The 56418-nt window shown below is 60.9% G+C and carries 57 protein-coding genes, 2 tRNA genes and 1 other RNA gene (1 of these 60 only partly in view); 26 read left to right on the top strand and 34 right to left on the bottom strand.

Annotation, left to right across the window (positions count from 1 at the left end):
* Positions 1–172: the 3' portion of a HEAT repeat domain-containing protein gene (locus AB1555_11060; GenBank protein MEW6247234.1), read on the top strand. Its footprint begins 899 nt before the window's first position; 172 of the gene's 1071 nt are visible here — the last part of the coding sequence; the start codon falls outside the window, past its left edge; the stop codon is at positions 170–172.
* Between the two features lie 127 nt (positions 173–299).
* On the opposite strand, the gene AB1555_11055 is transcribed toward AB1555_11060, so the two are convergent.
* On the bottom strand, positions 300–902 hold the full coding sequence (locus AB1555_11055) for an ABATE domain-containing protein (GenBank protein MEW6247233.1): 603 nt from the start codon (positions 900–902) through the stop codon (positions 300–302).
* Between the two features lie 138 nt (positions 903–1040).
* On the opposite strand from AB1555_11055, the gene AB1555_11050 reads away from it, so the two are divergent.
* Genes AB1555_11050 through AB1555_11040 form a run of 3 tightly spaced genes read left to right on the top strand, consistent with a single transcriptional unit; the run spans position 1041 to position 3770 of the window.
* Positions 1041–1517, top strand: coding sequence for a VOC family protein (locus AB1555_11050; protein ID MEW6247232.1), 477 nt, complete (start codon positions 1041–1043; stop codon positions 1515–1517).
* A 28-nt stretch (positions 1518–1545) separates the two neighbouring features.
* Entirely contained in the window at positions 1546–2529 is a 984-nt protein-coding gene (locus AB1555_11045; GenBank protein MEW6247231.1) for a pyridoxamine 5'-phosphate oxidase family protein, read from the top strand.
* A complete protein-coding gene (locus tag AB1555_11040) occupies positions 2526–3770 on the top strand; it encodes an ABC transporter substrate-binding protein (protein ID MEW6247230.1) in 1245 nt (414 codons plus the stop codon). Before AB1555_11045 ends, AB1555_11040 begins: the two co-directional genes overlap by 4 nt.
* Positions 3771–3832: 62 nt before the next feature.
* On the opposite strand, the gene AB1555_11035 is transcribed toward AB1555_11040, so the two are convergent.
* From AB1555_11035 to AB1555_11025, 3 genes are all read right to left on the bottom strand, one after another.
* Positions 3833–4138, bottom strand: a complete 306-nt coding sequence (locus AB1555_11035) for a hypothetical protein (protein MEW6247229.1) — start codon at positions 4136–4138, stop codon at positions 3833–3835.
* Between the two features lie 350 nt (positions 4139–4488).
* Positions 4489–4929 (bottom strand): large-conductance mechanosensitive channel protein MscL, encoded by a 441-nt coding sequence (mscL, locus tag AB1555_11030; protein ID MEW6247228.1) that lies wholly within the window; start codon positions 4927–4929, stop codon positions 4489–4491.
* 66 nt (positions 4930–4995) lie between these two features.
* A complete protein-coding gene (locus tag AB1555_11025; protein MEW6247227.1) occupies positions 4996–6645 on the bottom strand; it encodes an AsmA family protein in 1650 nt (549 codons plus the stop codon).
* Positions 6646–7087: 442 nt separating this feature from the next.
* Here AB1555_11025 and AB1555_11020 point away from each other — a divergent pair.
* From AB1555_11020 to AB1555_10995, 6 genes are all read left to right on the top strand, one after another.
* Positions 7088–7177, top strand: a tRNA-Ser gene (locus tag AB1555_11020).
* A gap of 305 nt (positions 7178–7482) precedes the next feature.
* Positions 7483–7582: signal recognition particle sRNA small type (gene ffs, locus AB1555_11015), an RNA gene on the top strand.
* 97 nt (positions 7583–7679) lie between these two features.
* Entirely contained in the window at positions 7680–9581 is a 1902-nt protein-coding gene (gene dnaX / locus AB1555_11010; protein MEW6247226.1) for a DNA polymerase III subunit gamma/tau, read from the top strand.
* Positions 9578–9901 carry a YbaB/EbfC family nucleoid-associated protein gene (locus tag AB1555_11005; protein ID MEW6247225.1) on the top strand — a complete coding sequence of 108 codons (324 nt, stop codon included), beginning with the start codon at positions 9578–9580 and terminating at the stop codon, positions 9899–9901. Before dnaX ends, AB1555_11005 begins: the two co-directional genes overlap by 4 nt.
* Before the next feature lie 81 nt (positions 9902–9982).
* Complete coding sequence (gene recR, locus AB1555_11000; protein MEW6247224.1) at positions 9983–10585, top strand: recombination mediator RecR; 603 nt, start codon at positions 9983–9985, stop codon at positions 10583–10585.
* A gap of 91 nt (positions 10586–10676) precedes the next feature.
* Positions 10677–11108 carry a TraR/DksA C4-type zinc finger protein gene (locus tag AB1555_10995; protein ID MEW6247223.1) on the top strand — a complete coding sequence of 144 codons (432 nt, stop codon included), beginning with the start codon at positions 10677–10679 and terminating at the stop codon, positions 11106–11108.
* Between the two features lie 84 nt (positions 11109–11192).
* Here the strand turns inward: AB1555_10995 and AB1555_10990 are convergent, their stop codons facing one another.
* The 3 genes from AB1555_10990 to AB1555_10980 form a co-directional block, all read right to left on the bottom strand.
* Positions 11193–12341 (bottom strand): tetratricopeptide repeat protein, encoded by a 1149-nt coding sequence (locus AB1555_10990; GenBank protein ID MEW6247222.1) that lies wholly within the window; start codon positions 12339–12341, stop codon positions 11193–11195.
* Between the two features lie 117 nt (positions 12342–12458).
* A complete protein-coding gene (locus tag AB1555_10985) occupies positions 12459–12803 on the bottom strand; it encodes a hypothetical protein (protein MEW6247221.1) in 345 nt (114 codons plus the stop codon).
* Between the two features lie 227 nt (positions 12804–13030).
* A tRNA-Val gene (locus tag AB1555_10980) sits at positions 13031–13105 on the bottom strand.
* Positions 13106–13418: 313 nt separating this feature from the next.
* Between AB1555_10980 and AB1555_10975 the strand changes: the two genes are divergently transcribed.
* Both AB1555_10975 and AB1555_10970 read left to right on the top strand, forming a co-directional pair.
* Positions 13419–14510 (top strand): hypothetical protein, encoded by a 1092-nt coding sequence (locus AB1555_10975; GenBank protein MEW6247220.1) that lies wholly within the window; start codon positions 13419–13421, stop codon positions 14508–14510.
* Between the two features lie 19 nt (positions 14511–14529).
* On the top strand, positions 14530–15141 hold the full coding sequence (locus AB1555_10970) for a histidine phosphatase family protein (protein MEW6247219.1): 612 nt from the start codon (positions 14530–14532) through the stop codon (positions 15139–15141).
* A gap of 18 nt (positions 15142–15159) precedes the next feature.
* Here AB1555_10970 and AB1555_10965 read toward each other — a convergent pair whose 3' ends face one another.
* The gene (locus AB1555_10965; GenBank protein ID MEW6247218.1) at positions 15160–15639 is read right to left on the bottom strand and encodes a hypothetical protein; all 480 of its coding nucleotides are present in this window, start codon (positions 15637–15639) and stop codon (positions 15160–15162) included.
* A 99-nt stretch (positions 15640–15738) separates the two neighbouring features.
* Here AB1555_10965 and AB1555_10960 point away from each other — a divergent pair, with 99 nt between their 5' ends.
* Positions 15739–16092 carry a hypothetical protein gene (locus AB1555_10960; protein ID MEW6247217.1) on the top strand — a complete coding sequence of 118 codons (354 nt, stop codon included), beginning with the start codon at positions 15739–15741 and terminating at the stop codon, positions 16090–16092.
* On the opposite strand, the gene AB1555_10955 is transcribed toward AB1555_10960, so the two are convergent.
* Positions 16082–16711 carry a hypothetical protein gene (locus tag AB1555_10955; GenBank protein MEW6247216.1) on the bottom strand — a complete coding sequence of 210 codons (630 nt, stop codon included), beginning with the start codon at positions 16709–16711 and terminating at the stop codon, positions 16082–16084. The two genes, AB1555_10960 and AB1555_10955, sit on opposite strands and share 11 nt — an antisense overlap.
* A gap of 287 nt (positions 16712–16998) precedes the next feature.
* On the opposite strand from AB1555_10955, the gene AB1555_10950 reads away from it, so the two are divergent.
* Entirely contained in the window at positions 16999–17691 is a 693-nt protein-coding gene (locus AB1555_10950) for a methyltransferase domain-containing protein (protein ID MEW6247215.1), read from the top strand.
* A gap of 10 nt (positions 17692–17701) precedes the next feature.
* Here AB1555_10950 and AB1555_10945 read toward each other — a convergent pair whose 3' ends face one another.
* On the bottom strand, positions 17702–18526 hold the full coding sequence (locus AB1555_10945) for a hypothetical protein (GenBank protein ID MEW6247214.1): 825 nt from the start codon (positions 18524–18526) through the stop codon (positions 17702–17704).
* A 310-nt stretch (positions 18527–18836) separates the two neighbouring features.
* Here AB1555_10945 and AB1555_10940 point away from each other — a divergent pair, with 310 nt between their 5' ends.
* The 4 genes from AB1555_10940 (at position 18837) to panC (ending at position 22314) form a co-directional block, all read left to right on the top strand.
* On the top strand, positions 18837–19424 hold the full coding sequence (locus tag AB1555_10940; GenBank protein MEW6247213.1) for a type 1 glutamine amidotransferase: 588 nt from the start codon (positions 18837–18839) through the stop codon (positions 19422–19424).
* 155 nt (positions 19425–19579) lie between these two features.
* Positions 19580–20755 carry an LL-diaminopimelate aminotransferase gene (locus AB1555_10935; GenBank protein MEW6247212.1) on the top strand — a complete coding sequence of 392 codons (1176 nt, stop codon included), beginning with the start codon at positions 19580–19582 and terminating at the stop codon, positions 20753–20755.
* Positions 20756–20851: 96 nt separating this feature from the next.
* Positions 20852–21418, top strand: a complete 567-nt coding sequence (gene folK / locus AB1555_10930) for a 2-amino-4-hydroxy-6-hydroxymethyldihydropteridine diphosphokinase (protein MEW6247211.1) — start codon at positions 20852–20854, stop codon at positions 21416–21418.
* The gene (gene panC, locus AB1555_10925) at positions 21415–22314 is read left to right on the top strand and encodes a pantoate--beta-alanine ligase (protein MEW6247210.1); all 900 of its coding nucleotides are present in this window, start codon (positions 21415–21417) and stop codon (positions 22312–22314) included. The genes folK and panC overlap by 4 nt, the downstream gene beginning before the upstream one ends.
* Here the strand turns inward: panC and AB1555_10920 are convergent.
* From AB1555_10920 to rmuC, 6 genes are all read right to left on the bottom strand, one after another.
* Positions 22292–22696, bottom strand: coding sequence for a PilZ domain-containing protein (locus AB1555_10920; GenBank protein MEW6247209.1), 405 nt, complete (start codon positions 22694–22696; stop codon positions 22292–22294). The two genes, panC and AB1555_10920, sit on opposite strands and share 23 nt — an antisense overlap.
* 107 nt (positions 22697–22803) lie before the next feature.
* Positions 22804–23391, bottom strand: a complete 588-nt coding sequence (locus AB1555_10915; GenBank protein ID MEW6247208.1) for a hypothetical protein — start codon at positions 23389–23391, stop codon at positions 22804–22806.
* A 497-nt stretch (positions 23392–23888) separates the two neighbouring features.
* A complete protein-coding gene (locus AB1555_10910) occupies positions 23889–24908 on the bottom strand; it encodes a hypothetical protein (protein ID MEW6247207.1) in 1020 nt (339 codons plus the stop codon).
* Between the two features lie 34 nt (positions 24909–24942).
* Entirely contained in the window at positions 24943–25989 is a 1047-nt protein-coding gene (locus AB1555_10905) for an adenylosuccinate synthetase (protein MEW6247206.1), read from the bottom strand.
* Between the two features lie 7 nt (positions 25990–25996).
* Complete coding sequence (locus AB1555_10900; protein ID MEW6247205.1) at positions 25997–27295, bottom strand: ribonuclease H-like domain-containing protein; 1299 nt, start codon at positions 27293–27295, stop codon at positions 25997–25999.
* 751 nt (positions 27296–28046) lie between these two features.
* A complete protein-coding gene (gene rmuC, locus AB1555_10895; protein ID MEW6247204.1) occupies positions 28047–29438 on the bottom strand; it encodes a DNA recombination protein RmuC in 1392 nt (463 codons plus the stop codon).
* A 227-nt stretch (positions 29439–29665) separates the two neighbouring features.
* On the opposite strand from rmuC, the gene AB1555_10890 reads away from it, so the two are divergent.
* From AB1555_10890 to AB1555_10880, 3 genes are read left to right on the top strand one after another with little or no spacing between them, the layout of a single operon-like run.
* Positions 29666–30496, top strand: coding sequence for a hypothetical protein (locus AB1555_10890; protein ID MEW6247203.1), 831 nt, complete (start codon positions 29666–29668; stop codon positions 30494–30496).
* Between the two features lie 13 nt (positions 30497–30509).
* The gene (locus AB1555_10885) at positions 30510–30713 is read left to right on the top strand and encodes a hypothetical protein (GenBank protein MEW6247202.1); all 204 of its coding nucleotides are present in this window, start codon (positions 30510–30512) and stop codon (positions 30711–30713) included.
* Positions 30710–31300 (top strand): chlorite dismutase family protein, encoded by a 591-nt coding sequence (locus tag AB1555_10880; GenBank protein MEW6247201.1) that lies wholly within the window; start codon positions 30710–30712, stop codon positions 31298–31300. The genes AB1555_10885 and AB1555_10880 overlap by 4 nt, the downstream gene beginning before the upstream one ends.
* 105 nt (positions 31301–31405) lie before the next feature.
* On the opposite strand, the gene AB1555_10875 is transcribed toward AB1555_10880, so the two are convergent.
* Genes AB1555_10875 through AB1555_10865 form a run of 3 tightly spaced genes read right to left on the bottom strand, consistent with a single transcriptional unit; the run spans position 31406 to position 36514 of the window.
* Positions 31406–34069, bottom strand: coding sequence for a PEP/pyruvate-binding domain-containing protein (locus AB1555_10875; GenBank protein ID MEW6247200.1), 2664 nt, complete (start codon positions 34067–34069; stop codon positions 31406–31408).
* Positions 34050–35387: a glycerate kinase gene (locus AB1555_10870; GenBank protein MEW6247199.1), complete on the bottom strand. Its 1338-nt coding sequence runs from the start codon at positions 35385–35387 to the stop codon at positions 34050–34052. Before AB1555_10870 ends, AB1555_10875 begins: the two co-directional genes overlap by 20 nt.
* 11 nt (positions 35388–35398) lie before the next feature.
* A complete protein-coding gene (locus AB1555_10865) occupies positions 35399–36514 on the bottom strand; it encodes a lytic transglycosylase domain-containing protein (GenBank protein ID MEW6247198.1) in 1116 nt (371 codons plus the stop codon).
* On the opposite strand from AB1555_10865, the gene AB1555_10860 reads away from it, so the two are divergent.
* A complete protein-coding gene (locus tag AB1555_10860) occupies positions 36513–37319 on the top strand; it encodes a uracil-DNA glycosylase (GenBank protein ID MEW6247197.1) in 807 nt (268 codons plus the stop codon). The genes AB1555_10865 and AB1555_10860 overlap by 2 nt on opposite strands.
* Before the next feature lie 21 nt (positions 37320–37340).
* Here the strand turns inward: AB1555_10860 and fsa are convergent, their stop codons facing one another.
* Complete coding sequence (gene fsa, locus AB1555_10855) at positions 37341–37988, bottom strand: fructose-6-phosphate aldolase (protein ID MEW6247196.1); 648 nt, start codon at positions 37986–37988, stop codon at positions 37341–37343.
* A 212-nt stretch (positions 37989–38200) separates the two neighbouring features.
* On the opposite strand from fsa, the gene AB1555_10850 reads away from it, so the two are divergent.
* Positions 38201–38512 carry a hypothetical protein gene (locus AB1555_10850; GenBank protein ID MEW6247195.1) on the top strand — a complete coding sequence of 104 codons (312 nt, stop codon included), beginning with the start codon at positions 38201–38203 and terminating at the stop codon, positions 38510–38512.
* Here AB1555_10850 and AB1555_10845 read toward each other — a convergent pair.
* From AB1555_10845 to AB1555_10800, 10 genes are all read right to left on the bottom strand, one after another.
* Positions 38509–38640: a YHS domain-containing protein gene (locus AB1555_10845; protein ID MEW6247194.1), complete on the bottom strand. Its 132-nt coding sequence runs from the start codon at positions 38638–38640 to the stop codon at positions 38509–38511. The genes AB1555_10850 and AB1555_10845 overlap by 4 nt on opposite strands.
* 866 nt (positions 38641–39506) lie before the next feature.
* Entirely contained in the window at positions 39507–40310 is an 804-nt protein-coding gene (gene dapB, locus AB1555_10840; GenBank protein MEW6247193.1) for a 4-hydroxy-tetrahydrodipicolinate reductase, read from the bottom strand.
* 101 nt (positions 40311–40411) lie between these two features.
* The gene (gene dapA, locus AB1555_10835) at positions 40412–41284 is read right to left on the bottom strand and encodes a 4-hydroxy-tetrahydrodipicolinate synthase (protein ID MEW6247192.1); all 873 of its coding nucleotides are present in this window, start codon (positions 41282–41284) and stop codon (positions 40412–40414) included.
* 33 nt (positions 41285–41317) lie between these two features.
* Positions 41318–42580 carry a diaminopimelate decarboxylase gene (gene lysA, locus AB1555_10830; protein MEW6247191.1) on the bottom strand — a complete coding sequence of 421 codons (1263 nt, stop codon included), beginning with the start codon at positions 42578–42580 and terminating at the stop codon, positions 41318–41320.
* Positions 42573–44468: a cobalamin-dependent protein gene (locus tag AB1555_10825; protein MEW6247190.1), complete on the bottom strand. Its 1896-nt coding sequence runs from the start codon at positions 44466–44468 to the stop codon at positions 42573–42575. Before AB1555_10825 ends, lysA begins: the two co-directional genes overlap by 8 nt.
* 103 nt (positions 44469–44571) lie before the next feature.
* Positions 44572–44940, bottom strand: a complete 369-nt coding sequence (locus tag AB1555_10820) for a hypothetical protein (GenBank protein MEW6247189.1) — start codon at positions 44938–44940, stop codon at positions 44572–44574.
* Positions 44937–46397, bottom strand: a complete 1461-nt coding sequence (argH, locus tag AB1555_10815; protein ID MEW6247188.1) for an argininosuccinate lyase — start codon at positions 46395–46397, stop codon at positions 44937–44939. Before argH ends, AB1555_10820 begins: the two co-directional genes overlap by 4 nt.
* Before the next feature lie 41 nt (positions 46398–46438).
* Positions 46439–47653 carry an argininosuccinate synthase gene (locus AB1555_10810; GenBank protein MEW6247187.1) on the bottom strand — a complete coding sequence of 405 codons (1215 nt, stop codon included), beginning with the start codon at positions 47651–47653 and terminating at the stop codon, positions 46439–46441.
* 11 nt (positions 47654–47664) lie between these two features.
* The gene (gene argF / locus AB1555_10805; protein MEW6247186.1) at positions 47665–48669 is read right to left on the bottom strand and encodes an ornithine carbamoyltransferase; all 1005 of its coding nucleotides are present in this window, start codon (positions 48667–48669) and stop codon (positions 47665–47667) included.
* Positions 48670–48691: 22 nt separating this feature from the next.
* Positions 48692–49885, bottom strand: a complete 1194-nt coding sequence (locus tag AB1555_10800) for an acetylornithine transaminase (protein MEW6247185.1) — start codon at positions 49883–49885, stop codon at positions 48692–48694.
* A gap of 158 nt (positions 49886–50043) precedes the next feature.
* Here AB1555_10800 and AB1555_10795 point away from each other — a divergent pair, with 158 nt between their 5' ends.
* On the top strand, positions 50044–50667 hold the full coding sequence (locus AB1555_10795; protein ID MEW6247184.1) for a DUF2628 domain-containing protein: 624 nt from the start codon (positions 50044–50046) through the stop codon (positions 50665–50667).
* A gap of 25 nt (positions 50668–50692) precedes the next feature.
* Here the strand turns inward: AB1555_10795 and AB1555_10790 are convergent, their stop codons facing one another.
* A complete protein-coding gene (locus AB1555_10790) occupies positions 50693–51484 on the bottom strand; it encodes a hypothetical protein (GenBank protein MEW6247183.1) in 792 nt (263 codons plus the stop codon).
* A gap of 383 nt (positions 51485–51867) precedes the next feature.
* Here AB1555_10790 and AB1555_10785 point away from each other — a divergent pair, with 383 nt between their 5' ends.
* Positions 51868–52473 (top strand): 2,3-bisphosphoglycerate-dependent phosphoglycerate mutase, encoded by a 606-nt coding sequence (locus AB1555_10785; protein ID MEW6247182.1) that lies wholly within the window; start codon positions 51868–51870, stop codon positions 52471–52473.
* A gap of 33 nt (positions 52474–52506) precedes the next feature.
* Here the strand turns inward: AB1555_10785 and AB1555_10780 are convergent, their stop codons facing one another.
* Entirely contained in the window at positions 52507–52731 is a 225-nt protein-coding gene (locus AB1555_10780) for a hypothetical protein (GenBank protein ID MEW6247181.1), read from the bottom strand.
* Positions 52732–52873: 142 nt separating this feature from the next.
* Here AB1555_10780 and AB1555_10775 point away from each other — a divergent pair, with 142 nt between their 5' ends.
* Complete coding sequence (locus tag AB1555_10775; GenBank protein MEW6247180.1) at positions 52874–53428, top strand: hypothetical protein; 555 nt, start codon at positions 52874–52876, stop codon at positions 53426–53428.
* Positions 53429–53665: 237 nt separating this feature from the next.
* On the opposite strand, the gene AB1555_10770 is transcribed toward AB1555_10775, so the two are convergent.
* Positions 53666–54688, bottom strand: coding sequence for an ATP-grasp domain-containing protein (locus AB1555_10770; GenBank protein MEW6247179.1), 1023 nt, complete (start codon positions 54686–54688; stop codon positions 53666–53668).
* Positions 54685–55716 (bottom strand): putative zinc-binding metallopeptidase, encoded by a 1032-nt coding sequence (locus tag AB1555_10765; GenBank protein ID MEW6247178.1) that lies wholly within the window; start codon positions 55714–55716, stop codon positions 54685–54687. Before AB1555_10765 ends, AB1555_10770 begins: the two co-directional genes overlap by 4 nt.
* Between the last annotated feature and the right edge of the window lie 702 nt (positions 55717–56418).

Below are 56418 nucleotides of genomic sequence, written 5' to 3'. Positions count from 1 at the left end.
CGCCTGGGCGCTGGGGCGGGTGCCGGACCGGCGGTCGGTACAGCCGCTGTTCGCGCTCGACCGAAAGCTCCAGAAGATTCGGAATGATCCCCCGGATCCCTTGATCAAGAAGCTCAAGGAAGCGGTATTCTGGGCCATTAAACAGGTCTACACGGAAGATCAGTACAGCTAAGCGCCTGCAGTGCGGAGAAGCCGGAGGGGCAGGCCGCAAGTCCGATCCTCGACTTGCGGCCTGTCGCCGTTTCTAGCGCCTTTCCTCCCCGGTCCCGCTCGCGGATCCTCCCCACCTTCATGATGTGTCACCGAGTGGAATGCATGCGCCTGTAATAGGCGGCCACTTTCATCCGATTGCCGCACAGCCGCATGCTGCACCAGTGGCGGGCGTGATTCTTCGTGGTGTCGTAAAAATAGAGGATGCACGCCGGATTCTGACATTTCTTCACCAGCGACAGATCCGCCCGGCTGAGCAAGTCCGCGGCGGCTTCGGCGAGGACCCCCAACACTCCTGTCGCGCGATCGGCAGCGGTCCTAAATTGGAGGTCATACCTGCGCCCGGTCCGGACCAACTGGAAATGACCGGTCCGGCCGGTGAGCAACCGGTTGATCGCCTCCACCGCTGACGCGGGCGCAGGCCTGCCCGACACGATACGTTCGACCATCTCGCGCAGGACCGCGCGGAAGGCCTTGACCCGGTCGAGCAGGCGGTCGCCGGACTGATCTTCCGCGCGCGCCGTCGGCGACCCTGCGCTCGACGCGCGGTCCATCAGTCTCGCTTCTTCGAGCCACGCCAGCAAATCGGAAGGGCGTTCCAGAAGATCCACCGGCCGGCCGGCCTGCATGACCTGCGTGTTGATGAAATCCAAGCAGGGATGATTGCCCACGAACAGGAACTTGCTGGTCATCCTGCCCTGCATCACCGTGACCTTGTTCGGCCTCGCACCGTCTACGCTGCACTTGACAGGTTAGCCTTTCCCAGGTATAACTGTCAAAATATATGTTCGATGGTTATCCCGCTCCAGGGAAGCGAAAGGAGGTTGGCCATGCGGATGCAGGCAATGGGCGGTCAGCTCTTGGAGAAACTGCAAACCGGGCACGTCGGCCTCAACGTGAGCGACCTCGCCCGCGCGGGAGCGTTCTATCGACAGGTCTTTGGATTTCGGGTGATGGGAGAATCGCGCGAGGGGGGCAGGAAATTTCTCTTCCTCGGCGACGGCCGCGAATTGCAGCTCACGCTGTGGGAGCAAAGCGAAGGCCGTTTCGAACGACGCAAACCGGGGCTGCATCATCTTGCGTTTCAGGTCGCCGACATCGCGCAGGTCAGAGAAGCTGAACGGCGACTGCGGGCGCTGAAGGTTCCTTTTCATTACGACGGTATTGTCCGGCAGGCGGAGGGTTCGCCTGCTACTGGCGTATTTTTTGAGGATCCTGACGGGACTCGTCTGGAGATCTACTGTCCGTCGGGCGGAGGAGACCACCCTATACCGGTGCCGGGAGTGCCCTCCTGCGGGTTCTTTTGAGGCGCCAGCGAAAGGCGGGATCGGAGCCATGGCGTACCATGACGGCGAGCGGGAGGTGCAAGTTCGAGCCGGAGTTGATTCCGAGGCCTGTCGGGTTGGCAACATGATTCGCCGGACCATTCCGTCAGCGGCCGCCGAGTTTTTAGCCGGTCTGCCCGTGCTCGTCGTCGGATCGGTCGATGAGGCCGGGCGGGTGTGGGCTTCGTTGCTGACCGGCAGACCGGGGTTCCTGGACGTGCCGGACGACACGACGCTGCGCATTCAGGCTACGCCGGCCGCTGGCGATCCTTTGCACAAGAACCTGCGAATCGGGGCGCCTGTCGGGCTTATCGCCATCGAGTTCGAAACCCGCAAACGCATGCGGCTGAACGGCCGGGTTGTCCAGGCAGACGAGGCTCTCCTCATCCGGGCTGAAGAGGTGTACGGGAACTGTCCGAAGTACATCCAAGCGCGCCGTCTCGAACTGTCGGCTGGAGTGTCCGATCAGGTCGCGCATGCCGCGCGCAGGCCGGTGCTCACTCATGCCCAGCAACGCTGGATTGCGGAGGCCGATACCTTCTTCGTGGCCAGCTATCACAAGGCGGGCGGCGCGGACGTCTCGCATCGAGGGGGCAATCCGGGATTCATCAGGGTGTTAGACGACAAAACGCTCGTCTGGCCGGACTATCCGGGCAACCGGATGTTTCAGACGCTTGGCAACCTCACCTGCAATCCGAGTTGCGGGCTGCTTTTCGTCGATTTCGATCGAGGGAGCACGCTTCAACTGACCGGTGAGGGTCGAGTCCGGTGGGAACGCGAGGAGCTGGAGGCTTACCCGGGTGCCGAGCGGCTCGTGGAATTCCGAATCGAGCACACGATTGAAACCGTCGACGCCCACAGCTTGCGCGTTCGATTTCTCGGCTCCTCTCCCTTCAACCCCGCCAGGCCGGCGCCGGCGCGCACGTGGAGAAAAAGATCAACGGCAGTGATAGACTCACCCGGCGCTTTCATTCCATCAGGAGGACCTCTATGAGCACGATCTCGCGTCGACGCTTTCTGCAACTCTCCGCCGCGGCCGGCGGGGCGCTCGTCATAGGCGACTGGGCAGAACAGATCTTTGGGTTCGCAGGCAGGACGCACATCGCCTCGGCTTCCGAGCCGATCAAAGTCGGCATCATCGATCCCTTGTCCAGCCCGTATAAGACATCCTCGATCCACGACGTGCACGGGGCCACGGTGGCGTTGGACCTCTATAACAAGCGGGGCGGGGTACTGGGCCGTCCGGTCGGCCTCATCGAGGCCGATGACGCGTCCAACGTGGACACGGCGATCAAGGCTGCCACCAAACTGATCAAAGACGATCGTGTGGATTTCCTCATGGGCACGTTTAACGGCGATGTGGCGCTCGCCGTGTCGGAACTCGCCAAGAAGGAAAACAAGCTCTTCATGGTCACCGGCGCCCACATCATGGACTTGACCGGCTCCCGCTGTAACTCACACACGTTCGTCTTCATGCCGAACGCCCGCATGATGGCCCAGGCGGTGACGCCTCATATCGTCAAGGCTTACGGCAACAAGTGGTTCATGATCACGGCCGACACGATGGACGGCAAGGCGGCGCTCCAGGCCATGACCGATGCGCTGAAGGCTCACGGCGGCGACGTGGTCGGGTCGGTCACGACGGCCTTTGGTGCGACCGATTTCAGCGGTCCACTGACGGAAGCCAAGAACGCCAAGCCGGGTGCGGTCATCCTGAACCTCTACGGCTGGGATCTCGTTCGTGCGTTGAAAGCCTACACGAAACTGGAACTGGCAAGAGAGAAGATCGGCGTCGGGGGGATGATCGGCGGTGAGCAGATCGGTCGACCGTTGGGCTATGCGAACAATGCCGGCGTTTGGGGGTTGATCTGGGATCCGAAGATCAATACCGAGGGCTCGAAGCGCTTTATTCAAGGCGTGATCGACAAATACAACCATACGCCGACGTCGCGCTGTTACCTCGGCTACGCGGCGATGATGCAAATCTTGGAAGCGGTCCGGCGGGCCGGGACGACCGAGACAGCGGCTGTGATCAAGGCCTTGGAGGGCCACGAGTTCGACGGGCTCAAGGAAGGCCGCTCCTACTTCCGGGCCTGGGACCATCAGCACGTGCAAGATGTCCTGGTGGGCGAAGCCTACGGAAAAGAGCTGGGACTGGGCCACTACAAGATTCTCGCCACCGTGCCGGGAGATGCAGTCGCCGGCGGGGTCGAGCAGAACACCTGCCGATTGTGAGATGCGCTCTTCGCTGAGCGACGGATGGCCGGTCGCAGCCCGGGCTGCGACCGGCGTTGTGCCTAGCGTCCTTGCTTCTCCCCTGCTCTGGCCCGTCCCTTCCGGCCGTGCTCGCCGGCAGCTTCATCGGCCCGTTCGAGTCCGCGCTTCTTCCCCTTTTTCTTTGATTTCATCTCCTTTCCAGTCTTCTTTCCGTCTTCAGCCTTGGGCTCCTCGGAAGCCGCTGGAGCGGCGGGAGCCGGCTCGGCCGGAGCAGGTGCCGGCGGCGCTGGAGCAGCCGGAGCGGATGGGGCTGGCTCCTCCGCGAAGGTCGAGGTAAAGGTGAGGGTCATGACGATAGCCAGCAAGCTTCTCTGCATCTGCCTCATGGGCGTACCTCCTTGTGCTGGGAAGACGGGCGACCTGGCGGTGCGGCTACCGCGTCATCAGGTCGTTTAATGACGTGTCGAGTGGTTCTATCCCTTCGGCGCCCCCTGCTGAACGGCGGATTTCATCGGGATGATGAGTTAACCCGCATTATTCATGACAGTTCGTCGCGAAAACGCGGAGACGCGTTGTGAGACGGGCAAGCACAGCCACGAAGGAGGGACGCATACCGGGGACCCGTTGCCAGGCTTCATGCAACGGGTGGTCAGTATGTTGACCGACTGAGTGGCGAGCACGCCCGTCGGAACAGCGTATCCGCGTTTGCAGCAGAAGCGTTCATGAATAATGCGGGTTAAGCAGCCTTCACCTCTGAGGCGCAGTGAGCGCACTTCGTCGCCTTGAGCGGAATCTCGGAAAAGCAGTACGGGCAGGGTTTGGTCGACGGAGCGGGCTGAGCATCCGGCTTCCTGGTCAAGGCGTTGACTCGCCTGACCAGCAAAAAGATCGCAAACGCCACGATCACGAAATCCAGGACCGCTTGCAGAAACACTCCGTAGTTGATGGTCGGCGCGCCGGCCGCTTTCGCCGCGGTGAGCGAGGGATAGGGCTGACCGGACAGGTTGATAAACAGACTGGAGAAGTCCACTTTGCCCAACAGCAGACCGATCGGCGGCATCAGGATGTCGCTGACCATTGAGCTCACGATTTTGCCGAACGCCCCGCCGATGATGATCCCGACGGCCATATCCAGCACATTGCCGCGCAAGGCGAAAGCTTTGAATTCGTCGAGCATAGTCGCCCTCCAGATGAAATTGTGAATTGCAGGAGATCGTTCCTGTGACGTGCGAGGCAAGTTCCGCTATTGTCCGAAGAGTTTCTTCAGCGCCTCTTGGCCTTTCTGGACCGCCTCTTCTGCGCTCTTGGATTTCAGCATCTCTTGGACTGTTTCCCTCACTTTCTCTTTGACCTGCTCCTGGACCTTGGCGCCGATGGCCTTGGTGTCGAGCCCGTACACAGGCGCCTGCGCGGTACCGGTGATAAGCAGCGGCACGGTCATCCGGCCGCCCGCCATGGCAAGCTTGGCCGCCGGTGAAGCGGCAGCGATCTTCTGACTCAACGCTTCAGACAGGTTGAGGGTGGCTTTGAGATTGAACGTCTGATCGAACCCAACGGTGCCCGCCACCGCGGCCTGGAAATCGTGGCTTTCGACCAGCAGCCGCTGCACCGTGATCACGCCCTGCTTGATCACGACGTCGCCTTCAATCGTCGAGAACACCGTGGCTTTGACATTGTCCGTCGCGATGCCGGCTACTTTGAGCAGGGCGGCCACCTCCTGCAAGAGGTTAACGCCTTCGAGCTTGCCGTCCTTGACGGCCACGTGGCCGACTCCCTCGAGCGCCTTTGTGAGATTCGGCATGGACAAGCCGCGACCCCGCACGGCGAGATCCGCGGCGGCGGACCCGCTGATCGACAGGACATCCGCGCCGACGGCTTCGAGCGCCGGCCCCAGTTGCAGTCCCTGGACGGCCACATGCGCGTCAAACGGAGGCGCTTCGGCTCCCAACGTCAACCCGCCCTGCGCCTTGACCTGTCCGTTCAAGAGGTCGAACGCCAGATTACTCACCTGCGCCTGCTGGTCGTGCAGTTCGGCGGAGATTTGGAGATTTTTGATCTCGATGGGTTTCTCGAGCGGCAATGCCACGGGGAGGTCGGCGGTGTTGATCACCGGCGAAGCAACGTTGACGGAGGTACGGCCGCTCACGGACCTGCCCGTGAGGACGAACTGCGTGTTCCCGAGCGACACCGTGGCGGTCGCCGCTTCGATGTCGGCGGTTTCCTTGAGCGGACCGAACCTGCCGTCGATCGTGAACGGCACATTCATCGGCTGCACGAGCATGGAAACGTGGAGGTTCGGCGTCTGGCCCAAGCCGACAGAAGAGAGCCGCACGGTCAGGTCCTGCAACGTGTATTCGGCCGGCTTCTCCGCCGAGAGGTCGCGGTACGTCACCTTTCCGCCGGTCAGCGACACGCGATCAACGGCCAGCAGGGCCAGAATGCGGAGCGGGCCTGCGGGCGGATGGGTCGGCACGCGGGTCACGGCTTGAGGTTCGGCCGGACCTTTCTTCCCGATGGTGGACACGTTCAACGCTCCGTCGCGATTCTTGATGACGGTGATGGCGGGATCCCGCAACGTGATCTCTTCGACTTCGACGCGGCCGCTCAAGAGCGGCATCAGCTTGACGCCGACATCGAGCGAGGTCAGCGAGGCAAAGGGGTTTGAGCCGAAGGCGGGATCGTCGAGCACGGAAAACTCGGTTATTCGCGCGCCAACCCGGGGGAGGATGGTGAGCCGGATATCCTTGAGCGCGACTTTCCTGTTCAGCGCGTCTTCGATGAAGGGGCGGTACTGATCCTGGTATGTGTTGAGGTCGATGAGAAACGGCAGGAGGAGGGCCAGGAGCACCAGCACAAGAATGACGACGCCGAGACCCGCCAGGACTTTCATCATGTCGCCTCCTCTCGTTGTCGCTGCAGTATAGTGAGGCCGCTCCGTAAGGGTCAACGCGAGCGACCATATTTCCTGTGCGCCCGGGATAGCGAAGCCGTGTTGGCCTCCGCGATCCGAACCGACCGGATCGGACCTGTCTTGGGTCGGTGAAACAGGCCCGAAACGTGTCTCCTTCACCTTGCCGCTGATAGGGTCGCATGCTAAGATGCCTTTTCTGTGCTGGCGACCTGGGCGGTGTTCGGCTCATGATGAAAACCCGACGAAGCGCTGCGGAAGGAGCGAAACGGCAAAGATGTCTTCTGCAGCCGCCAAGAGCTGTCCCAGGACGGCAGGCTTGGCTGGTGATGGGACGAGGAAGAGGGAGCCCGGAAACGGAGAGTCGTTGAGAGGTTTCTCCGGGTGCCACGAGCCATCACAGGGCACCCGGCTCCGCTAGCGAGGTGGAGAGGTGCGAGAGTGGACGAATCGGCGTGCCTGGAGAGCACGTGTGCTGGCAACGGCACCGTGGGTTCGAATCCCACCCTCTCCGCCATATGAAGACGTGAAACGTGAAGCGTGAAACGTGAGAGGGTGGGATTCGAACGAGGGGGAACGCGGGGGAGAGGCTCCCTCGCGTGGGGATCGTACAAGGGGGCTGGCCCCCTTGTAGGAGCGCGCGCGCAGCACCTCGGCCGGGTACCCGCCCAGCGGGTGAACGAATGCCCACCCTCTCCGCCATACCCTTCGGGAATGTTGAATTAGGAATGCGGAATTTGAGATGACACGTGCGAGCAACGCTCTTTAAATTAATTCCTCATTTCTAATTCAAAATTCATAATTCAGCATTGAAAAGATAGGGGCTGGGCCCTGTGCAACAGAATCCTGTGAACCCCGCCAGGTCCGGAAGGAAGCAACGGTAAGCAGGCCAGTCTGGGTGCCGCAGGATCACCTGGCCCCGCTCTTTCGGGAAATGAGGAATGTTGAATGAGGAATGTAGTATTGAAAACCCAGCCCGACATTCCTCATTCCTAATTCCACATTTCGCATTGGAGCTTGTGACGTTGGATTATCAGGTTTCCGCCAGAAAGTACCGGCCCGGCACGTTTGGGGACGTGATCGGGCAGCCGCACGTCGTTCAGACGTTGGTCAACGCAATCAACACGAGACGGATCGCGCCGGCCTTCCTGTTTTCCGGCACCCGCGGCGTGGGCAAGACCACGGTCGCGCGGATTCTGGCCAAAGCGCTCAATTGCGAACAGGGGCCGACCGGCATGCCGTGCAACGTCTGTCCGAATTGCGTCGAGATCACACAGGGAACCTCGGTGGACGTGATCGAGATCGACGGCGCGTCGAATACGAGCGTCGACGACGTGCGCGAGATCCGCGAGAACGTCAAGTTCACGCCGTTTCGCGGGGGCTATCGCGTCTATATCATCGACGAAGTCCATATGCTGTCGAATTCCGCGTTCAACGCGCTGCTCAAGACGCTGGAAGAGCCGCCGCCGCACGTGGTGTTCATCTTCGCGACCACCGAGATTCATAAGATCCCGCCGACCATCCTTTCGCGCTGCCAACACTACAACTTTCGGCGCATTCCCCGGGCCGAAATCATCGAGCGGCTGCGTCACGTGGCCGCGCAGGACGGTATTACGGTAGAGGAGCGCAGCCTGACCGCTCTGGCTCGGGCCAGCGAAGGCAGCATGCGGGACGCGCTCAGTCTCCTCGACCAGGCGGTGGCCTTCGGCGGGAAGACGATCAACCATGCCGACTTGGAAGCGCTGCTCGGGGCCGTGCCGCAGGAACACGTCCGCGCGATGATCGAGGCCGTCATTGCGCAAGACAGCCCGGCGGCGCTGCGCGTGATCCACCGCCTGCTTAATCAAGGTCATGACCTGCGCGCCTATTGCGCCGATCTCGTCGAGTACGTGCGGAATCTCCTGGTGGCGTCGGTCGTGCCGGCGCCGCAGGATCTGCGGGGGCTGATCGAGGCGTCCGAGGAAGACATTCGCCGGCTCGCAGCGGATGCCAAGATGTTCACGCCGGAGCAGGTGCAGGAATTGTTTCGGATCTTGACCCAAGCCGAAGATGCCCTGCGGCTGAGCACCCATCCCCGATACGTGCTGGAGGTGGCCGCGGTGCGGGCCACCAGGCTGATCGGCTCCGGCACACGGGACGCGGCTGTCCCCGCGCGCGAGAAGGCTGTACCGGCTGCATCAGTGAAGCCGGAAACAGCCGGCAAACCGGGCCCATTCTCACATTCCGCACGGGCGGCGAAAGTTCCAGCGGTCCGAAACTCGGCGTCAGGCAAGCCCGTGACAACGAGTCCGTCATCGGCGGCGCCGCCCGCCGGAGAGCCGCGCACCGCCACGTCGACCGCTGCGCGTGCGTCGGCAGACCCGGCTCGGGACTGTGGCCAACCGCCGGTCCCCGTCCTGGGTTCCGCTTCGGCCGACAAACTGTCCGTCGGGAACGAACCCGCACTGTCCGCACCCGTGACTGCGTCAGCCCTTCCGCTTCGGCTCGACTGGGAACAATTTCAGGAAGAGGTCGCGAACGCTCATCCCGGCATTGCCTCGTTTCTCGAACGAGCGCGCTTCGTCGGGATCGATGGGGATCAGATCACCATCGGTTTCGCCAAGGGAGAGATGGTGGCCCGGTCGTTTATCGAGAGGGCAGACAATCTGCGGACCATCACCGAGCTTTGCCAGCGGCTGGCGGGCCAGCCGGCCCGGCTTCGCGTGGTTGAGTTAGGGGACACGGATCAGCCGGGACCGACCATGGCCGAGATGCGAGCGGCCAAGGAGCGGGAGCAGCGGCTGGTGCTGTTCGAGCGCGCCCGTGCCCATCCCTTGGTGAAACAAGCCCTCGAGATGTTCGGCGGGGACCTCGTCGAGGTCCGCGAGACTTCGGCTCCGGAAGCGCATCGCTCGTCCCCGTCGCGGGAGGCCCGATCATGAAGAATCCGTTCGGCAATATGGCCAACTTGGTGAAGCAGGCGCAGGCCATGCAGGAGCAAATGGCCAAGCTCCAGGAACAAGCGGCGGCGAAGACCGTGACCGGCACGGCCGGCGGCGGGATCGTCACGGTGACGGCCAACGGGGCCATGCAGATCGTCAGCGTCGTCCTCGATCCGGAAGTCGTCAAGTCCGGCGATGTGGACATGCTGCAGGATTTAGTTACGGCTGCGACGAACGAAGCGCTGCGCAAGGCGCGCGACATGGTGTCCGAGGAAATGAAAGCGTTGACGGGCGGCTTACGAATCCCTGGACTGTTCTGAATGCGTGATGCTGCGAAGAAGGAAAGACGTTCGGAGCATCTTCGATTCATCATTCACTCCGTCATCGATACCTGATCCGTAATGGGTGTTGATCAACAAGGGTTGCTGGCGCGGTTGATCAGTGAGTTGGTGAGACTGCCCGGCATCGGCCGGAAAAGCGCCCAGCGGCTGGCCTTTCACTTACTCAAAGCGGAACGCGAGGAGGCCCAGCGGCTGGCCGACGCGATCCGCGCCGTCAAGGATGGCCTCTCGTTCTGCCGTCAGTGCCGGAACATCGCGGAAGACGAATTGTGCGAGTTTTGTTTGGATCCCAAACGGGATCGAACCAAAATCCTCGTGGTGGAGGAACCGAGTACGCTGTACGCCATCGAGCGCGCCGGCGGCTATCGCGGGCTGTACCATGTTCTCTTAGGATCTCTTTCGCCGTTGGACGGGGTCGGTCCTTCGGACATTCGGGCGCAGGAATTGGTCGACCGGCTAAAGGCGGGCGGAACCGAAGAAGTGATTCTCGCCACTAATCCGACCATCGAAGGAGAAGCGACGGCGATCTATCTCACCAAGCTGGTGAAGCCTTTCGGTGTACGGGTCTCGCGGATCGCTTACGGGATTCCGGTCGGGATGGATATCGAGTATGCCGACGAGGTCACGCTTCTGAAATCCATCGAAGGAAGACGAGAGGTGTAAGGCCGTGGTCCTGCGCGGCCCATTGACCCCCTCGGTCGCCGACTGATATAGTTTGGGCTCCGCCGAAGCTTGGAGCCCATCGACCTGTACGATGAAGTCTCGCCCATCAGCCAAGGCAAAAGCGAAGGCCCCAGGCCGCACAAAACTCGCCAAGTCTCCCCGGTCCCGGTCCGGCGATCAATATCCGGACATTCGTCGCGACCTTGAACGGCAACGCGCCGCCATCCTGGAGGAAGCCGGGGAAGTGCTGACCAATCGCGCCAAATTGGAGAGTTTCCCCGACGTCAGTGATCAGGCCTCGGCGGAGGTGGACCAGAACTTCTCGCTGCGGATCAGGGAGCGCGAGCGGAAGCTGCTGAAGAAGATCGACGACGCGCTCGGCCGCCTCGCCACCAACACCTATGGCATCTGCGAGCGGTGCGGTGAGGAGATCCCGTACAAGCGACTCAAAGCCCGCCCTGTCACCACCCTCTGCATCGCGTGTAAGACCCTCCAGGAAGAAGAAGAGAAAATCCGCCGGTAACGCTCTCGTCCCGCGGCGCAGAACCTCGTGGTTCAAAAAGTCCGCACATCGTATGGATGGAAACCTCCGGCCGAATGGGGCGCACTAGCGGCGCAGGGTCTTCAGTTTTTGTCGGGCCCGGTCGGCCCGGTCGGCTTCCTCGGGGATGCCTTGGACGAGCGCCAGGTAGGTTTCGTACTCGGAAATGGCCCGCTTGTGGTTGACGGATTCATAGGCTTCTGCCAGGTTATAGCGGGCAATGGCGTAGTTGGGCCGCAGGGTGACCGCTTTTTCGAAGAAGGCGAGGGCGTTTTGTTTGTCTCCCAGTTTGGCATACACCGTCCCGAGATTATTGAGCACCTCCGGTGTATTGGGCCTGATCGAGAGGGATTGCAGCATTTCAGCCTTGGCTTTCTCCAGATCCCCTTTCTTTTCCCAAGCGACGCCCAGTCGATGATGAGCTTCCGCTAACCAGACCTTGTTGGAAAAACCGCTCGCGATGGCTTTCTGGTAGGCCTCGGCCGCGATGTCATAATTCTGGGGACCGCAGTAGGCCAGTTGCGCCGTCTGCCCTCGGGCGAATTGCTGGAGCGACGCGAACGGCTCCTTGTCTTCAACGCCCTGACTGTCGATGCGCTGGCCCTGCTTGGTCCCGGATGGATTGCGGAGACGGTCGAGAAACTCCTTTCGATAGGGAGAAAACAGCCTGACATAGGGATCGACCGAAAACGAAGCCTGGAGCAACGTGGGGCGGTCGCGATCTCCCAGGACCAAATATTGGGTGGTCGTTTTCTCGTCCCCCGTTTCGTAGAGAGCGCTGGACTCCATGTTGGCCCGGCTCGCCAGCTTAGCGACATTGAGATAGAACTCCAGCGAGGGTTTAAGCTGTGAGAGGGTCCGGCGCAAGACGGGATACGGTGCCAAGTCAAGCCCGGCAGCGTAGGTAAAGAGGGCACCGACGAGCACGCCGTCCTCGTCGAAGAAATACGACTCTTCAGCTTTGGATGCGCTGTGCTCAGCCGGGATCCGCAGCTCTTGCCCGCTGCCCCAGGGTTCACGCTGGATGGGCACCGAACTGTATCGTTGGAGAAACACGGTCTTCTGGTCGCACAGCGCGGCGGACTTCAGGAGGAGAAGGTCGCTGGCGGAAGGGGGAAGATTCGACGGAGGTCCCTCCGTCGCACAGGCGACGGCAAGAGCCGTGACGGCCAAGCCGAACTGGATGGAACGGTGTCGCTCGGGATGCTGCTTCATCGGGATCGATGGACGCCCGGGCGTTTGGCGCCCATATGAACCCTAAGATACTGCGACGGGCAAAGGCAAGAGGGAAACGGCGCGTGGTGAAGTGAAAAGAAGAGGCTCGTCTCCGGATTATTGAGTCCCTAACCGATACCGCTGGGCGTCGAGCATCGCGTCTTCGCTTGTGTACCCGTGCAAGTTGGGATTGAGAGAAGACAGACCGTACACAGGCCGGTTGATCCCGTAGTCAAGGCCCACCCCGATGGGATGCAGAAGAAACGCGATCCAGCGGAGCGGATGGTCGTTGATAGGAGAAGCGGCCATAGGATTCGTATAGACGAGGGATGTGCTGTCCATCGCGCCGTAAATACTCGTCGGTGGAGTGTAGCCTTCCATGTTCGTGCTGGCGCAGCCGCCGAGGCTCAACGTCGCTGCGATCGAGAAAGCCATTCCGACAAGAAACCGTGCTTGCCGCATGCCGCACCTCCCGTCATTCAGCAAGAAAGCTCAAGACCCGCCCAATACTACACACGGAAGTGTAGCCGACCGTTGGCATTCTGTCCAGATTTTGACCCCGTTCCGCCACCTCGGCTCCTGCGGGGACAGGGGACAAAGAAGAGGAGTTGTGGGTTGAGGACTCTCTCCGCCCGCAACAGTTTATGATAAGGCGATGAAGAGCGGGCGGAGCACACGACGTGCGGTGATGGTGGGCGATACTGGTATCGAACCAGTGGCCTCTTCCGTGTGAGGGAAGCGCTCTCCCACTGAGCTAATCGCCCACCCGCGCGCCAGTCTAGCATGGTCGTCGAATCATATTCAATCTCACCGGGCGCGAAAACCTCGTTCTCCCTTGCCCTTCCGCGCGCCTGACCGAGTATCTTGACTCGACCCGCCCGGTATGATTAGCAAGTGTTGAAAAAGCGCCTTCGTCACCGTGAGAATAAAACGTCCGAGGAGACACGGACAGGTTCTACATCGCCTGCCGATGTTCGCTGCAAGCCATCGCCTCGGCCGAGCGAGTGCCAGGCCGGCGGACTTGCTCAACATTTTGTGCGGTCTGCCTCGTGCACCGACCGCAAGGAATCAGCCAGCATGGGGTTCTCCGCTTTGCTTGCCCTGCGGCATAGCACGCCCGTTTCGCCGACGAATCTCGTGGCGTTGCGACTGACGCTGGCCGTCGCGTGGCTCGTCCTCTCCGCTTGCGGAAAGCAAAGCGACGCGGTGGTGTCCATCGCTTTGCACCCCACGAATCCGAACATCATCTATGTCGCCACGAACGAGGCGGTGTACAAGACCCGCGACGGCGGGACGACCTGGGAGAAGTTTACGAACTTCAGCGCCAGGCGGGTCACGGTCGTCGCCGTCGATCCGCAACTCCCGGCCACCGTGTATGCCGGCACAATGGGGGACGCGGTGTACAAAAGCCCCGACGGCGGCCAGCATTGGCTGCCTCATAACGTGGGCCTTAAAGAGCACGTCTCCTACGTCAACCAGTTCGTGTTTCATCCAACCCGCACCGAGATCGTCTATGCGGCTACGACGGTCGGCGCCTTCTATACCAAGGACGGCGGCAGAGAATGGGAAGAGCGCATGAACGGGATGAAGGAAGTGCACATCGTCGTGACCATTGCCATGAACCCCAAGAACCCGCAGATCTTGTACGCGGGTACGACCGGAGGAGTCTATCGGACCCGCGACGGCGGGGCTTCCTGGCACAAGATCAACAACGGGTTGATCCCGGAAACAGAGCTCATGGCGTCGATGTCGCTCGGCGTGAATATCCTTGTCGTGGACCCGGTGACTCCCGATACGGTCTATGCCGGGACCACCAACGGGCTGTTCAAGACGACGAACGGAGGGGAGGCCTGGGAACGGATCGGCCGCTCTCTTCCGGATCAGTTCATCAGCGCGATGCTGATCCACCCGACCGATCACAACGTGCTGTACGTGGGAGGACGCGCCGGCGTCTTCAAGAGTGACGACGCCGGCGCGAGTTGGCGGCCCATGAACAACGGGCTCGAGACGTTGAACATCCGCACGATCGTCATGAGCCCGCGCGATCCGGATCTTTTGTTCGCCGGCACGAACGGCAGCGGGCTCTATCGTTCGACCGACGGCGGCGAGACCTGGACCCGTGTGCCGTTGACCGAAGCCACCGCGGCTCGGGTCGCCGTGACCGGCTAATCGACCAGAGGCGTCTACCATGCCGATCATCCTGCTTGTCCGTCACGGCGAAACGGACTGGAACCGCAGCGGGCAAATCATGGGCGATCAGCCTGTTCCGCTGAACCAGCATGGCGAGGCTCAGGCGCATCTGCTTGCTGCCTGCTTGAAGGGCCGTGGAGTCCAGACCGTTTATTCGAGCCCTGTCACGCGGGCGGTTCAGACTGCGGAGATTCTGGCATCGGTCTTAGGGGCGCGCGTCACCGTGCTGCCCGGTCTATCGGAAATCGGGGTCGGCGAGTGGGCGGGAAAATTCTGGAAAGACCTGGCCGACGAGCCGGTGAAACAAAACTATTACTCCAAACCGCACGAAGCCAGACCGCCGGGCGGGGAAACGCTGGCCGAGGTCCAAGCCCGCGCCGTGGCGGCCGTCGAGGAGGCCTGCCGCAACGGAACCTGCGAACCGTTCTTGTTCGTGTCACACGCCGACGTCATCCGCTCGGTTCTGGCGCACTACCTGCGGCTGGACTTCGTCGGCCTGCGCCAGGCGCGGATCGACCATGCCTCGCTGACGGCGCTGCGTCTCGCGGAAGGGACGGCCGAGTTGCTCTGTCTGAACTATACGCCCTCGGTCGCCGGCCTGAGTCTGTAAGATTTCGCGACGCCTCGTTCAACTCCCGGCTTTTTGACCCGATTCGCCTCCGTGTCGGTATCGGCCGCGATACGAGGTCATCGCGTCGGAGAGCGCCTTCCATTCTTGCGCCGTCAGAATTTCCTTCATCTTGAAGCGGAGGCCGAGGATCTTTGACGCCGACCGCATGCGGTGGTTGTTCATGTCGTCGAGGATTTTCGTGAAGTCCTCTGGCGCGGCCTCGTAGTTGGCGTTCAGCTCATAGAGCTTCTGGTGATACTGCCGGCTTTGCTCGGTCGAGTGCCTGATCTCGCCCAAGATGTCGCCCAGGATCTCGTTCACCTGCTTGGCCTTGGCCGGATCCTGGATCGTCTTCTGGACGAGAGCGGTCATGTCCTTGGCAGCCTTCTCCCATCCGTACTCGCCGCCGGAGTATCCCATCCGTTGGTGATAGGAGCTGCACCCTGCGAGGACCACCGCCATCACTGCCAACAACGCGATGCCGTTCACTGCCTTCATGCCGGTCTCTCCTTTCGACAAATCGTCCACCTCGTCATCCCCTTGCTTGCCTGGCACAAGCCGCTATATCCTTTTCAAGGAACCCAGCGTCGATCATTCATGTCTGAAGCTACCCACAACGCGCCGCGTCCTCTCGATCCCATTCCGCAACTGCGCGACGAGTTTCGTCGCCACCTGGAAACGTTTTATGCGAAGTTGAAACTGGCGCCTCCCTATCACAGTGTCGAAAAGGCCGTTCTTCAGCTCGCGACGACTCTCAAGGCTTTGCCGCCCGCGGAACGGGATCGCATCGCCGTCGATCCCGAGTTGCGATGGGCCCGGTATGCCGAGGCGTTCACGGTGGCCGGCCTCAATCAGAAGCATCGCGGCATCATCGTCGGGTTGGCCCGGTCGCGACAGACCCTTGACCTTCCGAAGGAGTATGACCGGTTCCTGGATGCCTTCATGACGTAGCGGCCCGACCGGACGGTTTCTCCAAGGCCGCGCGCAGCTCCTGGTATAGCTCGATGAGACGGCCGTTCTCCAATCGATAGGCGAACGCCACGGTGATGAGGCCGAACGCGACCACCAACAGACCCACCCCTGTGACCCCCAGCCCCATCAAGAGTCCGCTGAAGGACTCCGCGCCGCCTTGCATGATGTAGGCGATCAGGAACCCGATCGTCCCCAACCCGACGACCCCGAACCACAGCAGTGTCAGAATCGCCGAGGACCAGGGAATCCGCTTCGTGTACACCAGCCGGACGGTCTCGCCGTCCGGAATGACGTCGATCGTGCCCTTGATCGGCCAAGCCGTTCGAAACCGCAACGAGAACAGATGACACTGGGGGCGAATCGTCAAACGTCTCTCTTCGGGGAAAAAGCGGGCGACGCCATGCGGAAGAGCGAGCACGCCGTTGCGGTCGAAGCGGTCTTTCAACTGCAGGAGATTCGTGCCGTCCAATCGGTCCTGGCCGCGAGCGATCCCGCAACCGTAGCGACTGGCATCCGGCCAGAGGCTCGAAAAAAACCACCAGTCACCCACGATAAGCCCGAGGAACAACACTGCAGCAAACAGTCCGACCAGCACCATCGGGCCTACCATAGCACATGCGAAGGCGCGTCGAAAGACAGGGAAAGACAAGCGGCCCGTCCGATGACGTGACGGCGGCTCGGCGCAGGCGGCCGCAGTGTACGAATCTGTTGACTCGGTGTGACGACTTCGCTAGAGTAAGCCCGTTTTTTGTCCGGGCGGGCACGTAGTTTCAACATGTCTGGTTCCCCGCCTTAATTGGTTTCCCTCACATCATTGAAGCCGTCGGCTGTTACTTCCGCCGAGCGGGCGTCCGCGGGCAGGCGCGTGTGAGGCGTGGAGGCAACATGGACCTTCAGAAAGTCGAGCGTGTCTATACGGCTTACGCCAATATCTATGACCACGTGTTCGGCAAGGTATTTCACGAGGGACGGGAATCCGCGATCCGTAACCTGAACGTGCAGCCCAATGAGCGAATCCTGGAGGTCGGGGTGGGCACCGGGCTGGCGCTCCCGATGTACCCCCGCCACTGCCAGATCGTGGGCATCGATCTCTCGGAAGGCATGTTGGAGAAAGCGAAAGAACGGGCCTCGGCCCACGGATTGAGCCATGTGCGGCTCTATCGGATGGACGCCGGCGCGATGGAATTCCCGGACGACAGTTTCGATACGGTGGTCGCCGCGTACGTGGTGACCGCCGTGCCGGATTATCGCAGTGTCGTCAGCGAAATGATCCGCGTCTGCCGACCAGGCGGACGGATCGTGATGCTGAATCACTTCAGCAACGGCAACAAGCTCATTGCCGCGGTCGAGAAGGTCATTTCCCCGCTGACCAAGCACCTCGGTTGGCGCACGGACCTGTCGCTCAACACCGTGTTGGAAGGGACCACGTTGCAGGTCGCGAGGAAAGAAAAAGTCAACCCGCTGCGCTTCTGGCATCTTGTAGAGTGCGTGAACAACAAAAACGAGCGGGCGGGTTACTCGAACGGCTTAGCCCACACGAATGGGTCTAAGAACGGCGGCGGTTCCTTTCAAAGCTGATCGGCCGGCCTCACGCTGACTCGTCCACCCATCGACTGCGTTCCAAGAGTTTCCCGTTGACCCAGTCCATCCCGGGAATAATCGTATTCCCGACCAGGCAGTTACCGGAAAACGTGCGAGCGATGAGATCGGCCAGCAGCGCGAGCACCCGGCCGGCCTGGCCGTTCTGATGGGTGGACGTCTGCAGGACGATCCCGAACCCGGCTCCATCCAGCGGTCCGTACGTCTGGACGAAGACCGAGCCGAGGTGCGGCGCCTCGTGGGAGGACGCGGGAATGAGTTGGCCTTCCCAACGGACCGCCGGATGGCTCGCTCCGTTGACTCGTTTCGCTTTCCACGAGCAGGGAAGCCCCGCGCGATCCAATTCGGCCAGCAGCCATTCGACCGTCGGTCCTTCGCCGGACTCGGCCTGGAACGTCCATTGAGCCAGATGGCTCGCCAGCGCGGCCTCGCTGGAGGGCTTGGAGACTTCCTCCAGTTCCGCCTCCTCGCAGACGACGTACAGCTCCCCCTGCGGATCGAACCAGAATCGCAGCCGGTCGGCGCCGGCCTCGGCATGAATCACGCCCAGCGTCGAACAGTCGGCGCCTTCCTGTTCGAAGATCGAGAAATCCGTCACGCCAAACATCGTCAGCTTGGCGACCCGTGTGACCCCGCGAACCTGATAGCGGATCACCGTGGTCACCGTCGTCCCGGCGAGCACGTCGCGTCCCGATTCCTCGTCGAACAGCCGGCGTTTCGAGACATGCACGTCGGTGACATAGCCGCCGCGAAACCCGTGCGTGTGCGCGAGCAGCCAAGCCAGCTCTTCGGCGTTGCGAATGTAGTGCCGCATGGGCCAATTGTAGCGCAGCCATCGTGCAAACGGTAGACGGTGGTCGTGATGTCGGCAGCCCCTCCGACGGCGGGCTTGACGATCGGGAGCCGGTTGTGCTTCATGTCGCCGACGGAAACGACTGGACAGGTTGCTGTGACGCTCAGACTTGTGCGTGGAAGTGCTTTAGGCTTTTGCTTGCGCGAGAGAGTGGAGAAATGCCTCTGAGGTGTCGATGCGTGCCGTCTGTCTACAACATGTCCCCTTCGAAGGGCCGGGCGTTTTTGCCCGGCACCTGAATGCTCGCGAGGTCACTGTCGAGAAGTTCCTCGTGCCTCGCGACGGCGTGCCCAAAGACCCCGGCGATCTGCTGATCGTCATGGGCGGGCCGATGTCGGTCAGTGACCCGGACCCCTGGATTGCGGAGGAGACGGCCTTCATTCATGCCGCGATGCAGGCCGGCCAACCGGTCCTCGGCATCTGTCTCGGGAGCCAGTTCATGGCCAAGGCGCTCGGGGCGCAGGTGCGTCCCGGCCGCGCGTTGGAGATCGGCATGACGTCGATCCGGCTCACGGACGACGGTAAGAAAGACCCGGTCTTCGGCCGGTTCCCGGACACGTTCGAAGTCTTTGAGTGGCACGGTGAAGTCTTCGACCTGCCGGCCGGCTGCGTGGCGCTCGCCGGGTCGGCCGCCGCGCCTGTGCAAGCGTTCCGCTATGGCGATCGCGCCTACGGGCTGTTGTTCCATCTGGAGATGGAGCGGAACGGGATCGACGCGCTCTCCCGCGAATGCCCGCAGGATGTCGCGCGGGCGGGGCTCCAGCCGGCCGCGCTTCTCGCGCAGGCGTTGCCGCACCTGCCGCGCCTGCATGCCCGGGCCGGCGCACTCATCGACCATCTGCTCGCTCTCCCACGTTGATTGCCGGCCTCCGGTTCTAGTAGGCTAACGCTTCCTCGGCAGGCACGTCCGTATGCGGCGCCGTACTCGATCTTCCCGGTAGAGCGAGTCAGCGCTGACGGCTGACGACTGATCGCTAAGAGCTCAAGAGTGATTGAAGAAAGGAGTTCATGCGCATGTCCTGTTTCCCGATCGAATACGCAACCCGCATCAAGACCCTGCCCCCGTATCTGTTTGCCGCCATCGACAAGATGAAGCAGGACGCGATCGCACGGGGGGTGGACATCATCAACCTGGGGGTAGGAGATCCCGATCTTCCGACGCCGGCGCCGATCATCGAGCGCCTCAAACAGGCGGCGGCCGACCCGAAGAACCATCAATATCCGTCGTACGAAGGGCTGCTGTCATTCCGTCGGGCCGTGGCCGACTGGTACAAGCGCCGGTTCAACGTCACGCTGGACCCGGCGTCGGAAGTCCTCACCCTGATCGGTTCTAAAGAAGGCATCGGTCACGTGCCGCTGGCGTTCGTCGATCCCGGCGACGTGGTGCTGGTACCGAGCCCCGGCTATCCGGTCTATCCGGTCGGGACCAGCTTCGCGGGCGGCGTTTCCCACATCATGCCGTTGACCAAGCAGAACGGGTTTCTCCCGGATTTGAACGCGATTCCGAAGGACGTGGCGAAGAAAGCCAAGCTGATGTTCCTCAACTCGCCCAACAATCCGACTTCGGTCGTCGCCGACAAAGACTATTTCCGACGGGTCGTGGAGTTCGCCCGAGCGAACCACATCATCGTGTGCCACGACGCGGCCTATTCGGAGATCTTTTACGATGGGCGGCGGCCGGCCAGTTTCCTGGAAGTGGAGGGCGCAAAAGACGTCGGCATCGAATTCCATTCGCTTTCCAAGACCTACAACATGACCGGCTGGCGCATCGGCTTCGCGGTCGGCAACCGGCAGGTGCTGAACGGCCTACTCAAGATCAAGAGCAACCTGGATTCGGGGTGCTTCCAGGCCATCCAGGAAGCCGGCATCACGGCGTTGGAGCTGGAGGATTCCGTCACCGACGGCTTGCGCAAGATCTATCAAGAACGGCGCGACGTGCTGGTGCCGGGACTCCAAAAGCTCGGACTGGAGGTCGAAACCCCTCCAGCGGCCTTCTATGTCTGGATCGCCGTGCCGAAAGGCTACACCTCGGCCTCCTTCACTGCGCACCTGTTGGAGAAGGCGGGGCTCGTCACCACGCCGGGCAACGGCTTCGGCGCGCCGGGCGAAGGCTATATTCGCATGACCCTCTGCACGACCAAGGAGCGGCTGGCGGAAGCAGTGGAACGCATCCGGAAGGAGGGATTTTAAGACGTGACGCGAGATGCGTGACGCGTAACGAGCGCAACGCGCGGCGGATTTCCACGTTCGTGTCACGAGTCACGTGTCACGTATGACGATTTTCTTATGGTCACTGTATTCATCGGCTTCGGCTCCAACGTGGGCGATCGGCTCGATTACTGTGATCGGGCGGTGACGTTGCTGGGCCTGCTTCCCCATTCGCGGGTCATCGGCGTGTCGTCGCTCTATGAGACCGAGCCGGTCACGGACTGCACCGATCCCGGCGCCGGCTGGTTCCTGAACGGCGTCGTCCGGATGGAGACCGACGTGACGGCGCGGAGCCTGCTGGAGGTTTGTCGGGAAATTGAATCTTCACTGGGCCGCGACCAGGAACACCGAGGCGGACCACGGACGCTCGATCTCGACATCCTGTTTTACGGCGCGCATATCATCCAGGAGCCGGATTTGGTCATTCCCCACCCCCGCGTGCATCTTCGGCGATTTGCGCTTGTGCCGCTCGCCGAACTGGATCCGGACTGGGCGCATCCTGTCTTGAACCGCACCGTCAAGGCCTTGCTAGACGGTCTGAGCGACCGGGCGATCGTCCGCCTGCTGGACCCGCAGCCCCGCTCTCGCTACGGCTCACGTCCCACCTGTCACTCGCGCGCGTCCGAGCGAGAGCCGATCTCATGAACATCATCACAACTCCTCGGGCGATGGGGATGTGGAGCTGCCGGCTCCACCGCGAAGGCGTGACGATCGGCCTCGTGCCGACCATGGGCGCGTTGCATGAAGGGCATCGCGCGCTGATCCGAAAGGCCCGCCTGTCCTGCGACGCGCTCGTTGTGAGTCTCTTCGTCAACCCGCGGCAATTCGGCCCGGCTGAAGACCTGGCCCGCTACCCGAGGCCATTCGCGCAGGACCGGGCCCTGTGCGCGCAGGAAGGGGTCGATGTGCTTTTCGCCCCGAGCCGAGCAGCCATGTATCCGCCCGGGTTTCAGACCGCCGTCACGGTCCACGATCTTGCGCGGCGGTGGGAAGGGGCTGCGCGCCCGCTCCACTTTCAAGGCGTCGCGACCGTCGTGACGAAACTGCTCTGCCTCGTGCGACCGCACCTGGTGGTCTTCGGGCAGAAGGACTACCAGCAGGCGGTGCTTGTGCAACGTCTGGTTGAGGACCTGAATCTCGGCGTCAGCGTCGTCATTCACCCCACCGTGCGCGAAGCCGACGGCCTCGCGCTCAGTTCCCGCAACGTGTACCTGACGACGGCACAGCGCCGCGCCGCGCCCGTCCTCTATCGGGCCCTTCAAGCGGGGCGGGCCGCCATTCGATCCGGCATCCGGTCCGGAGTTCAGATCAGCCGAACCATGCACGACACCGTGGCCGCCGAACCGCTGGCCCAGATCGACTACCTCGTCATGTGCGACGCCCGGACGCTCGAACCGCTGCGGCGCGCAGCGGGGACGGTCGCACTGCTGGGCGCGATCAGGATCGGCAAAGTCCGCCTGATCGACAATCTGCTCGTGACCGTTCCGGCGAGAAAAAGTAGGGGCGGGCGAACGGTTCTTAAGGAGCGGCGGTCTGGCTGAGGAGCAGGCTGTGGACCACCCGACTGAGACGGGCTTTCTCTTGAGGCTCGACTTCGAGGAATTTCACGCCGACGGCGGACGGGCGCACGCAGCAGACGATCGCCGTCTCGACCTTGATCCCCGGCTCGCGAGTGGACGGCTTCAGCAGGAGCTCCACGAACGTCCCGCGAGCCAGAGGCTGAGTGGTTCTCACGGAACATCCTCCCATCGAGAGATCGGTCACGACCTCGTCGAGAGAGAGCTGGTTCGCGGCGAAGACGGCGGGGAAATGTGTGGGCAGCCGTTTGTACTCCCGGCGGTCGAATGACTGGGTCGCATCTTTGATCCCGCGCCGCAGAGCGACGAACCGGTTGGTGCAGACCTGGCAACGGAACGGATACACACTGAACCACCTCAGCAGAGGCTCCAGGCGACCCTGATGGTGAGTCACGCGGACAAACGGGGTGCCGCATTGAGGGCAATGGGGGCCCTTCATCGACGGCCTCGCACTCATTCTGTTGACTGCGTAGGGCACCCAGGTGCAACGCGCAGTCGGCTTGCGATGTTCTTCTCCCAACTGGGGACGCGACAGTCCTCAAGCACCTGAAGTGCGATCTGAGACCACGTTTCGAGCTCGTCTAGCTTGCTTTTCAAGCTCGTAATCGGTACAAACCCCGCCTGAGTGATCAGTCCTTCCCGCTTGGTCACCTTGGGCTCCGCCAAATCCCAAATGTGCATGATGCCGAGGTGGACTCTGCCCACGTCGGTCGAGTCGTCGTTGATCAATGCCACAACGTGCTCGACGTAGGGCGTATCGATCTTGACTTCTTCGTTCACCTCTCGCCGCGCTGCCTCCAAGTACATCTCGCGATCCGACGAGAACAGGCTTTGGTCAGTCGGTTCAATGTGGCCACCGACTCCAATTGATCTCATGGCGACTAGGCGTGATTCGCTCGATTTCTTTCCCCTGACGTAAGTGAAGACCAACTCTCTGCAGCGAAGCACAACATAGGGAATCAATTGCTTGTAACGGAAATCCTCCTCGGCCGACTTACGATCTACAAAGCGGTTGTTCAAAGGGTGAAGCAGAAGATCCATGCACTCCTCTGTCGTCAATCTATACCCTTGAAATTCCACAAGGGCACGCAATGAAGATACTTTAAGGACGAGAACCATTTGTTCCATTTGCTACTCTGTTAATGCTAGAGAGCCACTCTCGTTTTCATGGGACGGCGCACGTGGTGGTCATCTCTCAGCAAAATTTCCAGCCGACATGCCAGATGATCATTCCAATCCCAAACAGAACTAGGACTGCTCCCGGCACTATTCTAGGCCATATCGCTTTTAGGCTAAGAGGATGGATCATGCCGAACGGGTCTCGCTCTACCGGCAAGATGGCGAACAATCGATACCCCAAAAAGATGGCCATTGCAGCCACAGTAATTACCAAAAAGTGATCCATCAGCTTCAATGGGACGACCGTGTGGCCGGCGAAGTTTTAATCACGGAAACGATCTCATTTCGGTAATGAAACCCGCGCAGCGAGATCGGGGCCAAGCAATCAAGGTCTGACCGTAAAATGCAATAGGGCCTGGTTACCGCTGTGCCTTTCCATCTTTTTGCAGTCTCTTTTGTTTCGAGGTATGGCCTTCCGGTGAGCTTTGCAGAGTTGATTGATACCGACTTAATATCTCCTCGAGAATACGAGTTCGATCCTTCTCCTGCTCTACGTGAGAGTGCAGATGTTGCTGAACGTCAGCTACCGCTTTCCAAGCATCTTGAATAAGCGTCCATGTTGCATATCCAAGACCTCCTAATGTCAACAGAAGGACAACCCCTCCTGCAAGTTGTAGCGTCTGTACATGAGCTTGTGCTCTCCTGGCGAGCGCCCTGGCCTCCCTTGCATCCTCTTCGCTTCGTCGTATTACCTCTGGTATTGAACTTCGAATAGACCTGTGCGGAGATGCTTTTACAAGGTAGTACTCTGGCTGCAGATTCTTCTTGCTTTCCGGGAAAGAAACGTATTTCCCGTGTCGCGTTAGGCCAAAAGCATTCGTTGCTGCTCCAGAATGGCCTGGTAGAGGGCTCGTCTTCGTGAACTCAATCCATATAAGCCCTTCGCCACACTTGAAGGTGTATTCATTAGTAGTCAGGTTATGGAGTGGGATGAGGAGCCTTCCTACAAAACCCGGATCAATCAGCGGGCCTGTACCCAGAAGTATTCCTCGGTGGACATGAGTGATCTTCAGATTGAATCGTAACGCTATATAGTCGGGGAGCCTGAAGAAAGGTTCAACTTGCACAAAGGCGATAGAATTGGCCTTCAATGGGAACTCATCCTGGTTCTCATCGCTCAGTAGCTTTTCGTGACGTTCTCCGTTTTCATCCCACCACAGGCATCGCCCACGGATCGCTGCCTCGTACGATCCCGACTTGAGTTTGTCTTTATGAAATGGGTACAGCATGCCAGTTATGCGGACATAGTCGTAGACATCAGCGGAGTTGAGCAGGGCGTTCGCGATCTCAGGGAAAGGGTCAGTTGTCTTGGCGAGTCCGAAGCGGGCTTCTGCATCAGAATCGTTTGTGGCCAGCTCTGGATAATCCTGGAAAGCCATCACTTTCCTTCTTGACCTAAACAGACTCCTGCGATTAAACGTTTCTAAATCCAACCGTGCAGTCGATGAGTTCTTCGTTCGCAGGCCCTGTTCCAATGAGAGTCACTGGAATGCAGAGACTCTGCACAATTCCTTCAATGAAGTCCATGGACCTTTTCCCAAGCTCACCGATCGAGCGAACTGACTTGTTCGAATATGAAAGATAGTCCGCTCCATGGAGGGCGATCTGAGTCGGCCTGTTCACCATCGCAGCTCGCTGTACTAACTCCAGATTGAATAGACCGACCCTTCTCAGTTTCTTGGTGGTCGTCGTGAATTCGCGAACATCAGTTGGATATCCACTTCGCCGGCGGACTTCCTCCCACGTGATTTCATTTTCAAGGTGACCAGAATTCCCTGCTACACGGATCGGATAAGTCCGGACTGCCATAACGATGTCGGTCACCAACCGCGGGCTGACCCCTACTTCACTTAGAAACCCGCTGGCCGTCGTGTCACGACTTGTCGCATAGGGATAGTGCGGCGAATGGTAGACGGATAAGCCGAAGCCTTGCGTCCCCTCAATGAGGACCTTGCCGCCTTTATCCAGCACTGCGTTTACCTCTGCAGACACATCTGTAAGAAAAGGCTGCAACTCCGGGATGTCTTTCGCCAATTTGAAATCCACTCTTCGCAACACACGATAGGCGACCGCGATCCCTGTTCCTGACAGGGTGGAACCAAGACGATCTCGCAGAAGAAGCCTGGCTTCTTCATCTCCGTAATCGCCAGAAATGATTCCCGCATTTCGGTCTACGCCAACCCTTCGAAGATCGACGCCGGCAGCCTTGATCTCGGTTAAGAGAATCTCCGCGTTGATCAACGAGCCAGCGGCAAGCAGCAGCCGCGTATTGGGATTAATGAAGCCACATGGAAGCAGACGCAGTTCGTAACGCTGCTCGCCGACTTCGACCGTGTGGCCTGAGTTCGGTCCTCCGCAGCGAACGACAATGTCGACGTTATCCCGGAGAGCCAGGTAGGAAGTAACTTTGCCTTTGCCCTCGGAGCCGTATTGTCCACCGACTACAACGGTGAGGGGCATGGCCTGCCTATCGAGATGTGATGGCTGTTACCAGATTGTCTAGCTTTGGCACGATCAAGCATTCTTCGCGACTATCCCCCAGGGCTTCGTAGTCTCCTGTAAGAAAGAAATATCCGACCACCGCCGACGTGATGGCATCTAACTCATCATGGCTACGGGATTGCGAGAGAAACGCGCCACGAATGCCAAATGCCTCCAGGCCTCTGGCGAGGTCTTCCAGGCTGGATCGCTTACGAGGGATTCGCATAATGTCCTGGGCGGCGCCTGGGTAGCTCTCGATCACGGTGTATCCACGCTTGCGAAACTCTCTAGCGAGGCGCACGCCACGCTCTGTCAGTTTCCGCATGCTTGGCAATAGGCAGGGGTAGACCCTCACCCCACGCCTCCACAGGGTTCGCTCGCATTCGCGCAAGATGCCTTCGGCCCGGCATGGACAAGACTCCTCGGTACAGCATCGCCCAAGGGGAATGCCTAGGGGCGAATCGATCGAGATGATGTCGGGAGCCTCCTCGACTGTTTCTTTGACGAGGTCCTTATCCGTTTTGATCAACCGCGTCTCGGCCCACTCACCCTTGAGCAAAGCCCAGCCTGTCGGCCGCTCCTCTGAGGCCCGAAGATCGATTCCCACAACCTTCGGCATTCTGAGTGTGCCGGGCATTCTCGCCAAGAGGTTGCTGAGCGTGACTGTAGGCCGCTCACCCGGCCGCGATTTCAACACAAGCCTGTGACCGCCCACGGTCAGCTTGACGCCTGGCCCATTCATCGACACTCGGACAGGCACGGGCTTGGGGCGTCTAAGACGAGGTTCTTGCCGGGGGAATCCGGTTCCGTTGAGGAGTCGGCTTGCGAGCCGCTGGCAGCTAAACCGAACGAGGCTCCATAGGCTCGTTACATCCGCCGTGTTGTATTTCACGAGCCGCTCAAGGGCGCTGAGATCGCCGCGGAGGTAGCGTGCCCACAGGACCGTGGCCATCAGTCCATCGACCGATTCGGCTTCCTTGCTTCTCTTCAGTCCGAGGCGCCGCTCAATCTGTTTCAGTCCTCCTGAGTATCCAAGCCTTTTCAGCAGGTAACGTAGATCGAGATGGATCGGCGGCAATTGCAGGGCGGGAAACTTGGTTTTCAGGAACGGAATGTCGAACAGCGTGCCGTTGAAGGTGATGACAATCTGGTATTGCGGGAGCAGGTCGTTAAGTTGATGAAGATTATGCCCGGAGATGAGCGTTGTCACCCGTTCCCCGTCATAGAGGCCCACGAGCGTGATGTCGTCGTAGTAATGGGAGAGCCCTGTTGTCTCGATGTCCAAAAAGACGGCCTTGGCTTGAAAACTCGGATACAGCCTCCACCATTCCTCGCGGGGAAGGTGCTCTGCAAAGAAGAATGCGTCGTCGCGATCGAATGCTTCCAGCGATTGATGGACTACACGATGGACTTCAGATCTCGCACGGAGAGAGGTAGGAAGTGGCGCGGGGGACTTCAGGAATTTCGCCCAAGAGGTAATTCTCGTCTGCCACAAAGCCCGTTCTATGGTTGCGCCGACTCCTGGGAGGTGAACGAAGGTTCTCGGGAGGATTTCCGCGGTCGTCGACACTATCAGCACTCCACCATCGTGATGGCCTTCGTATAGCGTCTCCGGCCCGAGATCGCCTGACTTTAGACTATGGCGATAACGATGTAAAGACGCTTGTTGAGGGATGGCGATTCAAGCGTGTCCGCATTCAAAGAACGGGCCATAAGCGAAAGACCGCAAGCCGACATCCCGTTGGGGCAGTCGCAAGCGTTCGGAAACGGCCGATAAAACTCCGCGACCATCTCCTATTCGTCGGTCATGCGGTCTCCTAGCGCGCATTGGTCATGACGGTTCGTGACGAAATCGCACAGTCGCGTTGCGAGACGGGCGCGTGGAGCCGCAAAGGAGGGAGGCGTACTTGAAAAGTACGTTGACCGACTGAGCGGCGAGCCCGCCCGCCGGCGCGCTGTGAAGCCCTCGCGCCGGCTCGTCGGAGCAGCGAATGTGCGATTGCAGTAGAAGCGTTCATGGCTAATGCGCGCTTGCCCTATGGTGAGTCAACGGGCAGACACTTGCGCGGCACGATCTCGGCCGGCTCCAGCGGAGGGATCTCCTTGTCCGACGCCACGCCCAACTCCTTGAACCGGCGCGCGGCGGGCAGAATCCTCGTCTCCAGTGAGCCGACCGCTTTGTTGTAGGCGACCACGCTTTTCCCCAGCGCCTGGCCGACGTCGTTCAGGTGCTCGGCCAGCACGGCCATCCGCTCGTAGAGATCCTTGCCCAGGCGGCCCGCCTCTTCGGCGTGCGCCGCCAACTGTTCCTGCCGCCATCCATAGGCGACCGCGCGGAGCAGGGCCATGAGCGTCGTCGGCGTCGCGATCACGACCCCGCGTGCGAACCCGTCTTCGATCAACGTCGGGTCTTGCTCCAGCGCCGCGCCGAGAAATTGCTCGCCCGGCAGGAACAACACCACGAACTCCGGCGCCTGAGGGAACTGGTTCCAGTACGCCTTGAGACTCAACTCGTCCATGCGCGCCCGCACCTGCGCCGCATGTCGTCTGAGCCGCTCGAGGCGTTGCGGATCATCCGGCGCCTCGTGGGCCTCCAGATAGACCGAGAGCACCGTCTTGGCGTCCACGACGATCTGCCGGCCGCCGGGTAGGTGCACGACCATGTCCGGACGCAGGCGCCCCTGCTCGCCGTCGACCGTGTCCTGCTCGATGAAATCGCAGTGGGCGACCATGCCAGCCAGTTCGGCCACGCGCTTCAGCGTGATCTCGCCCCATCGGCCGCGCACCGTCGGCGCCCGCAAGGCTCTGACCAGATTGCCGGTCTCCTGCTGGAGCCGCTGCTGTGACTCGGCCAGAAGCTTGAGATGCTGGTCCAGCCCGCCATAGGCCGACTGGCGGGATTGTTCGAGCGCGTGGAGCTGCTCTTCGTAGCGTCTGAGGGCGTCCTGGAGCGGCTTCACCAGTTCGTGAATCGCCTGCTGGCGCTGCGCAAGCTCGCCCTTCGCCTCCGCCTGCAGAGTTTCGAAGGACGTCTTGGCCAGGTTCAGGAAGGTTTCATTATTCTGTTTCAGGGCCTCACCGGAGAGCGCCTGAAAAGCCTCGACCAAATCCTGCCGGGCCTGGCTGAGCAGCGTCTTCTGTTCCTGGAGATTCTTCAGGGCTTCTTCCGCGCGCGTCTCGGCCGAGGCTCGCGCCTGCTGGGCCTCGGCCAGTTCCTGCCTCAACCGCTGAACTTCGGTCCGCTCCTGCTCGGATTGGCGACGAAGCTCGGAGACCGCCGCCTCCGCCCGCTGGGCCCGCTCTGCGCTTTCGATCAGGCGCGCGTGCGTCTGTGCGCTGAGCCGCACCGCGGTCCAGAAGCCGGCGAGCGCCGCACCCAACAGAAGGCCGGCGGCGAAGCCCGCTAGGAGGCTGGTCACGTCAAACATCGGCCGACCTCCGCCGCATGGCGCAGCAATAGGCTAGAATCTGAATCACGCCGACTGTGTGGGGAAAGCGGCGTAAGCCTACGAGAATCATCGAGAAAGGTCAAGCCGTTGGACGCCACTTGTTGGACACCGCCCCTGAGAGAAGGATCTCGTTCGTGACAGATGAAATCATGGTATTGAGGAAGGTAGGATAGGGCCAGCGCCATCGCCGCTGGGAGGTCGGAACCATGCGAGAAAGGAACTGTCGGGTCACTTTCTGTCTTGCCGCCGGGACGCTTGCCCTGGCGCTTACCCCAACGGTCGCTCTGCTTGATCAGGCCGCGGCGTTTCCGGTGAGCGGCGCAGCCTGGTCCGATGCCCAGTGGCTCGCACACTGCAAAGACGTCCGTACCAGCTACAACCCTCAAACCCCGCTTCGCACCGACGCGTTGACGATCGCGCCGGACGATCCCCGCTTTGTGGACTTCGTCTTCTGGGTCTGGGCGAACAAGATCACCGAACACCAAGTCGAGCAGGTCGGCGGCACCGAGTGGAAGGGGCCGACCAACGGCGTGATCTTCCACTGGGCGCCCGGCTCTCGCTGGGAGACCCACACGCTCGTCCCCTTCGACGAGGCCATCCATCACATCTCCGGCGAACATCACTGGACCGACAGCATGTTCAAAGAATTCTTCGAACCGTTCGGTCCGATCAAGGGGGTCAACATCGCCGAGCGGCTCTCGATGGACAAGCCACCCACCTGGGCGCAGTTCCTTCAGCACATCGGCGGACCGGAAAGTCCTTACTATCGCTATGTCTTCCACCAGGAGGCCGCGATCGACCCTTCGCGGCGCGTGGTGATCATGACCGGCGGACAGGGTGTATTGTTTGAGTACACGTTCGACCGGTATTTGAAAGAAGTCAAAGAAGTGCTGACCGACTGCAAGGCCTATCAGTTCTTCCAGCTCTATGACCGGTATGGCAAGGGTTTCGCGTCAAAGATCGGCTGGGCGGGCCAACCGGTGCCGAAATATCCGGAGCCTGCCGGTTCCGGCTTCACCTTCCAAGACCATCATTGAAAGGAGACGGGCGATGTTGCGCCTATTCCCACTGAGAATTCTTATCGGTTTCCTGTGTTGGGCGGTCTTTGCCTGGGAGGCCCAGGCCGCCGATCGGGCAAAGCTGCTGACCGAGCCGGGCGTCTATGCCACATTCACCGTATTCGCCATTGACGAAGACTGGTGGAAGCTGGAAAAAATACCCGCGCTTTCGCCGCCGCGGCGGTCAAAGAGGTGATTCGGAAACATGGCGAGAAGATCGCCGTCGATGTCTATCTCCTGCGCGGGCTGTCCGATCATGCGGACTTTTTTCTCCGTCTTCATGCCGGCGAGATGCTCGACAATCAAAACTTTCTCCTGGATTTCATGAGCACGCCGCTGGGACGTCACCTCCGTCACACGCACACCTTCAACGGGATGACCAAGAAAGCCAACTACGTGCCAGGATTTCCCGACGACCTGAAAGCGGCGCTGAAAGCTCCGGCCGACGCGGGGCCGATGCCCTACGCGATCGTCGTGCCGATCCGCAAGGATGCGGAGTGGTGGCAGTTGGACCAGGCGGCGCGGACCGAGATGATGAAGGAGCACACAGAGGCCACCGTGGCCTATCTTCAGACCGTCAAACGCAAGCTCTACCACTCGAGCGGCCTCGACGACCTCGACTTCATTACGTATTTCGAGACCGCCCAACTCGACGACTTCCATAACCTCGTCATCGCTCTCGAAAAAGTCAAGGAGAACCGCCACAACCGTCGGTTCGGCCATCCGACGCTGCTGGGTACGGTCCGACCGCTGGATGAAATTCTCGACTTCCTGACGAGGTAGATCGGCTTCAACCGGCGTTGGGGCGACTGATCCGCTTGGGAAACGAGGCGATCCCGGACGCAAGGGCGACCACCAGCGGTCAGGACGGGAACCGGCGGGGAGACATTATGACGGCCCAAGCGGCCGGATGAGGCCTTGTCCCGCGTCCACCGCGATGCGCTCGCCGTCCGTGAGGAACTTCGTCGCATACGGGACGTTGACCATCGTCGGCAGGCCATATTCGCGGGCGATGATCGCGCCGTGGGACAGCGTGCCGCCCATTTCGACGACGAGACCGGCTGCGAGGCTGAAGACCGGCGCCATGCCGGGGTCGATCACCGGGGCCACGATGATGTCACCGCGTTTGACTTTCCTGAAATCGTCCGGAGAGAGAAGCACACAGACCGGTCCTTCCGCATAACCTGCGCTAACGGGGACCCCGCTCAGCGTGAGGCCCGTTGCCGATGGAGGCTGCCTCCTTTCCGCACTGTTTCTTTCCGGCCTGTCGTCTCGTATCGTGTCCGGCGCCTGATGCGCCGCATGCTCCGCACGTTCCGCCCGCCGTCTGGCGATCAGACCTTTCCAGTCTTGCGAAGGATCCAACGCGATGGCTCTGATCTCTTCGGCGGCGAGAAAGAACATGTCGTGTGGGGTGTCCAGTACGCCGGTTGCCGAGAGCTGTTCTCCCAGCGCCAAGGCCAGATGCCGCGTGGCGGCGGAAAAATACATCAGATGGTGGCGGTTCGCCTCGCGCAAGGAGAGGAATCGGCAGAGTCGCCGGTACCACCATCGAAACGCCATCCAGTAGTGGAGACGCCACCCCATTCGTCGACGGATTTCCCTTAGGGCGGCTTCCCGCGCCGACTCCTGCTGCCGTCGGATCTCCTCGACCGATTTCCCGCCCGTCGCTTGCAGGTGCACCCGGATGACGCCGAGCAGATAGTCCGGGTTCTCGCTGAAACGGGGCGTGGCCACGTCGGACTCGCCGAGAGCCCGGTGGCCAAATTCCGCCAAAAATCGGTCGAACTCTTCGATGAACCGCGTGCCGGCCAGGGCGGACCGGAATCGAACCGGCGTCCAAGGATCGGCGAGAAAAAACGCCCGTGCCGGGCGCTCCTGCCTCGCCCAGTCCGCGAGCTCGGCCAGCCAGAGAATCTGCCTGGCGCTGATGACCGTGCCTTGTCCCTGCAACGCCGCGTTCAGCAGTCCCCGCCACCCTTCGCCGATCGCCCGAGACGAGAGGAACCCGAGGGTCCGCAAAGCCTGCCCCACGCCGGCCACGATCGCGAAGGTCAGGTCGTGTTCCCGCAGTCGCGTTCCGATCCGGTCCATTCGCGCAAGCAGTTCCGCTATGCTCAAGCCCTTGAGCGAATCCGCACGAAGATCGGTTGCCATCCGCTTCATCTCGGCAAACCAGGTGGGCGCATGCCGCATGGCCTGCCGCATCTTCCACATGAACAGGCCTCCCGCCCATAGGAGTGTCCACCAGGGCAGCCGTTCGACGCCGACCGGCGGCGCGCCGCCATGCCCGCCCATCTGTTCGGCGACATCTCGCGGGTCGCCGCCCAGTTGCGCCATGAGCGATTGAAACAACGTCACGTTGATATAGGGACGCCCTCGCACGATCCGCACCGCCTTTGCGCTCTTCGGGATCTTGCAGCCCGCCTCCCGATAATGTGTGAGGATCTGGTGGTCCATGAAATGGTCCAGGAAGGAAAGTCCCAACGGGCTCGGCAACTCCGGCATGGTCTCCTTGAAATTGGCGCGCGACCACTCACAAGGTTCGAATGCCGGGGTTGGCGGCGTGCCTGCGGGAGGAAGGGACCTCGCCTGCAGCAGCCAGATTCCCTGATGATCGATCGCCCACTCGACATCGACCGGTTGCCCCAACACCCGCTCAACCCGTTTGACGAGGATCGCCAGCTCCAGCGCCTGCAGTTCGTCAAGGGCCGGCGCGCGTCGATCTTCTTCACCGACCGGCTCGTCATGAAGGCCCGTCTCCGTGGACACTCTCCGTCTCGGCTTCTGCGCGATCGTACGCTCCACCACGGTGGCCGCCGGCGTTCGCTTGGATTCGTCGCAGACGATCACATAGTGGTCCGGCACGATCTGACCGGCCACGAGCGAGTCAGCCAAACCAAAGACGGCATTGACCACCACGCGGTCCGTTCGACCCGTCGCCACATCCTGGGAGAACGCCACGCCGGAGGCGATGGGAGAGAGAAGCGGCTGAATGATCACCGCCATCTTCGGCGGGTCCGTTTCCACTCCCCAGCGGCGGGAGTAGGCGAAGGCCGTCTCGGTCCACAGGGAAGCCCAGCAGGAGACCACAGCGGCCGGGATCGCATCCCGGGTCACACCAAGCGTCGTTCGATAGACGCCGGCGAACGATCTCTCCGCCGCATCCTCGCTCGAGGCCGACGACCGTACTGCCCAGAGCCGTCCCGCGCCGGCCGGCTTGTTCCTTTCCAGCGCGTCCAGCGACGCAGCCAGCCGCTCGAAGATCGGCTGCAGCAGGATCGGCTGCTCGATCGCTTGCCGGCAGGCGGCCAACATGGCCGGGCGGTCGCGGTCGGATAGGGTTTGGAGCGTGCGCCACTGATCGCGAAGATGAATCCCCGTCCGTTCAAGCGCTTCTTCGTACAGCGCCGTCGTCAGGCAGATTCCGGACGGAACGCGGAAGCCGTGAAGGATCAGGCGGCGTAATCCGGCCGCCTTTCCACCGGCCAGCGCGCGGTCTTCACAGGCCTCCAAAGGCAAGAGGACGGGATTACACGGAAACGAGGACATACAAGTCGTTCACGTTCGTGCCGGTCGGGCCGGTGACAATGTGGCTTCTCAGTTTTTGGAAAAACGGATAGGCATCATTGTCGCGCAGCGCGCGCGCCGCATCCAGCCCCGATCGCGCCGCGCGCCTGGCCGTCTCACCATCCGCTACTGCTCCGGCCACCTCGGTCGGCCCATCGGTGCCGTCCGTGGCGAAGCCTGCAACCCACACCTTGGGCAATCCGGCGATCTCCAACGCCGCGGCCAGCGCGAACTCTTGGGCTCGTCCACCCTGCCCGCTTCCCCGAACGGTGACCGTCAGTTCTCCTCCGGCGATCAGACAGCAGGGGCGTCGAACGGGCCTGTCATCCGCCACGATCTCCCGCGCGATGGCTCCGAAGACTTTCGCCGCTTCCCGCGCCTCGCCGGTCAGCGTCGTCGTCAGAATCACCGGAGCAATCCCGGCGGTTTTCGCCGCGGCCGCAGCCGCCTCCACGGCGGCGCGATTGTTGCCGATGAGGAGATTCTGCACGCGATGAAAGATCGAGGCGCCTGGCTTCGGCGTCTCCGCAACCCGACCTTCCGTCCCCGCGACAAGGTGCCTTCTGACCGGAGCCGGCACCGACTTCCAGATCCCGTAGCGCCGCAAGATGGCGCAGGCCTCGGCGTATGTAGTCGGATCTGGCGCCGTCGGGCCTGAGCCGATGGAGGCCGGATCGTCGCCGATCACATCGGACAGGATCAGACTGACCACCCGCGCCTGCGTCTCGGCTGCCAGTTGCCCCCCTTTGATCGCAGAGAGGTGTTTTCTGACCGTGTTGATCTCTTGAATGGTCGCGCCGCTCTTGAGCAGCAACTGCGATGTCTTTTGCTTATCGGCGAGGCTCAGGCCGGAGACCGGCGCCGGCAGCAGGCTGGAGGCGCCGCCGGAAAGGAGCACGATGAGCAGGTCGTTCGATGCAAGGCCGCCGACGAGCGCCCGGAGCTTTGAAGCGGCCCGCTCACCGGCCCGATCGGGAACCGGGTGGCCGGCTTCCACAACCTCGATCTTTCTGGTGGGGACCGCAAGGCCGTATTTCACAACCACCAGGCCGGTGTCCAGACGATCGCCCAGAATTCGTTCCAGCGCCCAAGCCATCCTTGCGGACGCCTTGCCGGCTCCGACCGCAAGGATACGGGTATCGCGCCGGAGGTCGTAGGTCCGTCGACCGACCCGGAGTGTCGCCCCTTTCCGTCTCACATGGCGGCGGACCGCCTCGGCCGGGTCCACCGCCGAGAGCGCAGCCGCGCACATCCGCCGAAGGAGCGCGCGGATTCGAGGCTGCGGCACACCGACGCGCATGAAGCGAGGCCTTACGGTGTCTTGTCCTGTTTGAAGCAGCGGTTGGGGCAGGTCTGCCGCGGGACTTTGATCTGATAGGTTCCTTTGGGCAGGAAGTCTTTTCTGATTTCCGGGTTCAGCATCTTCAGCTCGAGGAAATAGGTGCCGAACTCTTCGGCGATGACGGTGAGATGCCGTTGCGCTTCTTTGATCGTCACGGTCACCGTCTCGGTCTCCAACGGCGCGTACAAATCCTTTTTCGTCAGCCCGAGATATTTCTCCGGTTGGGAGTAGATCTCCTTCGCCGCGATGATCCGCGGCACGTAGCGCATGGTTTCGCGCGGGCCATGGAGCTTCCAGTAATCGTTCACCTTTTGCTCTTTGAGCAATTTCCTGATGCGGTCTTCCCCCGCATTGTAGGAGGCCATCGCCAGAAACCAGTCGCCTTGCTGGAAATCCTTCAGGTAGCGGAGGTACTTGATGGCGGCCTCCGTCGACATCTCGAGATTGCGCCGCTGGTCCAAGAACTTGTTGCTGTGTAGTTTGTATCGTTTGCCGGTCGATCCGATGAATTGCCAGGGGCCGGACGCCTTCGCGCGGGAATAGGCGGCGGCGATGCACTTGCTCTCCACGAGCAGCATGTACTTCAGATCGTCCGGCAAGCCCGCCTCGGCCAACTGCTTTTCCACCGGCGGGAAACATCGGCCCATGCGCTTGGCCAGGATGATGCTCTCGCCCTGATCCTCGAGGAACTGATAGAACTCGTACTCGATGCGCTCGCGGACCTGCCAGTTGTCCAGCGGCACCGGTTGACCTGCGAAGGTCAGCTTCTCCGGGAGCTTGAACGAACTCAGGAAAAACCGTTCGCCTTCCCGCTTGATTTCCGGCAGGATGACGAGGCGATCTTCCGCATCGGAAAGCTCCTCCGAGGCTCCTTCGGATGGAGAATCGCGGTCGGGGTCGGCAACGCTTTGCGCCTCCTGTTGCCGGTCGTGACCGGCGGAGGGAAAAGCGTCGGCCATGTTCTTGGAAGACTTCAACGTCACGGTCGCGGCTGCCGGTTCCTGTTCGGCCCCGACGGACATGAACAGGAGGCCGGACATCAAGGCCGTTGCGAAGACCGGCAAGGCTGTGAGGTGCAGCCGCATGCTGGAAAAGATCCTTCCCGGATTGATTCGCCTGTCGGTATTCCGGCCCATGCTAGCAGCAAGTCATGGGACGGGCAAGAATGAACGCCCTTTCCAATTCATGCTACACTCGCGCCCCATGCGCGCGCTGGATCTCTTAAACGAACGGATCGTTCAGTGCTCCCGCTGCCCTCGGCTGGTCGCCTATCGTGAAGCGATCGCCCAAGCCAAGCGACGCCAGTTCCGCGACTGGACCTACTGGGGCCGCCCTGTCCCAGGCTTCGGTGATCCCGACGCCCGTCTCTATGTGTTGGGACTGGCGCCGGCCGCCCACGGAGGCAATCGAACGGGCCGAGTCTTTACCGGCGACCGCAGCGGTGACTGGCTTTATGAGGCGCTGTACAAGTTCGGCTTCGCCAATCAGCCGACCTCGACCCATCGGGATGACGGGCTTCGCCTTCGCGATTGTTACATCGGCGCGACGGTCCGGTGCGCTCCGCCCGGCAACAAACCCTTGCCGGAGGAATTTGAAAACTGCCGGCCTTATGTGCTCGAGGAGTTACGCCTGCTCGCGCGGGTGCGCGTCGTGATCGTGCTGGGGAGGGTCGCCTTCGACCACTACCTGAAAGCCTGCCGAGACCTGGGCCGCACGATCCCTCCGTCGATCCCTCCATTCGGTCACGGATTGTCGTACCTCCTCCCGTGGGGCGTGACGCTGATCGGGTCGTATCATCCCAGCCAGCAAAACACCTTCACCGGGAAACTGACACGGAGGATGTTTCACTCCGTCTTTCGGCAAGCCCGAAGACGGCTGGAACGCCAATGAGCGCGGCGCCGACGAGTCCGGTTATCTCCTGCCCCGCGCCTCCCAATCGGCCAGAAATTTCTTGAGCCCGACATCCGTGAGCGGATGCTTCACCAGTTGTTGAAAGACCGCGAAGGGCATGGTGCAGATATCCCCGCCGGCCAACGCCGCCTCCACGACGTGCTGCGGATGCCTGACGCTGGCGACCAGGACTTTGGTTGGGAAGGCGTAGTTGCGGAAGATTGTCACGATCTGGCGAATGAGCTCCATGCCGTTTGAGCTGACATCGTCCAGCCGACCGATGAACGGGGACACGCACCAAGCCCCCGCCTTGGCCGCGAGAAGGGCCTGGGTCGGCGAAAAACAAAGCGTGACGTTCACACGAATACCCTCCGCCGCCAGCCGTTTTGTCGCCCTCAAGCCTTCGGGGATCAGCGGACATTTCACTACGATGTTCTTGTGGATTTTGGCCAGCTCGCGCCCCTCTTTCACCATCGCGTCCGCTTCGACACTGACTACTTCGGCGCTGATCGGTCCATCCACGATGCTGCAAATTTCCAACAACACGTCTTTGAAGCTCCGGCCTTCCTTCGCCACGAGAGACGGGTTCGTCGTCACCCCGTCCAGCAGGCCGAGGCTCGCCGCTTCTTGAATCTCCTTCACGCTCGCGGTATCAAGATAGATGTGCATGGTCCTTTCCTTTCATGCTGGAGGCCTCCGTCACGGTCGTCGTCTCTCCTTTGAGTGATTGTAGGAACATCTCAAGGACAATGCAATTCCCTTTCCCGCCAGGTACGGTTGTTTGACAGGTATGGGTGCGGGGGTTACAATTTTCTTCGCGTACATCCGTCCTTTCTCTTAGGATGCCGAACCGTTGAACGGATCTCGCCTGAGGAGGAATCATGAAACGGCGATCAGTCTGCGTTGTGCTTATGGCGCTGCTGTTCACCGCCTGCGGGCGGAACCCCTACCTTGAGGCCTCGTTGAAACCTGCCGAGTTGCAAGGGAAGGACAAGGCATGGTTCGAGAAAAATTGGGGGGCGCCGGACGGCAGGGCGCCGCGCTTCTTTGGGGGCGAGACCTGGACCTACTACCGTATCGCCGGCGGCAAATCCGGTCCGCCGCTGTTCAATTTCTCTCCGAATGAATGTCAGATCACGCTGAAGTTTGATAAGGAAGAGAAACTCACCGATTACAGTTATTCCGGTTGCTAACCGGATAACTGCTTTTGAAAGGTCTGCGCGCAGTCGCGGCTGCAGAAAAAGTAGGTCTGGCCTCCAATCTCTGCAGTCACCGCCGTTCCCCTCGGGACAAAGACTTTACAGACCGGATCCTGCACCATCTTGTTGCGGTCTTCCATCAGCGGCCCGCCGCCTGTATCTCTCCTCCCTGTCAGCTCTCTGATCACGCTTCGAAGAAGAAAATACAAAAGGATCAGGAGCCCCGCAATTAACAATAGCCTATACATTGTGGTTACCGGCAGAGGTCTCCACCAATCCTATGGGAGGCTTGATACCCTGTCAAGGAGCGAGCGCAGTGAGTCTGTTACCGCCCTTCTGGCCGCCTAGCGTACATGGGCCGATTGTCCACCTGAACGAGGGGCCTTTGCACAGAGAATCCAGTACTTCAGGAGGATAGTCATTGGCACAGGTCAATGTTAGAGTCGCAACATGCAGACTTGCGACAAATGCCGCGGGACAATGTTGCCGGAACGGGCGGTGGACCTTGACGCAGGACTAGCGATCACCGTCTTTGCCTGCTTGAATTGCGGTCGGCGAAAAGCCATCGATCCTGAGCCGCGACCGTTGACAGCGCGACATTAATTCCGCACTGTGCAAAACGATCACGTCCTCTCATGCGCGATCAGACAGGCTGAGGGAGTGGCCTGTCCTGTCACCGACGCATGGCCTGTCGGGGTTCAGGGGCGGGTATCGGTCGGGCGGAAGACTGCGCCTGGAAGTCTGCGCGGGCCGAGAAGCGAAGCGGATGCCCGAAGACAGGATAGGCCCGTTCTCTGAAAATCCAATGAAACCGACTGTTCATCGAATTTCGACCGTTCCCCTTACCGCGTTACTCTGTTGCCCGTCATGCTACCGGCTTATTAGTTTCACACGCGGGCAGAGCACGGTCCAGTGTCACGCCTGCGGCGCCACTGTCAGCAGTCCGGACCTTCCCGCCTCCTGCCAGTAGTAGCATCAAGACGCTCCTCTACTTGAGCCCCAAGACATCCTGCATGTCGTAGAGTCCGGGAGGCTGTTTCACGACCCACCGTGCCGCACGAAGGGCCCCGCGGGCGAATGTGTCGCGACTCTGCACCCGGTGGACGACCTCGATGCGCTCGCCTATGCCGCCGAAGAGCACGGTGTGATCGCCGACGATGTCGCCTGCCCGGATTGTCTGAATGCCGATTTCCCCACGCTTGCGCTCCCCGATCAACCCTTTCCGAGCGTAGACGCCGACCTGGGCCAAGTCACGGTTCACTGCCCTGGCGAGCACCTCCGCCATCTTCAGCGCCGTACCGCTCGGCGCATCCTTCTTCAAACGGTGATGCGCCTCGATCACTTCGAGGTCGTACTCCTCGCCGAGCGTCTTGGCCATCTCGGCGATCACTTTGAAGATCACATTGACGCCCACGCTCATGTTCGGCGAAAACACGCAAGGCACTTGGCGCGCCAAACTTTTGAGTTCGTCCAGTTCTTGAGGCGAAAAGCCGGTCGTGCCGATGACCATCGCCCGGCGATGCTGGGCCACCGTGCGCAGGTGGGCGAGTGAGGACTGAGGAGTGGAGAAATCGATGACCACTTCGCCACGATCCAGGAGCGTGGACAGGTCGTCGGCGATCAGGACGCCCGTCTTGCCGCACCCGGCGTTTTCTCCGGCGTCCTCGCCGATCGAGACGTGGCCCTTGCTTTCGACCGCTCCGGTCAACGTCAAGGCGGCCGAGTCCTTGATCAGCGCAACGAGCCTGGAACCCATGCGTCCGGCTGCGCCGGCAACGATGACTTTAATCACCTGGACCTCGAAAGAAGCATGAAAGCGGTGCGCCTTCAGCGACAGGCACGGGAAAACCGGCGTTCCGAAGCCGACGGCGGGGAGCTGACCACTGAAAGCTACTAAATCAGTCCGTAGTCTTTCATCACCCGCGCCAACTTGTCCCGATTCTCCTGCCCGATCGGGCAAAGGGGAAGACGAAGCTCTTCCTCGATTTTCCCCATCATACTGAGGGCCGCTTTGACGGGGATCGGATTCGTCTCCAGGAACAGAGCGGCGAACAAAGGGGACAGTTTAAAGTGCAGCCGCCGCGCTTCCTCCACCCGCCCTTCCGCAAAGGCATCGACCAGGTAGGCCATGTCCACCGGCGCGATGTTCGCCGTGACCGTGATGACGCCCTTGGCTCCGACCGCCATCATAGGCAAGGTCAGCGGATCATCGCCGGACAACACGGTGATCCGGTCTCCGCACATCTGGACGATGTCCGACGCCTGTTGGACCGACCCGCTTCCTTCTTTGATCGCCACGATGTTCTGCACGGAAGTCAAACGGGCCACCGTCGCCGGCAGCATGTTGACTCCGGTCCGCCCCGGAATGTTGTAGAGCACAATCGGGATATCCGCGGCTTCGGCTACGGCCTTGAAGTGGCGGAACAGCCCTTCCTGAGTCGGTTTGTTGTAGTAGGGGGTGATCAGCAGAGCGCCGTCCGCCCCGACGCGTTTCGCATGCTGGGTCAAGGAAATGGCTTCATCGGTGCAGTTGGAGCCGGTCCCGGCGATCACCGGGACCCGGCGCTTGACCACCTCGACGGTGAAAGCGATGACCCGTTCGTGTTCATCATGCGAGAGCGTGGCCGATTCCCCGGTCGTGCCGCACGGCACGATCCCGTCGGTGCCGTTGGCGATCTGCCATTCAATGAAGTCGCCCAATGACCGTTCATCCACCCGCCCGTTCTTGAAGGGCGTGACGATGGCGACTAGTGAGCCGGTAAACATACTCTGTCCCTCATGCAAAAGGGTGACCCGTCGTTACCTGAGGAAATCGGGAATGGTTTCGCCGCGCACGAGATCTGCGCAGGTTTCCCGCGCGCGGATGACATGCATCTCTCCACCCTTGACCAGGACTTCCGGCGCCCGCGGCCTGGAGTTGTAATTGGACGACATCACGAATCCGTAGGCGCCCGCGCTCATGACCGCCAGCAGCTCGCCCGGTTTCGTTTCGGGCATCGCCCGATCTTTCGCCAGAAAGTCGCCCGACTCGCAGACCGGGCCGACCACATCGACGGTCTTACGTTCTCCGTGCGCGGCCGCCTCCCGAACTGGACGGATATCGTGGTACGCGCCGTACAAGCTCGGGCGGATGAGATCGTTCATCGCCGCGTCCACGATCACGAACCGTTTGGCCTCGCCCTCTTTAGTGTAGAGCACTTTCGTGACGAGCACGCCGGCGTTCCCCACGATGACGCGGCCCGGTTCCATGATCAACACGCATTTGAGATCCCGCACCAGCGGCGAGATGGCGTCCGCCAGATCCTGAGGCCTTGGCGGTGATTCGTCGGCGTACGTAATGCCGAGCCCGCCGCCGATGTTAACGTACCGGATTCCGATCCCCTGCGCTTTGAGGGCCTCGACCAATCCGAGCACCTTCCGGAGCGCATCGACGAACGGCGTCACATCGGTGAGCTGGGAGCCGATATGCTTGTGGACCCCGACGACCTCGATGTGCTTGAGCGATGACGCCAGCTTAAACTCATCGAGCGCGCGGTCCGCGCTGATCCCGAATTTGCTTTTCTTCAACCCGGTCGAAATATAGGGATGCGTCTTGGGATCGATGTCCGGATTGATCCGCAGCGCCACCCGTGCCCGAGCGCCCATCTCGGCTGCGACCTCGTCGATCGCATGGAGCTCGGCCGAGGACTCCACGTTAAACATGAGAATATCCGACTTGAGCGCATCGCGGATTTCCTCTCGGCTCTTCCCGACCCCGGCGAACACGATCTTTGAAGCCGGCACGCCGGCCTGCAAGGCGCGGTACAACTCGCCGCCCGACACGATGTCCACGCCGCTGCCCTCGCGGGCCATCAGGCGCAGGATCGCCAGATTGGAATTGGCCTTCATGGCATAGGCGACGATGTGGGGAATGTTCTGGAACGCGCCGTCGTACGCCCGAAAATGCCTCACCAGCGTGGCATGGCTGTACACGTAGCACGGCGTGCCGACTTCCTTGGCGATGCGGCCGATCGGGACATCTTCGCAGTAGAGTTCGCCCTGTCGGTACTGAAAATCATGCATCTTGGAAGTCCTCGCTCAACATGTCGAGCCCGTGGACCGAGAGTCCATGGAGCGACGCTTCGAAGGCGGCTTTGAACTTCCGATAGCGGACCTTGGCATAGGGCATGACGGCTTTCAACGCCTCGCCGTCCAACAGCGCCCGCAGCGCGTCCGGGGTCGCGTGCTTCAAATGTTCGAAGTTGATAATGATGTCAAGCCTGGCCTTCTCCGCCGCTTCCTTGATCCGCTTGAGCAGTTCCTGCGCATTCAGCCGGTCGAGCGTACCTTCCAGTTCCACGACCAAGGCAGCGAATCGGTCGTGCCGTTTGGCTTTGATGTTCAACCAGAGTTCCTGGGCCGGTGCCGTGGTCGCATCAAACCGCTGCTTGATCGCGTGCAGCGCGTTGGGGATCAGATGCTCGCGATCGATCGCCGGCAGTTTGGCCTGGAGATTCTTCAGGACTTGGGCCACCGGTGAGAGGGTGCCCCGGGGACACGCCCGCTTGATCAGCTTGCGGAATTCCCGGTTCATTTCCAGACGAGCGACAAATCGCTGCTGCGTTCCCATCAAGCGGTACCAAATCGACGGGAACGAATAAAATTGGTGATTCGCCCAATAGAAACCCTCTTGCAGCTGCTCGGGCGTCATGCGGCTCGGATAGAAGACGACGTGTTTGCCGTCGTACTTCGCCCAATCCCGGTCGAAGATGCGGCCTTCCCGATTGTACCGCTCGTACAACGCCGTGCCCGGAAGCGGGGTGAGCACGTTGAAGTAGGCGAGTTCCACCCGGTTCTTCACGAGAAATTCCACAGCCCGTTCGAACACCGATTCGTCGTCGTTGTCGAAGCCGAACACGATGCCGGGATTCACCATAATCCCGTAGTCGTGAAACATCTTGATCTCCTGCGAGAACTTCTCCACACGGTTGAACGGCTTGTTGGTCTCCTCCAAGCAGTCTTCATCCAGCGACTCCATCCCCACGAAGACTGACACGCAACCGCTCTCCGCCGCGAGCTTGACCATCTCTTCATCGTCGCCCAGGAACAACGTCGACTGACATCCCCATTTGATGTTCAGCGGCTTGAGCGCCGTCCACAGTTCGCGGCAGTAGGCGCGGTTGCTGTTGTGCAGGTCGTCCACGAACGCGAATATCGTCCCGTCCTCGATGCCCAGCCGAATACGCAGACCGGTCAGGAACGCTTGCCAGAGGGAATCGTTCCGTATCCGGTCGACCAGTTCGCTGCGGATCCATTGCTTGATCTGTGTCAGTTCTTTCACGACTTCCTGGACCGGCCGACGCCGGGTCGTCTTTCCGTTGAATGGGGACACGCTGCAAAACTCGCAATCGAAATGGCACCCCCGCGTCGTGAAACTACATTGCCTGGTCATGTAGGCGTCCGGACTTAGCAGCTCCACGCGCGGGCTTTTATAGTGTTCAAGCGCAGGAAACTTTTCCATCTTATACATGCGCTTCATCGCGCCGGCTTCGAAATCGGCGATCAGCTCAGGCCAGAGATCCTCCGCCTCTCCGCAGACGATCGCATCACAGTGTTGGAGCGCTTCATCCGGACAGTAGGTCGGATGCACCCCGCCCAGTACCACTTTCTTGCCGCGTTTCCGGAACTCTGCGGCGATCTCGTAGGCCCGCGGCGCATAACAGGTCATCACCGACAGACCCACCAGATCGCACGGATGCTCGAAAGCGATGTCCCGCACCGCCTCATCGATCAGATCGACATGCCAGCTCTCCGGCGTATAGGCCGCGATCACCGGTAGGCTCAACTTCGGGAACCACACCGCCCGCCGCTCCGAGGCCGTCAAATGATAGGGGTTGTTTCTGGGATAGGGATCAACCAACAAGAGGGTCCTCGTCTTCGTCGTCGCCCTCGCGGGTCGGATCAGCTCCATTGGTTTTTCCTCCTGATTTGTGATGCAGTGCCCATTGCCAACCAGGCTAAACTGTGCCGCCCGGTTGCCGCCCATCTTTCTCACACGAACAAGCTCATGCCCGCTATCTCGTCCCGACCGGCCTCAACGGCGGCAGCTCCGGCTCGGACGGCGGCTCGACGGCGCCTGGTCCGGCCTCCTGCCGTTGGGCGGCCTGTTCACGCTCCTTGGCGTCTTGTTCCCGCTCTTTCTCCAGCCGTGGGGCGATGCCCACATCTTCCGGTGCGATGGGAGCGCCGATGACGCCGCATCCGACGGAGATCGCACCGATCGCCAACATCATCACGAACAGGACAACCGGTTTTGGCCGTTGCCTGTCAGGTCGCCCAACGAATCCCATCGAGCGGCCGACCGACGACCCGACCAGAGGGCAAGCCGCACGCCCCTTGGGCGACATGCCGACGTCAAGCCCGTAGGATGTCGACCCGATCATGCGAGTTCTTTTTCCAAGGCCTTGATCCTCGCCTCGACTCGCTTGCGCGCCGTGCCGCCGATCTGGGCCTTGCGCTCGACTGCGCCCTCCACCGTGAGCACGTCCATCACGTCTTTGTCAAACCGCTCGGAGAACGACCGGATCTCGTTCAGCGTCAGATCCCCCAAGTCCCTCTCCTGATCGAGGCAGAACCGCACGATCCGGCCCGTGACGGCATGAGCCTCCCGGAACGGGACGCCCTTCGAGACGAGGTAATCCGCCAACTCCGTGGCCAGCATGGCACCTGAGGCCACCGCGCGCTCCAGCACCTCGCGGTTGACCTTCAGCCCTTTGAGCAGTTCCGCATAGACTTCGAGAGAGGCCGACACGGTGTCCAGCGCATCGAAAAGCGCTTCCTTATCCTCCTGAAGATCACGATTGTAACTCAGCGGCAGTCCTTTGAGGGTCGTTAACAGCGCGAGGAGATGGCCGTACACTCGGCCGGTTTTCCCCCTGACAAGCTCCGGCACATCGGGGTTTTTCTTCTGCGGCATCATGCTGCTGCCCGTGCAGAAGGTATCGGGCAGGTCCACGAATTGGAACTCCTGAGAGGTCCACAGAATCAGTTCTTCACTCAACCGGGACAGGTGCATCATGATCAGCGAAAGCGCGGCCGCCACCTCGACGGCGAAGTCCCGGTCGGAGACGGCATCGAGGCTGTTCTCCGTCACGGTCGTAAAACCCAGGAGGCGCGCGGTGTACTGGCGATCGACCGGATAGTTCGTGCCGGCCAACGCCCCCGAACCGAGCGGCATCACGTTCAGCCGGGACAGGGCATCTTTCACCCGCCCTTTGTCGCGCTCCAACATCTCGACATAGGCCAGCAGGTGATGGGCCAGCAACACCGGCTGGGCGCGCTGGAGGTGCGTATAGCCCGGCATGATCACATCGAGGTGCGCCCGCGCCTGAGCCAGGAGCGCGCGCTCCAATTCTTCAAGCCGCCCGGTCACTATCTTGAGCGCATCGCGCAGATACAACCGAATGTCCAGCGCCACCTGGTCGTTTCTGCTGCGGCCGGTATGCAGTTTCCCTCCCAAGGGTCCGATCAACTCCGTCAGCCGGCGCTCGATGGCCATGTGAATATCCTCGTCCTCGGGGACAAAGGGGAAGCGTCCTTGATCCAGCTCCGCCTTCACGACCTCCAGCCCGCGGATCATTTCGGCCGTCTCGCGAGAGGTCAACACACCCGCCCGCTCCAACGTCTTGCAATGGGCGATACTGCCCCGGATGTCGTGCGCGTAAAGCCGCCGGTCGAAGGCGAGCGAAGACGTGAACGCCTCCACCAGCCGATCGGTACGGTCGCGAAACCGCCCCGCCCAGAGTTTGGCCGTATCGCGTGAAGCGTGAAGCGTCCCGGGGGAATGGCCGGCAGCCGTCTTCTTCCCTTTCTGAACGGCCAGTTGTTTCTTTGGGCTCATAGGTTCTCTTCCCACACACTTCACGCGATGCGCTTCACGAACTACGCCTTCTGTTTCTTCCGTTGCGCACGGATGGCGAGCCGCAGCGCATTCAACCGGATGAATCCTTCCGCGTCCTTCTGTCGGTACGCTTCATCTTCTTCGAACGTCGCCAAATCCAACCGATAGAGCGACCTGGGCGATTTGCGGCCGACGACTGTGCAACCGCCTTTATACAATTTCACCCGGACCGTGCCGGTGACGTCCTGTTGAGCCTCGTCGATCGCCCGCTGCAACATCTCCCGTTCGGGGCTGTACCAGTATCCATAATAAATCAGTTCGGCGTAACGAGAAATCAAGCTGTCGCGAAGATGCAAGACCTCACGGTCCATCGTCAGCGACTCGATCCCCCGATGCGCGACATGCAGGATCGTCCCGCCCGGTGTTTCGTAGACGCCGCGAGACTTCATGCCTACGTAGCGGTTTTCGACCATGTCCACCCGGCCCACCCCGTGGGCTCCGCCGAGACGATTGAGATGCGCCAGCAGCGTTGCCGGGCTCATGCGCTTCCCGTCCACCGCGACCGGGTCACCCTGTTCGTAGTCGATCTCGATTTCTCTGGGTTTGTCCGGTGCCTTTTCTGGCGAGACGGTCATCTGGAAGATTTCTTCCGGCGGCGCCTCCCACGGATCTTCCAAGATCCCACCTTCGTAACTGACGTGGAACAAATTCAGGTCCAGGCTATAGGGCTTGGCCTTGGTCGCCGTCACCGGAATGCCGTGCGTCTGCGCATACTCGATGAGCTCCCGTCGCGAACGAAACGCCCACTCGCGCCAGGGTGCAATGATTTTGATCTTCGGGTCGAGCGCCAGGTAAGTCAGTTCAAATCGGACCTGATCGTTCCCCTTCCCCGTCGCGCCGTGCGACACGGCGTCGGCCCCTTCCTTCCGCGCGATTTCGATCTGGCGCCGGGCGATCAGCGGCCTGGCGATCGAGGTTCCCAGAAGGTAGCTTCCTTCGTAGACGGCGTTCGCCCGCAGCATCGGGAAGATGTGGTCTTTCACGAAGACCTCGCGGAGATCTTCGACATAAACTTTCGAAACGCCCAAGATCTGCGCCTTCGCCTTGATCGCCTTGAGATCTTCCCCTTGCCCGAGATCGGCGCAGAACGCCACCACCGAGCAACCGTACGTTTCTTGCAGCCATTTCAGGATGACGGACGTGTCCAGCCCGCCCGAATAAGCCAGCACCACTTTCTTGACCGCGCTCCGCGCCATGGGTCCTTCCTCTATGCCTGCCTGCGACCTCGACGCGTGGCTCCCCGATTCGACAGCCACGTGACCAGGATGGCCTTTTGCATGTGCAGGCGGTTCTCGGCCTGATCCAAGACGACCGATCGCGGACCATCCAGGACGTCGGCCGTGATTTCTTCGCCGCGGTGCGCCGGCAGACAATGCATCACGATGGCATCGGGCTTTGCGCGCCGCAAGAGCCGCTCGTTCAGTTGGTAGGGAGCCAAGGCTTTCAGGCGACGGGCCTGTTCCCGCTCACGGCCCATACTGATCCAGACGTCGGTATAGACCACATCGGCTTCCTTGACCGCCACGACGGGATCTTCGCTGATCTCGATGACGCCGCCGGTCTGCTGCGCTTCGACCCGGGCGACATCGACTATATGTTGATCCGGCTGATAGCCGGCAGGACAGCCGAGGGCGATCGCCATGCCCATTTTGGCCGCCGCCTCGATGAGGGAATTGGCCACGTTGTTGCCGTCGCCGACATACGCGATCTTGATCCCTCTGAGGCGGCCCTTTTTTTCGCGAATCGTCAAGAGGTCGGAGAGCGCTTGGCAGGGATGGCTCAGATCGGTCAACCCGTTGATGACCGGAATCGTCGCCTCTCTGGCCCACTCTTCGACGGTTACGTGGTCGTAGGTCCGGATCACCAAGCCGTCCAGGTACCGCGACAGCACCCGCGCCGTGTCGGCGATGCTTTCCCCGCGCGAAAGTTGGATGTCGGCCATCGGGAGGACGATCGCCTGCCCTCCCAGTTGATTCATGCCGGCTTCGAACGATACGCGCGTCCGCGTCGACGGCTTTTGAAACAAGAGCCCGAGCATCTTGCCGGCCAGCAGCCGAGGGGTTCCGCCGCGTCGGTGGGCGCGCTTCAATCCGATGGACAGGCGCAGCAAGGCGTCGATGTCCTGCCTGGGGATAAGGCCGACATGCAGCAAGTCTTTTCCGAGCCCTTGGCCAGGCTGTCGGCCAGTCACGCTGACAGGACGTCCTGCCATGGCGACCTCCTCGCGCGGTTCGTTACGCTCGTTTGTTGAGTACCTGCGACAGCGCGTCCAACAAGCGATCAATCTCGCGCTGGGTGATGATGAGGGGTGGAATGAAACGTAAGACCCGTTCCATCGTGCAGTTGATCAAGAGTCCGCGAGCCAGACAGTCCGTCACAATCTGCTGGCCGTCGATCGCCAGCTCCATTCCTTGCAGCAAGCCGAGGCCGCGCACGTCTCTCACCATACGGTGCCGATCTTTGCATTCCGCCAAGCCCTTGGCCAGATAATCTCCCATCCGGCGGGCGTGGTCCAGGATCCGCCCTTCCAGCAGGACCCGCAGCACGGCCAACCCGGCGGCGCAAGCCAGCGGATTGCCGCCGAATGTGGACGCATGGGTCCCCGGGGTGAAGACCTCCGCTACTCGGCCGGTCGCGAGGCAGGCCCCGATCGGGACGCCGCCGCCCAGTCCCTTGGCGAGGGTCATGATGTCCGGCTCGACACCGAATTGTTCGTACGCAAAGAGGGTGCCTGTGCGGCCCATGCCGGTCTGGACCTCGTCGAAAATCAACAGGACGTCCCGTTGCCGGCACAACTCCCGTAGTCCCTTTAAATAGGTGCGATCTGCGACTTGGACTCCGCCTTCGGCCTGGATCGGTTCCAGCATCACCGCGGCTGTCTTGGCGGTGATGGCTCGTTCCACCTCCGCCAGGTCGTTGAACGTCGCATAGCTGAACCCTGGAACGAGCGGGGCGAAGCCCTTCTGCACTTTTTCCTGACCGGTCGCCGTTAGGGTCGCGAGAGTCCGGCCATGGAATGAATTCCGCATCGTGATGATGTCATGCCGACCAGGCCCGTACTTCTCGAATGAATAGCGCCTGGCCAACTTGATCGCGGCTTCGTTCGCCTCCGCACCGCTGTTGCAGAAAAACACCTTGTCGGCGAATGAATGGTCGACCAACGCCTGGGCCAATCTTATCTGCGGCTCGGTGTAATAGAGGTTGGAAGCGTGAAGGAGATGTTGGGCCTGCTTTTGGATGGCCAGCGTCAAATCCGGATGGGCATGGCCTAAGACATTCACCGCGATTCCGGCGACAAAATCGATGTACTCTCTCCCTTCCATGTCATAGACGCGGCTCCCCCGACCACGCACGATCGAAATTGGCTGTCGTGCGTAGGTCGGCATCAGATAACGTTCCGCGTCTTGCTTGAGCTCCTCGGTCGGCATCGCGCGCCACCCTGCATGAATTTAGGGACACTAACACACCGATAGAGTGAAAGCAATATCAAACTCGGCGACTGAATCTTCTATCTCTTTCTGATCATTGAGAAATTTCATCTACACGGCGTGTGAGTGAAGCCCCGAGAATGTGATAAGCTCAGCCCATGAAATCCTGTGAAACCTGTCAACAGGTCAATCCAGACGACGCACGCTTTTGTCAGCAATGCGGGACCGCGTTCTCCTCCGCCCAGCCGACCGAACCTGTCTGGGATGAAGCGCAGCTCTGGCGGAAATTCATCGGACCCAATGCCGATCGGTATCTGGAGACGTTCAAGAAATTTTCGACCGCGTCCGGACCCCGCTTCGCCTTCACGTGGAATTGGCCGGCGTTTCTCTTTGAGCCCTTCCTTTGGTTCCTGTACCGCAAGATGTATCTGTACGCGCTGGTCTATGCGGTCGGGCCGGTCGTGGCGTTTTACTTCACGCAGGATCTGTCGGCGGATTTCGTCTGGCGGATCATGGCGGGAGCCAGCGCGAACTACATCTATTACTGGCACATCAAGGAGCAGTTGGCAAAGATCGGAGCGCAACGGAGCCTGGACGTTCTCAGCAGGGACCGGATCTTGAACGATTCCGGAGGGGTTCAACCCTACGTGGTGTGGGTCGGAGTCGGGTTATTCGCCTTGAAGGTGGCGCTCCTCATCGCCCTTCTGCAAGAGGGGCCGCCCGATCACGGTGGCCCCGCTCCTCCCCGAACACAGCCGGCGCCCACCCGGACGAGCGCCTGAGACCATGTTCGGACTTCTCCGGTGACTATGCCGGAGCCAGTGGGGCGCGCGTGCGTTGCCAGGTGATCCAGGCCTGAAACCACTCGAAATCGTGCCTGTATGCGGCTCCCCCCGGTTCGGCCGCGGCCTCTTTCTGTTCCAGTTGCGTGTAGGTCCGCGGCCAGTTCTTTTGCCACCAGGATTTGAGTTCCTCCGCTCCGTACGATTGGCCGCTCGGCTGGGAGATGTCGGCGGCCGCACAGACCTCGGCCACGAGCGGCCAGTAGCGATCCTTGCCTAAGCCCAGCGTCTTGAAATGTTCCCGCAGCAGAAAGACCACCCACAGTTCCGCGCTGTTCTTTTTATTGTGTTTGAACGGTTGGGTCTGCCGAAGCGGAATCGGATCGAAATTCTTGACGACCGACGTGTAATCAGGCCCGCCGTAGCTGCCCGCCACTTCGGCGATCCCTTCCAGCATCCGGGCGAGTTCCACTTCCACCACCGGAGTTGTGCTCTGGGGCATTTTGCTGGAGTCGGCGGCGGCTGTGAGCGGATTCGGGGCCGTCAGCAATTCGATCAAGGGCTTCAATTCCCTCAAACGTTCGACCGCGCGTTTGAGGATTTGCTCGGATTCCAGCCAATAATCTTGATCGTTTTTCGACATGCGCTCACGGCCGGGCGGTGGGAGCACGGGCGGAATCCAATACCGGATCAAGACGAACAACAGATAGTCGATGTTTCCTCCCACCCGCCCGATCCGCTCCAACAATCGACCCGGGCCGAGCGCGTGCTTAAAGAAATACTCCGCCCGTTCGCCGACGCCGAGGCGCCGCGCCATTTCGATCCACCAGCGCTCGAGTTCCTGCCCAGATTGAGCTCGTGGATCCGGAACAGAGGCCATCACCCATTGCCCGTATAAGAAGAAGAGCCGCGGCAACAGGCGGCATGGTACTGACTGCACGGAGTGATTGCAAGGAGCCCCAGAGGATGCGTTTGTCGAAGTCCGAGGCTTGACTTGGAGCGGCGATTGCGTATCCTGTGGCAAGTCTGAGAAACGTATCGTCTTTAGAAAAGAGCGAGTAGAGAGCGGGAATAGCTCTGAGCTGTTCGCTTATGTTCATGCTGCCGGGTACCCGTTGCCGGGGGACCCAGTGTCTTTCATTTGCAATGGGTCGCGGCCAAAGGCTCATGGAGACTTTTTAAGAATCGGGAGAAGTAGCAATGGGTCGGCTGGTGTTGCTGCGTCACGGCGAATCGCAATGGAATCTAGAAAACCGGTTCACGGGCTGGGTAGACGTCCCTCTGTCGGCGAAGGGTGAAGAAGAAGCGCGGGAGGCGGGCAAGAAACTGATCGGTTATCGCTTTGACCGAGCCTTTACGTCGGTGTTGACCAGAGCGATCGAGACTCTCCGAATCGTTCTGGAAGTCATCGGACAGTCCCACATTCCGATCGAAAAGGACCAGGCCTTGAATGAACGCATGTACGGCGACTTGCAGGGACTTAACAAGGCGGAAACAGCGCAGAAATACGGTGAGCACCAGGTTAAGCTGTGGCGCCGAAGTTACGACATTCGTCCGCCGGGAGGAGAAAGTCTCAAGGACACGGCGGAGCGCGTGCTGCCCTATTACAAATCCCGTATTGAACCCCACGTTCTCGCTGGGGAAACCATCCTGATCGCCGCCCACGGCAACAGCCTGCGCGCCCTGGTGATGCACCTCGATCGTCTGACGCCGGATCAAGTGCTTGAGCTGAACATTCCCACCGGCGCTCCCTTACTTTACGAATTCGGCCCTGAGGGAACGGCCACGGCGCATCGGTATCTCTAGCGCAGGTTGCTCAGCCTCCGGTGCGCATCCCGGCTATCGGAACCACCAGAGCACCTTGTCGAGCATCTCGACCGGGATCACCTCCGGTATCAGAGGGATGACGTTCGCGTTGTCCTCGGGACGCTCGGCCGCTTCGGCTTCGAGCGTTTCGGCCGCCTGCGTCGCGACCGCCTGAACGCTTCCGCTTACTCCAACAATCCGATCATCGTCGCGGCGGCGCGCTTCGGCGGTCTGAGCCGGACTCGCTTGGGAAAACATCGTGGCGGCGTGTTTCGAGACCGATTGAGGATCACACCGCTCTCCGGCCGGCTCGACACGTCGGGAAGTCGGCGGAAGCTTGTCCCGCAGAGATCGCTATGATAGAGTCCGCGCGGCTGTCGTTCTGCAAGAGGAGAATGGAATGAGCGGAGTGTGTGACAAGTTGAGCAAGGTTGTGCTCTCAAGCATGGTGGTGGCCGTCCTGGCTTCGCCGATGCCCGACCTCGCACGAGCGGATGAGAATCGCTGGGGATTCGGCACGGACCTCGGTTTTTGGAGCGGGACAACCGATGGGACGGTCTTCGCGCTCGGATTTAATCTTGACTATTATTTGGATCGTTCGTTCTCCTTCGGTCCTATGATGTTGTTGGCGCCGACCGGAGATCTGACGCAGATCGCTTTCGCCGGAGTGGCCAAATACCATTTGCGACTCAACAACGGCATCAACCTCGTGCCGTTTGCAGGAATCGGTTTAGTGCACGCGGATCTGGATCGTGGAGCCGGTCCGAACCACATCGACCGCAACGATACCAGCCACTTCATTCCGCTCGGCCTCTCCGCCGAATACCAGGCCACCAGAAACATTGCGCTGGCCACGACTCTGATGGTCAACCTGCATCACATTACCCTCTCCCCCCCGGTCCCAAACGACAATACCAGCGTGGCCGTGATGTTCGGAATCCGGTTCGGGCCTTAGTCGGTCGGAATCTGTTGCGTCGGTAGCCCCACGGTCTGCGCTCGGAAGCCGGGCCTTCTTCATCACGTAAAGAGCCGCCCTGTTTTTTAATCCAGGCATCCCAAAGGGCGCGCGGCGCATCGCGATGCCTCAGCTTTGAAGTGGAGTCAGACGAAGACGCGGGTGTCTTCTCCGGCCTCTTGCGCAGCCGGTTTTCTGGTTGAAGAGTCGAAGAAAGGGCTCGCCGCCGCAGTAATGCTAGGCGACGCGGGCAGGTCGCCAGCGCAGCCCGATGTTCAGGACATCTTGAAGCAGATCGCTATAGGAGAGGTTAGCCCGCTGTGCGGACTCGGCGAAGTCTTCGTCTTCGGCGATTTGCGGATTCGGATTGGCTTCCAGGACGTACACGCGACCCTCCGCGTCAAGCCGGAGATCGATCCGTGCATAGCCGCTCAGTCCGAGAGCGCGATAGACCCGTTTGGCCAGATGCTGGATCTGCTCCGTCATTCCCTCCGGAAGGGTCTTGGCTTCGCACGACCGGATGCCGTACTTCTCTTGGTATTTCCGACTCCACTTCACCCGCTCGGTCGCGATGCGGCGGGACTCGTCCGGCATCTTGTCCATCAGCAGCTCCCACACCGGCAGCACCTGCAGGTGGGAATTCCCCAGCACGCCGACGTAAAGTTCCCGCCCCTCGATGTACCGCTCGACGATGGCGCCCGTGCCGACGCTGTTATGAATGAACGCCACGCGCTCCCGCAGCTTCTCGTCGTCTTCGACGATGGAAGCCTGCGAAATCCCGAGCGACGCCTCCTCGGAGACCGACTTGACGATCAGAGGGAATGAGAGCCATTTCGGCCGCTTCACCGAACGGCCCAAGGGAACGACGATGAACTCGGGAAATGGAATCCGGTGAAACGACAGGACTTTCTTCGACAGCGCTTTGTCGCGCGCCAGCATCAGCCCGCGCGGATTGCAGCCAGTGTACGGAACACGGAGCAGCTCGAGGTAGGACACGACGTTCTGGTCATACACCGCCACGCCGTCGAATTCCTCGAGCAGATTGAAGGCGATGTGCGGTCTCCACTCCTCGACGGCGCTCCGGATGACGCCCAGGTCGCTCTTCACGCCTAGGGGACGGACTTCGTGGCCCATCTTCCTGAGCGTCGAGACCACGTCGTACTCGGTTTTCCATTCCACCGTCTTCAGATCATGCCCGTTGGTGTGTTCTGGAGGAACGAGGTCCTCGTGCATCAGGACCAGGACACGGAGTTTTCTCATAACGCCACCCGGTGACGACCGCTGTGGAGATAGTTCATCGTTTGCACTGTCAACAGCACCGTGAAGTCGAGCTTCGCCTGGTCTTCCGGAACAGCAAGCCGCAGATTTAATTCGCGACAACGGACGATCATGCTCTCGAGCACCTGATCGATGGTGTATTGATATTCCCCCGTCCAGCCGGCGACCTTGCGGCGGACTTCCTTGCGGATTCGGCTGAGAAAGGCGGCCGCGGTCTTGTTACCGGCGAAAGCAGGCGCGTCGGAGAACAGCCGGCGGAGATCGGCATCGTAAAAATTCGGGCGTTCCACGCCGTAGCGCTCGCGCTTCTGTTCGTAATGCTCTCGCAGGGTCTTGCTGAGACTCGAGAGAGGATCGATCTCCTGCGTGGATGACACCTTCGGCGGGACATCAGCCAGCTCCCGCATGAGCTGATCCATGTATTCGAGCTTCTTGAGCGCCGGCCAGCCGCGGTAGCGTTCACGCCACATTGAATCCGGATCCAGCCAAACGGCGAAGGTCTCCGCGAAGTCCTCGTCCGGATGGCTTTGCGCATACCAAATGTCCAGATGCAGCACAAAGCTGCGGCTATACGGCTTAGGCGTGTAATAATCGGGATAGGGCTGCGACGACTTCCCGAACAACTGCCGCCGCCGCCGGCGCCGGCGAAGCAGGTGGGCATTTTCGATGGCATGTCCCGTCTCGTGGCGCAGGATGCGCATGCACCACTCGGCAGTGCCCCCTTCCACCTCCAGCATTTGGCTGAGTTCGAGCCGAGCGAGGCGTGGATGCGCCAGATAGAACGGAATGGCGATCCCGGAGACTCCGTCCGGGGTGAACCACTCGTCGGACAGCCAAAAGTGCGGTCTGAAGACCAATCGTCTGGATTCAAGCTCGGCATACAGCCGCGCAATCTGTTCAGAGAGAAATCCCCCCTCGAGACCCAACTGCAGATCGCACAGTTTCAGATTCAGGAGCTTGTCGTCCGGCCAAGCCGCCCAAGGCTGATCATCGGCTGCGCTGGAGAGGATTCCGGCCTCGTCCGTGCCACCCTGCGTCACGTATGACCTCGTCCGGTCTTCGCGACAATCGCCGCCCCCGGGTGCTCGGCATTTCGCCGCATCAGCTTCCAAGTCCTTCGCACACGCAGGGCTCCGCCAGACCCCGTTTGTCCGGCACAGACAAGCCCTTCAAAATATAGCACTTGAATGACCCATCCCCGCTTTGTACAGGCGTGTGTTCTCCTCATCCTTATTCTGCGCCAGGCTTTTGGATTATGGAAGACAGGACGAGGTTAAGACGTTGAATTTCCACCACTCCTCATGAGCCCTCGGGTCGTCCTGCAGCATGGCAATGCAGTCTCCATGAGCCTTCGGCTTACCCTGCGGCATGGAATGCGGGTGGCGCCGACCTGGGCGCCTGTGAATCGTTGCTCACGCGCGATGTTCTTCTGGACTCGAAGATGGCCGTATGGGATCTCGGAACCGGCAGGCGGGGGCGGTGAAAACGGATCGGAAGAGGAACCGGCAGAAAGGAGATAAAAACAGGAAGGGCCGGGGGGCTCGTCGAGCCCCCGGCCCTTCGATGGGATCAGCTGCGCGCCGTGGTTACAGCCAGTTCACGCGCTCGGCCGGGCGGATGTAGATCGGCTCCTCCACCTGCTGCCGCACGACCTCCTTGCCCGACTTGTTGAAGCCCAGCACGGTGTCGTTGTACATCTCGAACCGCTTCCC

The organism is Nitrospirota bacterium (assembly GCA_040755395.1).
Taxonomy (GTDB): Bacteria; Nitrospirota; Nitrospiria; order Nitrospirales; family Nitrospiraceae; genus DATLZU01.
The sequence above is the reverse complement of the archived record's forward strand: the minus strand, read 5'-3'. Positions and strand labels throughout refer to the sequence as shown.

Coding starts and splice junctions, on each gene's coding strand:
- AB1555_10945 (MEW6247214.1), bottom strand. CDS start 18,526: ATGCGGCACTACATTCGCAACGCCGAAGAGCTGGCTTGGCTGCTCGCG.
- AB1555_10785 (MEW6247182.1), top strand. CDS start 51,868: ATGGGTCGGCTGGTGTTGCTGCGTCACGGCGAATCGCAATGGAATCTA.
- AB1555_11005 (MEW6247225.1), top strand. CDS start 9,578: ATGAAGAATCCGTTCGGCAATATGGCCAACTTGGTGAAGCAGGCGCAG.
- folK (MEW6247211.1), top strand. CDS start 20,852: ATGGTCACTGTATTCATCGGCTTCGGCTCCAACGTGGGCGATCGGCTC.
- recR (MEW6247224.1), top strand. CDS start 9,983: ATGGGTGTTGATCAACAAGGGTTGCTGGCGCGGTTGATCAGTGAGTTG.
- AB1555_10970 (MEW6247219.1), top strand. CDS start 14,530: ATGCCGATCATCCTGCTTGTCCGTCACGGCGAAACGGACTGGAACCGC.
- AB1555_11045 (MEW6247231.1), top strand. CDS start 1,546: ATGGCGTACCATGACGGCGAGCGGGAGGTGCAAGTTCGAGCCGGAGTT.
- AB1555_10915 (MEW6247208.1), bottom strand. CDS start 23,391: ATGGATCTTCTGCTTCACCCTTTGAACAACCGCTTTGTAGATCGTAAG.
- AB1555_10810 (MEW6247187.1), bottom strand. CDS start 47,653: ATGGCGCGGAGCGCGGTCAAGAAAGTGGTGCTGGCTTATTCGGGCGGG.
- AB1555_11050 (MEW6247232.1), top strand. CDS start 1,041: ATGCGGATGCAGGCAATGGGCGGTCAGCTCTTGGAGAAACTGCAAACC.
- AB1555_10825 (MEW6247190.1), bottom strand. CDS start 44,468: ATGGAGCTGATCCGACCCGCGAGGGCGACGACGAAGACGAGGACCCTC.
- panC (MEW6247210.1), top strand. CDS start 21,415: ATGAACATCATCACAACTCCTCGGGCGATGGGGATGTGGAGCTGCCGG.
- AB1555_10965 (MEW6247218.1), bottom strand. CDS start 15,639: ATGAAGGCAGTGAACGGCATCGCGTTGTTGGCAGTGATGGCGGTGGTC.
- AB1555_11035 (MEW6247229.1), bottom strand. CDS start 4,138: ATGAGGCAGATGCAGAGAAGCTTGCTGGCTATCGTCATGACCCTCACC.
- rmuC (MEW6247204.1), bottom strand. CDS start 29,438: ATGTTTGACGTGACCAGCCTCCTAGCGGGCTTCGCCGCCGGCCTTCTG.
- AB1555_10870 (MEW6247199.1), bottom strand. CDS start 35,387: ATGCGCGTCGGTGTGCCGCAGCCTCGAATCCGCGCGCTCCTTCGGCGG.
- AB1555_10860 (MEW6247197.1), top strand. CDS start 36,513: ATGCTGGAAAAGATCCTTCCCGGATTGATTCGCCTGTCGGTATTCCGG.
- AB1555_10995 (MEW6247223.1), top strand. CDS start 10,677: ATGAAGTCTCGCCCATCAGCCAAGGCAAAAGCGAAGGCCCCAGGCCGC.
- argH (MEW6247188.1), bottom strand. CDS start 46,397: ATGAGCCCAAAGAAACAACTGGCCGTTCAGAAAGGGAAGAAGACGGCT.
- AB1555_10800 (MEW6247185.1), bottom strand. CDS start 49,885: ATGCCGACCGAGGAGCTCAAGCAAGACGCGGAACGTTATCTGATGCCG.
- AB1555_10775 (MEW6247180.1), top strand. CDS start 52,874: ATGAGCGGAGTGTGTGACAAGTTGAGCAAGGTTGTGCTCTCAAGCATG.
- AB1555_10790 (MEW6247183.1), bottom strand. CDS start 51,484: ATGGCGCGGCGCCTCGGCGTCGGCGAACGGGCGGAGTATTTCTTTAAG.
- argF (MEW6247186.1), bottom strand. CDS start 48,669: ATGGCAGGACGTCCTGTCAGCGTGACTGGCCGACAGCCTGGCCAAGGG.
- AB1555_10990 (MEW6247222.1), bottom strand. CDS start 12,341: ATGAAGCAGCATCCCGAGCGACACCGTTCCATCCAGTTCGGCTTGGCC.
- AB1555_10960 (MEW6247217.1), top strand. CDS start 15,739: ATGTCTGAAGCTACCCACAACGCGCCGCGTCCTCTCGATCCCATTCCG.
- dapA (MEW6247192.1), bottom strand. CDS start 41,284: ATGTTTACCGGCTCACTAGTCGCCATCGTCACGCCCTTCAAGAACGGG.
- mscL (MEW6247228.1), bottom strand. CDS start 4,929: ATGCTCGACGAATTCAAAGCTTTCGCCTTGCGCGGCAATGTGCTGGAT.
- AB1555_10935 (MEW6247212.1), top strand. CDS start 19,580: ATGTCCTGTTTCCCGATCGAATACGCAACCCGCATCAAGACCCTGCCC.
- AB1555_10885 (MEW6247202.1), top strand. CDS start 30,510: ATGTTGCGCCTATTCCCACTGAGAATTCTTATCGGTTTCCTGTGTTGG.
- AB1555_10955 (MEW6247216.1), bottom strand. CDS start 16,711: ATGGTGCTGGTCGGACTGTTTGCTGCAGTGTTGTTCCTCGGGCTTATC.
- fsa (MEW6247196.1), bottom strand. CDS start 37,988: ATGCACATCTATCTTGATACCGCGAGCGTGAAGGAGATTCAAGAAGCG.
- AB1555_11055 (MEW6247233.1), bottom strand. CDS start 902: ATGACCAGCAAGTTCCTGTTCGTGGGCAATCATCCCTGCTTGGATTTC.
- AB1555_10890 (MEW6247203.1), top strand. CDS start 29,666: ATGCGAGAAAGGAACTGTCGGGTCACTTTCTGTCTTGCCGCCGGGACG.
- AB1555_10985 (MEW6247221.1), bottom strand. CDS start 12,803: ATGCGGCAAGCACGGTTTCTTGTCGGAATGGCTTTCTCGATCGCAGCG.
- AB1555_10820 (MEW6247189.1), bottom strand. CDS start 44,940: ATGATCGGGTCGACATCCTACGGGCTTGACGTCGGCATGTCGCCCAAG.
- AB1555_11025 (MEW6247227.1), bottom strand. CDS start 6,645: ATGATGAAAGTCCTGGCGGGTCTCGGCGTCGTCATTCTTGTGCTGGTG.
- lysA (MEW6247191.1), bottom strand. CDS start 42,580: ATGCATGATTTTCAGTACCGACAGGGCGAACTCTACTGCGAAGATGTC.
- AB1555_10865 (MEW6247198.1), bottom strand. CDS start 36,514: ATGCGGCTGCACCTCACAGCCTTGCCGGTCTTCGCAACGGCCTTGATG.
- AB1555_10850 (MEW6247195.1), top strand. CDS start 38,201: ATGAAACGGCGATCAGTCTGCGTTGTGCTTATGGCGCTGCTGTTCACC.
- AB1555_10950 (MEW6247215.1), top strand. CDS start 16,999: ATGGACCTTCAGAAAGTCGAGCGTGTCTATACGGCTTACGCCAATATC.
- AB1555_10910 (MEW6247207.1), bottom strand. CDS start 24,908: ATGGCTTTCCAGGATTATCCAGAGCTGGCCACAAACGATTCTGATGCA.
- AB1555_10795 (MEW6247184.1), top strand. CDS start 50,044: ATGAAATCCTGTGAAACCTGTCAACAGGTCAATCCAGACGACGCACGC.
- AB1555_10905 (MEW6247206.1), bottom strand. CDS start 25,989: ATGCCCCTCACCGTTGTAGTCGGTGGACAATACGGCTCCGAGGGCAAA.
- AB1555_10780 (MEW6247181.1), bottom strand. CDS start 52,731: ATGTTTTCCCAAGCGAGTCCGGCTCAGACCGCCGAAGCGCGCCGCCGC.
- AB1555_10875 (MEW6247200.1), bottom strand. CDS start 34,069: ATGTCCTCGTTTCCGTGTAATCCCGTCCTCTTGCCTTTGGAGGCCTGT.
- AB1555_10975 (MEW6247220.1), top strand. CDS start 13,419: ATGGGGTTCTCCGCTTTGCTTGCCCTGCGGCATAGCACGCCCGTTTCG.
- AB1555_10770 (MEW6247179.1), bottom strand. CDS start 54,688: ATGAGAAAACTCCGTGTCCTGGTCCTGATGCACGAGGACCTCGTTCCT.
- AB1555_11040 (MEW6247230.1), top strand. CDS start 2,526: ATGAGCACGATCTCGCGTCGACGCTTTCTGCAACTCTCCGCCGCGGCC.
- AB1555_10845 (MEW6247194.1), bottom strand. CDS start 38,640: ATGGTGCAGGATCCGGTCTGTAAAGTCTTTGTCCCGAGGGGAACGGCG.